Origin of the sequence: Nocardia sp. NPDC059236 (assembly GCF_042754085.1) — a bacterium.
Taxonomy (GTDB): domain Bacteria; phylum Actinomycetota; class Actinomycetes; order Mycobacteriales; family Mycobacteriaceae; genus Nocardia.
In genome coordinates this window covers 380,912-437,082 of the sequence record NZ_JBHZAF010000002.1, presented here as the reverse complement: position 1 = coordinate 437,082, position 56,171 = coordinate 380,912, and the positions used below count along the sequence as shown (strand labels likewise).

The window sequence follows — 56,171 nt, the reverse complement described above, 5'->3', positions numbered from 1 at the left end:
GCCCGCGTCCTCGGCTGAGCCGTTGCCGCCGCACCGTGCCCCGAGGCCCGCGTGCGACGATCAGGGCGTGAACGATCGGCCCCGGCTGCCCGAGACGCCTGCCGCACTGGAGATGCGGCGCGCCGTGCGGGAATGGCTGGGACGGTACGCGCCCGACGGTGTGGTCGCCGTGGCCCTCTCGGGTGGGGCGGATTCGGTCGCGCTGACGGCCGCCGCCTGTGCGGAGGCGGACGTGGTGGACGCCCTGACGGTGGACCACGGTTTGCAGGCGGGGTCGGCGGAGGTGGCCGCCGCGGCGGCCGCGCTGGCGTCGAAGCTGGGCTGCCGGTCGGCGCGGGTACTGACCGTGACGGTCGAGCGTGCCGGGACGGGCCCCGACATCGCCGATCGCGACCGCCCCGCGGGCCTCGGCGACCGCGCGGGCAAGGCCCGGTACCCGGGTGGTCCGGAAGCGGCGGCCCGGCGCGCCCGGTACGCGGCGCTGGACCAGGCGCGGCAGGGATTGCCGGTGTTGCTCGGGCACACGCTGGACGATCAGGCCGAGACGGTGCTGCTCGGGCTCGGGCGCGGGTCGGGGGCGCGGTCCATCCGCGGGATGCCGGAATTCGATGCGCCGTGGGGGCGGCCACTGCTGGGGGTGCGGCGGAGCGTGGCCCGCGAACTGTGCGCGGATCTGGGAATCACGCCCTGGGAGGACCCGCACAACAGCGCGCCGGAATTCACCCGGGTACGCCTGCGACACGAGGTGCTGCCATTGCTCGAGGACGTGCTCGGCGGTGGCGTGGCCGCCGCGCTCGCGCGCACGGCAGCGCACCTGCGGGAGGACGGGGAGGTGCTGGACGCGCTCGCCGGAGAGTTGCTGGCAGCCGCCCGGGACGGTGACGGGCTGCGAATCGAGATGCTCGCCACTGCCGCGCCCGCGGTCCGCCGCCGCGTCATTCGCGAATGGTTGCTCGAGCGTGGCGCAAAATCATTGACGGACAGCAATTTACGGGCGGTCGAGGCGCTGGTCACGCGGTGGCGGGGGCAGGGCGGGGTCGCGGTGGGCGGTTCGCCCAGTGGGACGAGGTTGGTTGCCGCGCGTGAACATGGCAGGCTCATACTCGGTTCGGAGTGAACCCGGATTCGGGTCGACATCACTGAAGGGAAACCAGCGGACGTGTACGGGGACGACATCGCGTCGGTGCTGATCAGCGAGGAACAGATCGCCGACAAGGTCGAGGAACTGGCCGAACTGGTCGCCAAGCGCTATCCCGCCGATGCCCCCGAGGGCGACCTGCTGCTGGTGGGCGTGCTCAAGGGCGCCATCTTCTTCATGACCGACCTGGCCAAGAAGCTCACCGTGCCGACGCAGATGGAGTTCATGGCCGTCTCGTCCTACGGGTCCTCCACCTCGTCCTCGGGCGTGGTGCGCATCATGAAGGACCTGGACAAGGACATCGCCGGGCGCAATGTGCTGATCGTCGAGGACATCATCGACTCCGGCCTGACGCTGTCGTGGCTGCTGCGCAACCTGTCCAGCCGCAACCCGGCCTCGCTCGAGGTGGTGACCCTGCTGCGCAAGCCCGACGCGCTGCGCACCCAGGTTGACGTGATGGCCGTGGGCTTCGACATCCCGAACGAGTTCGTGGTGGGCTACGGCCTCGACTACGCAGAGCGCTACCGTGATCTGCCGTACATCGGCACCCTGGACCCGAAGGTCTACGGCGGGGAGTAACAACTCTCGAGGATCGAAACGAAGGCCGCTACCGGTTACCGGGAGCGGCCTTCTGCGTTGATGTGACGAAACTCACTCGATGGGCTGGTTTGGGGCGTGGGCCGGGGGGAGTGGTCGTTGCTGGATGTCAGCGCCCGGGTCGAGCGGGAATCCGGCATGGGCCGGGTTTATGTGTAACTGCTGGTCAAGTGTCCGCTAGGGGGTGGGTGGGTGGGCGTCGGTGAATGGCCAGGAATTCGCGGGTCCGGTTAACAGAATGTTTCAGGGGAGTCCTATGCTGTCTGTAACAAACCTGACGGCTGTTTTCTGATCCAGTTGCAAACTTTTGGGTCAGATACGGCTGGAAAATCAAGACCGATTCTGATAGCAAGGGGCTATGGACCCGCATTTGCGCGACCTGCGGTATTTCGTCGCCGTCGCTGAGGAACTGCATTTCACCAACGCCGCTCAACGGCTGCACATCGCACAACCCACCCTGTCACGACAGATCCGTCAGCTGGAGCGCCAGCTCGACGTCGTGCTGTTCGACCGCAACCAGCGCAGCGTGGCCCTGACCGTCGCCGGCAAGGAACTCCTCGAAGGCGCGCGGAAGATTCTGGAACTGTGGGAAGTCACCAATGTCGCCCTGCAGGAGGCCGGTGAGGTGCTGCGCGTCGGCATCCAGTCCTCCATCGGCCGCGGCCTGATCACCGACCTGGAGAGCGCCAGCGGCCACCGGCTCGCCCTGCACTCCGCGTCCTGGACCGACCCGTCCAGCGGGCTGGCCGGCCGTCAGGCCGACCTCGCGCTCATGTGGCTGCCGGTGCCCGACACCAGCCGCTACCGCTGGCAGGTGCTGCGCACCGAACCGCGCTGGGTGCTGCTGCCCGAGAACCACGCCCTGGCCGGCCAGGAGCAGATCGACTTCGCCGACCTGATCGACGAGCCCTTCATCGCCATGCCCGCCGAAGCCGGTGCGGCACGGGACTTCTGGCTCGGTGCGGACGCCCGCGGCGGCCGCCAGGCCAAGATCGGCGCGGAAGCGGCCACCGCCGAGGAGCGTCTCGAGGCGGTCAGCCTCGGCCTGGGCGTGTGCCTGCTGGCCGAGAACAATGTTCCCATGTACCGCTGGCCCGGCCTCACCGCCCGCCCGGTCGCCGGCCTGGCCCCCTGCGAACTGGCGGTGGCCTGGCGCGCCGACGACGACCGCCCCACCATCCTCGAGTTCGCCGTCCGCGTCCTCGACGGCGGCTTCGCCGAGAAGGAACCGGTCGCGGCCCAGTAGGCCCCGGCCCGGACCGGTCGAAACGGGCGGCGGCAGAGGGTCGGAGGTTGCCGCGGTCCGTCCGGGAGTACGGGATCGAGACAGAAGAACAGCGCCGCGTCACCGAGTGACGCGGCGCTGTGCTGTATCCGGGCGTGCTGTGCTGTATCCGGGCGCGCTGTGCCGGGGTGTGCTCAGGGAGCGACGCGCTGCCAGGGGTGGGCGGCCTCGATCTGCGCGGCCAGCCGGAGGATGGTCGACTCGCTGCCGGGCGGGCCCGCGATCTGCGCCGCGACCGGGGTGCCGGTGCGGGGGTGCAGGCCCATGGGTAGTGACAGCGCGGGCCAGCCGACCAGGTTCCACAGTGGCGTGAACGGCGAGAACTTCGTGTTCGTAAGGACATTCGCCAGCCAGGGGCGGGAATGCCAGCGGCGGGCGCGCGGGGCAGGGGTCGCGAGGGTGGGCGTGATGACCACGTCGTAGCGCTCGAAATAGTCGAGCAGCCGGGCCTCCACACGATCGACCTGCGACGGGCGCAGCAGTCCGGACTTCAGCACCGCCCTGCCGAGGGCGACGTGCACCCGGGTGCGGCGCTGCAGGAGATCCGGATGCTGGACGGTCGCGGCCTCGCGGGCAGCATTGCCGAGCCAGCGCAGCAGCAGCGCGAAAGTCGAGCCCTGGTACGGGAGTTCGGCGACGCCGATGATGTGGCCCGCCCGGGAGGCGGCCGCGGCGGCCTTGTCGGCGGCGGCGGTCCAGGCCAGGTCGATATGGCCGAGTGGTGTCGGAGCCCCGGTGGCCAGGCCGATGCGCAGCGTCGAGGGCGTCTCCAGATCGGCCAGGTCGGGGCGGTCCGCGAGCACCGAGAGCATGAGCGCGGTATCCGCGACCGTTGTTGCGAGGACCCCGTTCTCGGTCATCCCGCCCCACGAGTCCAGCCCCACCTCGGCGGGCACCAGACCGCGGCCGGGCTTGAGGCCGACCACGCCGCAGCAGGCGGCCGGAATGCGGACCGAGCCGAGCCCGTCATTGCCGTGCGCGATCGGGACCATGCCGGAGCCGACCGCCGCGCCGGAACCGCCCGACGAGCCGCCCGCGGAGTAGCGGGTGTTCCACGGGCTGCGGGTGATGCTGCCCGGGCCGTCAGTGACACCCCAGAGCCCGAATTCGGGCACCGTGGTGAGGCCCACGACGACCGCGCCCGCGGCCCGCAGCCGGCGCACGACCGGGTGGTCGCCGGTCGCGGGGGTATCGGGACCGGCCAGCGAGCCGCCCCGGGTGACCTCGCCGGCGACGTCGATATTGTTCTTCACCGCGATCGGCACGCCGGCCAGCGGCAGCATGTCCAGATCCGGTCGTTCGGCCACCGTGCGGGCCTCGGCGCGGGCCGCTTCCTCGCGAACGAGACTGAAGGCGTTCAATTTCCGATCGCGGGCGCGAATCCGGTCCAGCGCCGCGCCGACCGCGTCCTCGGGGGAGATCGAGCCGTTCTGGACGGCCGCGGCGATGCCGGTGGCCGTGGTCAGGTCCACGGGGGGACGGTCGGATGGGGTGTCGGAATCAGCCGTGATGCGTGCCACCGCTACCTCCTCGGCGGTGCCGGCTGTGGCGATTTCAGCCGCTAGCGCCGTGCCCTCGTCGTGCATGCTGGTCTTCCCCCGTCGCCTCGTGTCGAAATCGGGTGATCCGCTCGTGAGCCGCAAGTTATCATTCCGGCTAGCAGTCGGGGATGATGGTGTGGGGTGTGGCGGTTTCTTTGTCCCAATCTCAGAATCCACGACATCCTCGGATCGACAGTGCGGATCGACGACATCCGTGCCGAGCCAGAGGGGTGCGGACATGGCTTCTGGTTCCGACCACCGTTCCGGCGGTTACTCGGCAAAAACGGAATCGAGTGCGATCGCCGCCTTCACGGCGGCGTGGGACTCCACTGCGGCCCCGCCCCGGATCGCCGACTATCTGCCCGACGCCACCACGCTGCGGCGGGGTGCGCTGATCGAGCTCATCCGGGTGGACATGCGCCACCGCTGGCTGCACCGACCCGCCGGAACCGAGGTCTCCCCGCCCAAACGGCTGCGCGACTACTGCGCCGAATTCCCCGAACTCGCGGACCGGGATCTGCCCGCCGGGCTGGTGTACGAGGAGTTCGTCATCCGCCGGCACAGCGGCGAGCGCGTGGATCCGCGCGACTGCCTGCGCGAATATCCGGATCAGGCGACCGAGCTGCGGGAACTGCTGAATGCCGACGACGACGATCAGAGCACGCGGCGGGCCGGGCTGGACGAATCCACGCGCGGTGACTTCGGGGTCGAACGCTCCGACCGGACACAGCTCGAGCGGACGCAGCTCGAGCCGACCGCCCGGACCGGGCCGACCGTGGACGGCGACACCACCCGGGTACCCGAACCGGGTGAGGTGACGCTGTACGAGGATCCCTCGCAGCTGGTCGGCGCACCGGCCGAGCCCACCCGTGCCACCGGCGGGATCACCACGCCCGAGACCGGGGAACTGCTCGATCGCATCGAAATCGGGCAGCGCATCGATGATTTCGACCTGCTGACCAGTCTTGGTTCCGGGGCGTTCGCCCGGGTCTTCCTGGCCCGGCAGCGCTCCCTGCAGCGGCTGGTGGCGGTGAAGATCTCCGCCGACCACGGCACCGAGCCGCAGACCCTGGCCCAGCTCGACCACGACTACATCGTGCGCGTCTTCGACCAGCGGCTGATGTCGGACCGGCGCACCGAATCCGGGCGCCGCCTGCGTCTGCTGTACATGCAGTTCCTGCCCGGCGGCACCCTGCTCGGCGTGCTGCGCCGGGTGCGGGCCACCTCGCCCGCGCAACGCACCGGACAGCTGCTGCTGGACGCGGTCGACGCGGCCATGGAGGAGAAGGGCGAGATCCGGCCCACCGACTCCAGCGTGCGCGCCGAGCTGGCCGGGCTGTCCTGGCCGGAAACCGTGGCGTGGCTGGGCCGCCGGCTGGCCGAGGCACTGGACTACGCGGACGGGCACGGGGTCCTGCACCGGGACGTGAAGCCCGCGAATGTACTGCTCACCGCCGAGGCGGTACCGAAGCTGGCCGACTTCAACATCAGCTTCAGCCGGAGTATCGACAGCGCCGGCCCGGTCGCGTACTTCGGCGGTTCGCTGTCCTACATGTCCCCGGAACAGCTGGACGCGTGCCATCCCGGCACCGCCATCAGCGCCGGCGACCTGGACACCCGCGCCGATATCTTCTCCCTCGGCGTGGTGCTGTGGGAGCTGCTCACGGGGGCGAAGCCCTTCGACGACACCACCGCCGGGCCCGGCGACCACGGCGACCGCACCACCCTCGATGCCATGCTGGCGCGGCGGCGCGGCGGCGTCGACACCGCCGCCCTCGACCGGGTGCCGCCCGACTGCCCCGCCGCGCTGCGCCGGGTCCTGCTCACCTGCCTGGAGCCGGCCCGCGAACAGCGCTGGAGCAGCGGCGGGGTCCTGGCCACACAGCTCGAGATGTGCCTGGACGAACGTGCCCGCGACCTGGTCGACCCGCCGCCGCACAGCTGGCGGATGCGGTTGCGGCCGTGGATGATTCCGCTGGTCACGCTGGCCATCGTGGTGCCGAACCTGCTGGCGTCGCTGTACAACATCGCGCACAACCGGGCCTTCATCATCAATCACCTGTCCGAGTCGGCCATGCACACCTTCATGCTCACCACGACCACGGTGAACCTGGTGTTCTTCCCGCTCGGGACGGCCGTCATCGCCTATCTGTGCCGGTCCCTGATCTTTGTGCCGCGCGGGGTGCGCCTGGGCCGCGAATACGACCAGGAGACGCTGCGCAGAGCCCGCGCGGACGTGTTGCTGGCCGGGGAGCGCATCTCCCTGGTGGTGTTCTCGCTGTGGGTGATCGCGGGCATCACCTTCCCGACGGTGCTGCGCATGACGGCTCCCGACCTGCCGGCCCGTGGCATGGTGCACTTCCTGGTGTCGCTGGTGGTGTGCGGGGCCATCGCCGTGGCGTATCCGTTCTTCCTGGTGGCTTTCTATCTGGTGCGGTGCATCTATCCGATGTTCCTGCGGCACGGGGACATCAGCGCCGAGGACGCGGTGTGGCTGCACCGGCTGGGCCACCGCTGCACCACCTATCTGGCGGTCGCGGCGTCGGTCCCGTTGCTGGCGGTGGCGGGCGTGACGTTCCTCCCGCCGGACGACATTCCGCAGGTGATCGTCGCGGTGCGGGTGCTCAGTGTCGGCGGGATCGCGGCCTTCGTCCTGATCTATGCCATGTTCCGGGCGCTGGAGGCCGACCTGGCGGCGCTGGAGCGGGTGGTGTCGTCGACCCCCTCGTCGCGGGCGCCCGGAAACGGGGCGGGTACCGAATCGTGAGCGAACTCGCAGCGCAAGCCCTCGCCCGCTTCGCTGCCGACTGGGAATCCACCCTGCGCGGCGACCGCGACGAACCGCCGCCCCTGGCCGGTTACCTGCCCGACGGGCACGAGGTGCGGCTCGCGGTCCTCACCGATCTGGTGCGGGTGGACATGCGGCAGCGCTGGCGGCGCGCCGGAATGGAGAAGCGGCTCGCGGAGTACCGCAGGGAATTCCCGGAGGTGGGGACCAGCCCGGACTTCGCCGACCTGGTCTGCGAGGAGTACGTGGCCCGCAGCCGCTTCCGGCCGGTGGACGTGGACAGCTTCACCTCCGAGTACCCGGAGGCGGCCACCGAGATCCGCCGCCGCTTCACCGGCGACACTCCGCCGCCCCCGCCGCCCGTGCTACCCGAGGGCATCGGAACCGGCCGCCGCCTCGACGATTTCGACCTGCTCACCGATCTCGGCGGCCGCGAACACAGCCGCATGTTCCTGGCCCGGCAGCGGTCCATGCAGCGGCTGGTCGCGGTGCGGGTGGAGGCGGGCGTGGACAGCGACACCGACACCGTCGCGCAACTCGACCACCAGCACATCGTGCGGGTCTTCGACCAGCGCCTGATCGCCGACGGCAGCACCGGAAAACCGTTGCGGCTGTTGTACATGCAGTATCTGCCCGGCGGCACCGTCGATGGCGTGCTGGCCCGGCTCCGGCAGGAATCCGCGACGGCCGGGCGCGACAGCGCCGATGGCGGACTGCTGCTGCGGGCCATCGACGCGGCAATGGAGGCCAAGGGTGAGATCCGGCCGGCCGGGTCCCGGGTGCGGGCGGAGATCGCCGGGCTGAGCTGGCCGGAAACCGTGGCGTGGGTGGGACGGCGGCTGGCGGAGGCGCTCGACTACGGGTTGCGGCAGGGGGTGCTGCATCGCGACATCCGGCCCGGCAATGTGCTCTTCACGGCGGAAGGGGTGCCCAAGCTCGCGGATTTCGCGCTGGGGCCGGTGTACTGGAGTGGGGCGTTCCTCGGGGCGGGCGCGAATGATGCCGGGGCGCTGCGGTATCGGTCGCCGGAGGCGCTGGCCGCGCAGCTGGATCCGGCTGCGCCGCTGCCGGATACCCGCGGCGACATCTACTCGCTCGGACTCGTGCTGTGGGAAATGCTCACCGGCGCACTGCCATTCGACGATGCGGATGCCGGGACCGATGCCGGGGCGGTGCGGGCGATGCTGGCCCAGCGGACGGCGGGCGTGCCCGCGGCGGCCCTGGACACCCTGCCCGCCGACACCCCGGCCGCGCTGCGGCGGGTGCTGCTGGAATGCCTGCGACCCGATCCCGCGCGGCGCTGGCAGACCGGCGGCCAGCTGGCCGGGCAGCTGAACCTGTGCCTCGACCCGCGGGCCCGGGATCTGGTGGATCCGCCGCCGCACACGCTGTGGGCCCGGTTGCGCGGCTGGCCGGTGCCGATCGCGATGCTGTGCGTGGGCCTGCCGAATGCCGTGGCCAGCTGGTACAACGTCCGGATCAACCAGAGTCTCATCGTGAACGAGCTGCCGCTGGTGGACCAGCAGCGGTTCGAGCAGGTGGCGCTGGTGAACAATCTGGTCGCCTTCCCGCTGGCGGCGCTGCTGCTGTTGTGGCTGGCGCGGCGGCCGCTGACCGTCTCCTACCGCTTGGCCCGTGGGCACCGGTACACCCCGGCCCAGCTGGCCCACGCCCGCGCCGACACGTTGCTGATGGGGGAGCGGGCGGTGTGGGTGCCCTTCGCCATGTGGCTGATCGCCGGGGTGGCGTGGCCGCTGGCCCTGTCGGGTACGGGAGCGCGGTTGCCGCACAATGCCTTCGCGCACTTCTTCACCGCGCAGGTGGTGTGTGCGACCATCGCGCTGGCCTATCCGTTCTTCCTGATCATGGTGTACGCGGTGCGGTCGCTGTATCCGCAGCTGCTGGCGCGCGGTTCGGTGGGGCCCGCCGATCGGCGGCAGCTGTCGGCGCTGGCCCGGCGCAGCAACTTCTATCTCGCCGCGGCCGCGTCGGTGCCGCTGCTGGCGGTGGCCAGCGTGACCTTCGTGTCGACCGCCGATCTGTCGCTGGTGATCGTGCCGCTGCGGCTGATCAGTGTCGGCGGCGTGCTGGCGTTCGTGCTGACCTACCGGCTCTCGCGGCTGCTGGAGGAGGACCTGCAGGCGCTGGTGCGCGCCATTCCCGAAGGCGGGCATTGATTCCCCGTAGGCTCGGAGGGGTGGCGATACGTGGCAGTGTCGAAACCTCGTTGGCGGAGTTGGCGGCTCGCGTTCGCCGCCGCGCCGACGGGCATTCCGGTCGGTTTCTGCTCGGTATCGCGGGCCCGCCCGGTGCCGGCAAATCCACCCTCGCCCGCGGCATTCGCGACGAACTGAACCTGGCTGCCGGCGCTTCGATCGCCGAAGTCGCGCCCATGGACGGATTCCACCTCACCAACGCCCAGCTGCGCGCCGCCGGATTCCTCGATCGCAAGGGCGAACCCGACACCTTCGACGCCGACGGCTATGTGGCCCGGCTGCGCACCATTCGCGAGACCGCGCCGGGCACGCCGGTGTCCTGGCCCACCTACGATCGCGAGATCCACGAACCGGTCCCCGGCGGCGTCGTGTTCGATCGCCAAGCCATCGTGGTGACCGAGGGCAACTACCTGCTGCTCGACGACCGCGCCCACCCGGCCTGGGCCGCCGTGCGCCCGCTGCTCGACGAGACCTGGTACCTGGACGTGCCGCGGCCGATCCTCGAACAACGCCTGTTGCGCCGCCACATTCGCGGCGGCCGCACCCCCGAGGCCGCGCGGACCAAGGTGGCGCACAGCGACCTCCGCAATGCCGCCCTCGTCGAATCCACCCGCACCCGTGCCGATCTGGTGCTGCGCAAGGCCGGACGCGGCTACCGCATCGACTGAGCGCGCTATCCAGTCGACCGAATATCGAAGTGCCGCATCCACTCCCGGGTGCCGGGGAAACCGCAGGAGGCCGTCGCCACCGCGGCCGCGCGCCGCAGCGCGACCGGGAAACCCGCGCCGCGCTCGTGAAAATGGCAGAACGCGCCGTGCAGAATGTCGCCCGCCCCGAGGGTGTCCACCGCCGGTGCCGCGGGAACAGGGATCTCGCCGCGTTCGCCGGGCATCGAGTATCGGATCGGGCCACCACCACCGGTGATCGCGACCAGCCGCGGTCCCGCCGCGTGCAGGTGGTCGAACACCTCACCGGCCGAATCACCCTGTACCCCAGGCGGAGTGAAGGCACTCGAGCAGATGGCGATATCGACGACCGGCAGCAGCGCGCCGTGCACCGGACGCCAGCGGCCGGCATCCAGCACCACGGGCACGCCCGCCGCCCGCGCCGCCGTCGCCAGCCGTAGCGCGGGTTCGGGATAGTGGCCGTCCACCAGCAGCACTGTGGCGCTGTCGAGCACCGCGGCCGCGGTCTCGTCGAGGGCTGGATGGATCCGGGATCCGTCCAGCGACACGATGGTCCGGGTGGCCGCCGCGGTGGCGACGATGATCGAGGACACCGGCGGCTGCTGATCGCCGTCGGGCGTGAGGTCCACGGCGGTGACCCCGTGCCGCTGCAGATCACCGCGAATCAGTTCCGCCAGTGGATGTTTGCCCAGCGCGGTCACCAGGGCCGGTGTCGCGCCGGACAGGAAGGCATAGGTCACCGCCGCATTGGCCGCCGGTCCGCCCGCGCCGAGGAACAGGTCGGCGGCCTGGGTCTTGGAGTCCTCGGCGGGATACCGGTCGACGGCATAGGCGAGATCCAGTGTCGACAATCCGGCGAAAACCGCACTCCTGCTACCCATGCCGCCGACCCTACGGTGAGCTACTCGCGCACCCGGTTCTCATAGGCCTTGCGCGCGTCGGAGTCCACATCGTCCAGGAACGCGCTCTGCGCGCCCAGCGCGCGCCCGATGGCATCGCCCACCGACTGCGGCAGCAGACCCACCACCTGCGAGATGATGCCCGCCACCGCCGTGACGCGAACCTTGGAGCGCGGCTCCACGATCAGCTTGGTGATGGCGTCGGCGATCTCCTCCGGCTCGGCCGGGCGCAGCAGCTTGGGCCCCGTAACCCCGGATCCCAGTTCGGTTCTGGTGAGCGTCGGCAGCACCGAGGAGAAGCGCAGCCCGGTGCCCCGGTACTCCTCGCGCAGGGTGTCGGTGAAGCCCAGCACCGCGTGCTTGCTGGCGTTGTAGGTGGCCAGGCCCGGAATGTGGGTCTCGCCGGCGAGCGAGGCGATATTGATGACGTGCCCGCGCCCGCGCGGCAGCATGCGCCCGATGGCCAGCTTGGAGCCGAGGATCACGCCGTACACATTGATGTCGAGAATGCGGCGGGTGATCTGATCCGGTTCGTCCACCACGCGGCCGGTGGGCATGATCCCGGCATTGTTGATGAGCACGTCGATCGGGCCGAGGCGGCGCTCGACCTCGTCGAGGAAGGCGTCGAAGGACTGGTGGTCGGTGACGTCCAGCCGGTCGTAGACGTCGAAACCCCGTGCGGCGCCGGACTCCTTGACGGTGGTCTCGTCGATATCGCCGATGGCGATCCTGGCGCCGAGGGCCTGCAGGGCGGTCGCGGTGGCCAGGCCGATGCCGCGCGCACCGCCGGTGATCACCACGACCTTGCCGGCGATCGTTCCGAAGTCGGTCATCACATCCCCCGCACGGTCTTGATGATGGCGGGCAGGTTGATCCGCCGCAGTCCGCGGGTGCCCGCGGCCCGCATGGCGCCCATGGCGATGGTCAGCTTGGCCGGCGAATACGGGAACCACAGCGGCTCTTTGGTTTGCGTGGGCAGGATCGGCTTGGTGATGGCCTGCTGACGGCAGTACTTGCGCACGCCGTTGGCCCCGCCCCAGCGCGCGCCGGTGCCGGACAGGCCCCAGCCGCCCATGGGCAGCGCGAAGCTGAACATATTGGCGAACACGTCGTTGATGTTCACCGCGCCCGCGTTCAGTTGGCGCGCAACGCGTTCGGCGCGATCCTTGTCGCCGGACCAGACCGAGGCGGACAGGCCGTAGATCGAATCATTGGCCAGGCGAATGGCTTCCGCCTCGTCGGCCACCTTCATGACCGGCAGCGTGGGCCCGAAGGTCTCCTCGGTCATGCAGGTCATGGTGTGGTCCACGTCGGCGAGCACGGTCGGTTCGAAGAGCGTGCCGACGCCGGTGCGCTTGCCGCCGGTGGTGACGCGCGCACCCGCCTCGACGGCCTCCTCGACGTGCCGCTGCACGATCTGCGCCTGGTTCTCGTTGGCGAGTGCGCCCATGTCGTACCGGGGTTGGCGGCCGTCCACGCCCTGGCGGACCTCCTTGACGGCGGCGGTCAGCTTCGCCAGGAACTCGTCGTAGACAGGCGCTTCCACGTACACGCGCTCGACCGAGATGCACACCTGCCCGGCGTTGAACAGCCCGCCGAAGGCGATGCCGTGCGCGGCGCGATCCAGGTCGGCGTCGGCCAGCACGATGGCCGGGTCCTTGCCGCCGAGTTCCAGGCTGTACGGGATCATCCGCTCGGTGCAGGCCGCGGCGATCTTGCGGCCGGTGGCGGTGGAACCGGTGAACTGGATGTAGTCGGCGTTCCCGACCACGGCCGCGCCCGTCTCGCCCGCGCCGGTGACCACCTCGAAAACCGGCGGTGCGCCGATCTCGCGCCAGCCGCGCGCCAGCTCGACCGCCGAAAGCGGTGTCACCTCAGAAGGTTTCAGGATGACCGCAGCGCCCGCGGCCAGCGCCGGGATCACATCGATGACCGGCATGGCCAGCGGGAAGTTCCACGGCGTGATCACACCGACCACCTGGTAGGGCCGGAACACGGTGGTCAGCTGCTTGACCCGGGCCAGCGGGCTGTGCGGCGAAGGGTGTTCGTCGGCAAGGAATTTCGCGGCGCGGCGGGCGTAGTAACCGGTCAGGTCGACCGAGAACGCCGGGTCGATGAGCGAGTCCACCCGGGCCTTGCCGGTCTCGGACTGCAGCACGTCGGCCAGGCGATCGGTGTTGTCCACCAGCCAGTCCTGCAGCTTCAGCAGCCACTCCTTGCGCCCGTCGGGACCCAGGGCCTCCCAGGCGGGCTGCTGCGCGCGCAGGGCGGCGACCTTGGCGGCGACCGTCTCCGCCGAATCGATCGGCACCGTGCCCGCGAGTGCGCCGGTCGCCGGATTGCGGACCTCGAGTTCGGTGGCGGGCGCCGGGGCCGCCTCCGGTTTCGGGGTGGCTCCCGGCTTCGGGGTGTTGACGGCGGTCCCGGCCGGCTTGCGGGTCCCTGTCTTGCGAGCGGTGCCCGCGGCGGGTTCGGTATTGGTCACGATGTGCCTCTCCCCACGTGCGCTACGTTGCGACGGCGAGCTGTGCCCCAGCTCACTGGACTATGATCGTGACACAATTTCGTGAGCCCATGCTTGGCCACTCGGGTCAATTGTTCCGGTCGGTTTTGTGCTCTGAGTACAATCTCGGAGGAGTGCCCGTGGCGACCCCCGCGAACCCGGCGGAGATCCGGCTCTGGATCGCCGATTTCGTCGCGGAAACCCTTCCGGCCGAAACCCTGGAACAGGTCGTCACCCGCCTCGACGACGCCATCATCGCCCGCATCCCGGAGATGCGGGACCGCGATATGCGCCGCGACCTGGCCGCCAGCAGCCGGGCCCACGCGGTCGCCGTGCTCAGCGGCCTCACCCAGGACCTGTTCGAATACCCGGTCCCGCCGGAGGCGCACGCCTTCGCCCGCACCGTCGCCCGCCGCGGCTACGACGTGCGGCTGCTGCTGCGCGTCTACCACCTCGGTCAGGAGGCGGTCATCGACTACATGACCGAGGTGCTCGAGCAGCGGCAACTGCCGCAGGACATCGAAAGATCGGTGCTGCTGAGGCTTTTCGACCGCACCACGCGCTGGGTCAGCACGTCGGTCGAGGCTCTCACCGACACCTATATGGCCGAGCGGGAACGCGGCCTGCGCGCCGCGCTCACCCAGCGCGCCGAGATCGTGCGCGCCCTGCTGGACGGCGCCGAGGTGGATATCGAAACCGCTTCGGGCCGGCTCGGATACCGGCTGTCACAGCGACATCTGGCCTTGGTGCTGTGGACGGACGAGGATGCCGCGCCGCTGCCGTCGGACGGCACCGGCGAGGCCGTCGGCCGGCTCGACCGGATCGTGGCCCGCTACGCGGGCACGCTCGGCAACGGCAGCCTGCTCACCGTGCCCTCGGGTGCGACCGCGCTGTGGGCGTGGATCGGCGTGGACGACGCGCTGCCCGAGCCCGGCGATCCGGTGTGGTCGGTGGACGCGCCCGTGCGGGTGGCGATCGGCGGGCCCGCCGCGCACGCCACCGGCTTCCGGGCGGGCCACCGCGAGGCGGTCGCCGCCCGGCAGGTCGCCGAGCGCGCCCGCCCGGGCCTGCCGCGGGCACTGCACTACTCGGAGGTCGAGGTCGCCTATCTGGCGGGATCCGACGAGACCGCCATGCGGTCGCTCATCGACAGGGAACTGGGCGCACTCGCCGCACCCGACGCGCAGTCGGCGCGACTGCGGGAAACCTTGCATGCCTACCTGCGAGCCCGCCGCAGCCCGGACGCGGCCGCGAAACTGCTCGGCGTGCACAAGAACACGGTGCGATACCGGATTCAGCGCATAGAAGAACTACTCGGTCACTCTCTCGACCAGCGTGGTACGAAACTGGAGGTCGCGCTCGACTGCGTGGCGGTCTACGGCGTGTGAGTCCGCGAGCGTCAGCTCGCTTCCTCCGCGACGGTGTCCCGGGCGGCGCGTCGCCGGGTGGGCGGCTCGCCTTCGGAGGCCCGGCGCTCCGGTAATTCCGCCAGCAATTGCGTGGTGGCCGCGGCAATGGCGGCCACCGCCTTGTCCACCGCGGCCTTGGTGGCCGTCGTCAATCCCGACACCCCACCGACTTTCCGTACGTATTCCTGTGCGGCGGCGTAGATTTCCTGCTCCGTGGCGGCCGGACTCAGCCCGCGGAGGAGGGTGATGTTCCCACTCATGCCCCCAGAGGTTAGCGCCCGATTACCCGCTGTGACAGGGCAAGATTCAGACAATTGCGTGAGTGTGCCGCGCAGCGCCCGCGAGGATGTCGCACAGTGGCCGCCGGAATTCCGAACCGAATGGTTTGCCGATTATTCGCACCCGACGCGGCCGGTGTGGCACACGCGATCGGCGAATAGCGGGCCACTCCAAGATCGATGGGGAACAATCGGGGTATGGCTGCCCGCGACGTGCCCACGCTGACGACTTTTCCGTACCCGGAGCTGGACCAGCGCGAGGACGATCACTGGTCCGGTGCGCAGGTCTCCGACGACGAACTGCGCGCCCTCGCGCTCGGCGGCTTCTACTCCTCCCGCTGGGACGCCTTCCACGACGCCCTGCTGCTCGGCCCCGAACGCGACCATCCCCTCGGCGATCGCCGCGAACTTGCCATCGACACCCTCACCGGCGCCTGGGGCATCACCGACGGCACCGAGGCCATGGCCTCGATGGAACAGCTGCTGGACGGTATGCACGGCCCGCTCTACGCGCTCGTGCATCCACTCGTCACGGCGGCCATCAACTCCCCTGAACGGGATCGCTTCGGTGAGCGCGCCGATCGGCATCGCGCGTTCCTCCGGCAGGTCGGCTCGTTCCGTGGCATGGAGAATCCGGAAGCGCTGGTCCGCGATTACGACATCTGGTCGCAGGCCATCAAACTCGGCCTCACCGACCATCTGGTGCGCCCGCTGCCCACCGACATCCAGGCCTGGGATCTGGCCCGCGTGGTCGCCGTCGCCCGCATGGCCTACACCGCGGGCTACCTCGACGCAGATGTCGCCTGGGATTACCTCATGCGCGCACTGCCCCCGGCCCAGCGGAAATACCGGAACTGGCGGCAATTCGGCGATGCCTATCTCGCCGGGTGGACCTACTGGCAGGCGTGCGAGGACCTCGCGGAACTGAAATCCGGTGGCGTGGACCGGCGGATGGAATTGCTGCGCCTGTGGATGCGCCCCACCAGCCCGTGGCGGCGTATCGCGCTGCAACCGGACGAATAAGTCGGTCGGGTTTGGGGGGCTCGACCCCCAAACCTTCTCACTCGATCCGCCCGATGCTCAATCGGGCAGGGACCGGAGAATTCCGCGTCCGTACCGCTGGAACTGCGCATCGTCGACCATGCCGAGCGAATGCCGCTCGACCAGCAATTCCCATTCGGAGTACAGCTTCGCCACGCCCGGATCCGCCGGCCCGGCGGCGCCGTCGGCCACCTCGCGCTGGATGGCGAAATTCAAAGCGCTCGTTACCCGATCGGTGTCGGCCCGGTCGGTACCGGTGAAATGCCAGGTCAGATTGCCGTCGCTGACCTCGACGCCGTACTCGGCGAGCACGGCGCCCGGTGCCTCGGCGTCGTCGGTGGTGCGCGCCCACAGCAGGGTCGCCACCGGCAGCTCGTGGGCGAAACGCTTGCCCGAGCTCAACGAGACGAAGATCATCCGGGTGGTGGTGATCGCGAGCAGTCCGGTGGCCCGGGGCGCGGGCGCCTGCGCGGTGACGAGGGCGGTCTCCAGCACGTATTCGCCGGGGGTGACATAGCGCTGCAGCGCGGCGACGGCCGCCTTGGCGTCCCGCTTGGGCGCCATCCGGCGCACCGCGCGATCCACGTCCGCGCGGGCGGGCCCGCTGCGTCCCCAGGAGGGCGCGGGCGGGGTGAGGTCGGGGGCGGCCACGTCCAGTCGCTGGGTGGCCAGGATCTGATTATTGATGCGCTCGACGATGACGGTGGCGGCGGGCACATCGTGCTCGGCGATGAGCACCGGCAGCGGGGTCCGGTCGGCGGGGACGCCGGTCAGGACGGGGGTCGGGTAGCACAAATATATTTCGATGACGACGGCGTCATCGGCGCGCCGGTTCAAACGCACCTTGAGCAGGTCGCTTACCGGCACGTCGAGCACGCGCTCGCCGTCGGTTCCAGGCCGCAGCACCGTCAAACGCCCGTTGCCATGACGCACAATCGCTGTGGGTGTCCGTAGCTCGACTATGTCCATACCCCCTGCGCTCTGTTGTGTCGTCACTCACGATGAGACGACCATGCCATGATTGTGACCACTCGGTCCGACACCAGGGGGTGATCGACCCAGTGTGTTGCCGCAGATGGTCGGGGAACCACCCGCGTTCTCCAGCCGTTTACCTGTTGAACTGCACTAGCTGCCGAACTGCGCGATGTAACGACTAGACCGTACGCGGTAACGTGGCATGTCCGCATCCGTTCGCCGGAACGGGCGTGCCACGCAAGCATCGCAGGCAAACCGGATACACCCCCCGGAAAGGACTGGCCGCCGGCCGACGCTCTATGAACCGCAAGACTGTGTTCCGCAACCTGGCCATAGTCGCGGGCTTTCTGCTCGTGATCTGGTTGGTCAGCTATTTCAGCAACGACACGCGCGGCTGGCATAGCGTCGATACCTCGGTGGCGCTTTCCCAGCTCCAGGACAAGTCGAATGTCGATTCGGTCCAGATCGACGACAAAGAACAGCAACTGCGCATCACGCTGAAGAACGGCAATGATGCCACCAAGGGCGAGACCAAGCTCATCGCCAAGTATCCGGGCGGCGGCGAGGTGTCCGCGCAGGTCTTCAAGGCCGCGCAGGATTCCGGCGCCAAGGTCAACACCGCTGTCAAGCAGGATTCCTGGCTGAGTCAGATTCTGCTGTTCATGCTGCCCATGGTGATTCTGCTGGGCCTGTTCATCTTCGTGATGGCGCGCATGCAGGGCGGCGGCCGCGGCGGCATGATGGGCTTCGGCAAGTCGAAGGCCAAGCTGCTGTCGAAGGACATGCCCAAGACCACCTTCCAGGATGTGGCGGGCGCCGACGAGGCCATCGAAGAGCTCTACGAGATCAAGGACTTCCTGCAGAACCCGGCCCGGTATCAGGCGCTGGGCGCGAAGATCCCCAAGGGCGTGCTGCTCTACGGCCCGCCCGGTACCGGTAAGACGTTGCTGGCCAAGGCCGTTGCCGGTGAGGCCGGGGTGCCGTTCTTCACCATCTCGGGTTCGGACTTCGTCGAGATGTTCGTCGGTGTCGGCGCCTCCCGCGTGCGCGACCTGTTCGATCAGGCCAAGCAGAACAGCCCCTGCATCATCTTCGTGGACGAGATCGACGCGGTCGGCCGTCAGCGTGGCGCCGGCCTGGGCGGCGGTCACGACGAGCGCGAGCAGACCCTGAACCAGCTGCTGGTGGAGATGGACGGCTTCGGTGAGCGCACCGGCGTCATCATCATGGCGGCCACCAACCGGCCCGACATCCTGGACCCGGCGCTGTTGCGCCCGGGCCGTTTCGACCGGCAGATCCCGGTCGGCAACCCGGACCTGAACGGCCGCCGCGCGATTCTGCAGGTGCACTCCAAGGGCAAGCCGATCGCGACCGACGCCGACCTGGAGGGTCTGGCCAAGCGCACCGTCGGCATGTCGGGTGCGGACCTGGCCAATGTGATCAACGAGGCCGCGCTGCTCACCGCGCGTGAACACGGCAATGTGATCACCGGTGCGGCCCTGGAGGAGTCGGTCGACCGTGTCATCGGCGGTCCCCGCCGCAAGTCGCGGGTGATCAGCGAGCACGAGAAGAAGATCACCGCCTACCACGAGGCCGGTCACACCCTGGCCGCCTGGGCGATGCCCGATATCGAGCCCGTCTACAAGGTCACCATCCTGGCCCGCGGCCGCACCGGCGGTCACGCGATGACGGTGCCCGAGGACGACAAGGGCCTGATGACCCGCTCGGAGATGATCGCCCGCCTGGTCATGGCCATGGGCGGCCGCGCGGCCGAGGAGCTGGTGTTCCACGAGCCGACCACGGGCGCCTCGTCCGATATCGACCAGGCCACCAAGATCGCGCGCGCGATGGTCACCGAGTACGGCATGAGCGCCCGCCTGGGCGCGGTCCGCTACGGCGAGGAGCAGGGCGACCCGTTCCTGGGCCGGTCCATGGGCATGGCCTCGGGCTACTCGCACGAGGTGGCTCGCGAGATCGACGAGGAGGTGCGCAACCTCATCGAGGCCGCGCACACCGAGGCGTGGGCGGTGCTCAACGAGTACCGCGACGAGCTGGACTCCCTGGCCACCGCGCTGCTGGAACGCGAGACCCTGCACCGCAAGGATCTCGAGGAAGTGCTGACGACGGTCGAAAAGCGGCCGCGCATCACGGCTTTCAACGATTTCGGTGACCGCACCCCGTCCGATCGCCCGCCGGTGAAGACCCCGCGTGAGCTGGCCGCCGAGCGCGGTGAGCCGTGGCCGGAGGAGAGCTCGCGGCCGTCGCATCCGGTGGTGCAGCCCGCCAACGGCTATCCGGAACCGGTCTACGGCTCCGCGCAGCCGCAGTACGGCGGTTATCCGGCACCCGCGCCGCAGGGCTATCCGCTGCCGCAGGCTCCGGCCTATCCGCGGCACGGTGCGCCGACGACGCACGGTTCGCGTCCGGACTACGGCGCCCCGGCCGGTTGGTCGGCGCCGGGCTGGCCGCCGCAGGAGGACGAGGCTCAGGCCCCGCAGCCGCGCGGCGCGTACGGCGGCTGGGCGCCCGCGGGCAACCAGCGCTATCAGCCGGGCGCTCAGTATCAACCGGGCTACTCGCAGCCGGAGCATCAGGCCGCGCAGCCGGCGTCCGGGAATGACGAGGACGAGAAGAACGGTTGGGACGGACCGAACGGTCGTCGCTGACCGCGGTCCCGATAGGCTAAATGGGTTCGCGGCCCGCCTCGGGCGGGGTTCGGACGCTGGGTGAACGCCCCCGTCCGGATCCGCCCGAGTGGTTCGGCGACCGCGTCCAGGCCGCGTGTGCACGTGCGGCAAGTCAATACAGGAGGTGTCGATTGTCGGCCACCAACAATCGTGTCGTGTCCGGCCTGATCGCGCTCGACACCGGTCGACCGTTCGATCAGGACCGTGCGGAGGCTGCCGTGCGGGAGCTGCTGATCGCGGTCGGCGAGAACCCGGATCGCCCCGGGCTCGCCGAAACCCCGTCCCGGGTGGCTCGGGCCTACCGGGAGATGTTCGCCGGACTGTTCACCGATCCGTCCGAGGTGCTCAACACCACCTTCGAGGAGGGGCACCAGGAGCTGGTGCTGGTTCGCGACATTCCCATGTACTCGACCTGTGAGCACCACCTGGTGGCGTTCCACGGTGTCGCGCACGTCGGCTACATTCCGGGCCCGCACGGCCGGGTGACCGGACTGTCGAAGCTGGCCCGCCTGGTCGATCTGTACGCCAAGCGCCCGCAGGTGCAGGAGCGGCTGACCAGCCAGATCGCCGATGCGGTGATGGAGAAGCTGGATCCGCGCGGTGCCATCGTGGTGATCGAGGCCGAGCATCTGTGCATGGCGATGCGCGGTATCCGCAAGCCGGGCGCCTCCACCACCACCTCGGCGGTGCGCGGCATGCTGCAGACCAACGCCTCTTCTCGCGCGGAGGCCCTGGATCTCATTCTGCGAAAGTGAGCGCACCGACCATGGCCGAGAGCGGTACACGGGGGGCCAACCTGGTTGTTCCTCGTGGGGGCCGCTCGTGCGTGGTGATGGGCGTCGTGAACGTCACCAGCGACTCGTTCTCCGACGGCGGCCGCTACCTGGATCCGGGTCTGGCGGTGGCACACGGTCTCGAGCTGTACGAGATGGGCGCGGACATCATCGATGTCGGCGGCGAGTCCACCCGGCCCGGCGCGATTCGCATCGACCCGGAAACCGAAGCGGCGCGGGTGGTTCCGGTGATCCGGCAGCTGGCCGCGGCCGGGGTGCCGACGAGCGTGGACACCATGCGGGCGAGCGTGGCCGAGGCCGCCATCGCGGCGGGCGTGTCCATGGTCAACGACGTGTCGGGCGGGCGTGCCGACCCGAACATGGTGAAAGTCGTTGCGGCGACCAGGATCCCGTGGATCCTCATGCACTGGCGGGCCGAGGCGGACTACCGTCACGCCGGTCCCGCCGAGCAGTACGACGATGTGGTGTCCAAGGTCTGGGAGGAGCTGAACGCGCAGGTCGAGTTCGCCCTCGCGGGCGGCGTCGAATTCGGGCAGCTGGTGCTGGACCCGGGCCTGGGCTTCGCCAAGAACGCCGACCACAACTGGGAGTTGCTGGGCGGCCTGTTCTATCGCATGACCGAGATGATGGACGCGGGCCTGCCGATCCTGATCGGGGCCTCCCGCAAGCGTTTCCTCGGCGGCCTGCTGGCCGATGCCGAGGGCCCGCGCCCGCCGGACGGCCGCGAGGTCGCCACGGCCACGATTTCCGCCCTGGCCGCCGAGCACGGCGCCTGGGGTGTGCGGGTGCACGATGTCCGATCGTCGCTGGACGCCATCGCGGTGGTCGACGCGACCACGAATGCGGCCCGGCGCCTGCGGGAGCGGTATGTACGGGAGCGGGAGACGGGGGAGCGGCTGTGAGCGTCGATCGCGCCGGATCGCCGGGTGACCGTATCGAATTGCCGGGTGACCGTATCGAATTGCGCGGGCTGCGCGTCTTCGGCCATCACGGTGTCTTCGACTTCGAGAAGCGCGACGGCCAGGAGTTCGTCGTGGATCTGACGCTGTGGACGGATTTCACCGCCGCCGCGAAGTCGGACGACATCGCCGACACCGTCCACTACGGCGAGCTGGCCGAGCAGGTGGTGCAGATCGTGGCCGGGGAGCCGAAGGATCTGATCGAGACGGTGGTCTCGGCCATCGCCGACGAGGTGATGGCCGATCCGCGCATCCAGGCCGTGGAAGTGGTGCTGCACAAGCCTTTTGCGCCGATTCCACATACCTTCGAAGACGTCCGTGTAGTCACGTCCCGTCGTCGCGAACCGGAGGAGTAGAGCGGTGACCCGCGTTGTCCTGTCGATCGGATCCAATCTCGGTGACCGGCTGGCGCATCTGCGCAGTGTCGTGGAGGCGCTGGGCCCGCGCGTGGTGGCGGTCTCGTCGGTGTACTCGACCCCGCCGTGGGGCGGGGTGCCGCAGCAGGACTACCTGAATGCCGTGCTGGTGGCCGAGGACGCGGCCATGGAGCCCTCGGACTGGCTACGCCTGGGTCAGGAGCTGGAGCAGGCCGCGGGCCGGATCCGGGAAGTCCGCTGGGGCGCACGCACTCTCGATGTGGACGTGGTGCAGGCCGAGTCGCGCCGCCGCGACGGCCGGGTGGTGGTGCGCAGCCTGGATCCGGTGCTGACGCTGCCGCATCCGCAGGCCCACCATCGCGCGTTCGTGCTGGTGCCGTGGCTGGAGATCGATCCCGATGCGGAGCTGGAGGCGACCGGCGCGCTGCGCACGCTGCGAGAGTGGCTGTCCGCCTTGGATTCCGCCGAGGTGAGCGGGGTGCGCCGCACCGAGCTGACGCTGGGCTGGACGCCGTGACGCCGGAGCTGCTGCGGTGAAGCCGACCCGCATTCTCGATCTGTGTGCGAATGTGCTGCTGGCGGCGATCGTGGCCTGGGTCGCCACCAATATGGCGTATTCGAGTTTCCCGCCGATCTCGGTGTTCTCGGGCGCCTCGCTGTTGCCGGTGGCGCTGCTCGAGGCGGTGCTGGCCTTCGTGATTCGGCAGCGTAAGGAGAATCACGGGATCGGTCCCGGTTCGGGGCAGCTGCATGCGATCACGGCGGCCCGGGCGGTGGCGCTGGCGAAGGCGTCGGCGCAGGTGGGGTCGCTGGTGGGCGGGATCTGGCTGGGTTTCCTGGTGTGGCTGCTCATGCAGCGCTCGGATCTGCGTGCGGCGGCTTCGGATACGCCGGGCGCGGTGGTGGGTCTGCTGGGCGGGGTGGCCCTGGTGGCCGCGGCCCTGTGGCTGGAGTATTGCTGCCGCGCTCCCATTGAACCGCCCGATGAGGCGGCTACTTCATAGCTAACGGATTGGCACTGATCATCGCCAAGGTGGGGACCGCACTCCCGAGATCAAGCTACGCTGGCGGACATGGTTTCACCCTCCCGTAGCAGTGCTTCCCGTCGCCGCCGGGAGGATGCGGGAAAGTTCTTCACCGGCTTTCTGCTTCTCCTCGGACTGGTTGCCAGCGTTTTCCTGGTCTTCAGTGACAACCTCCACCTGATCCGGGTGGGCCTGGTCGCGGCCCTCTGGGCGGCCGCCATCGGCGCGCTCGCTGCCACCCGTTATCGCAGGGAGGCGGCCGTCGACAAGGCAAAAGTGGGTGACCTCCAGAAGGTCTACCAACTGCAGCTGGAGCGCGAGGTTGCTGCCCGCCGCGAATACGAGCTCGGCGTGGAGACCCGGGTCCGCCACGAGGTGGGCGCCGACGCCGCGGAGATGGCCGCGCTGCGTGCCGAACTCACGGTCCTGCGCGAGAGCCTGCAGCGTCTGTTCGACGGCGATCTGCCCTCCGAGCGTCCGGCCCTGCGTGCGGATGCCGTTCGGGTCCAAGAACTTCCGAGCAGCGAGGCCGGTTCGGCCCCCGAGGCGGCGAACGATAACTGGCCGGACGCGGATCCCTGGGACCCGTGGTCGTCCCCCGACCAGGCCGAGGACGACGACGACCCGCGCGCCCGCATGGCCCCGAAGTTCGATCCCGCGCACCCCGAACCGCCGGCCTTCGCCACCCCCTTCGACGACCCGGTCACCGCCGAGACGTCGATCATCACCGACGCCATGCACCAGGACTACGAGGCCGAACGGGCCGCCGCCGAACCGGATTCACCCACCCCGCCCCCGAACCCGGAGGCCGCCAACGAATCCGCCGCCGCCTCCGCGGCCAACGGCAATGCCGGCACCAACGGCAGCGCGCCCACCAATGGCAATGCCGCCACCAATGGCACCGCCGCGGCCAACGGCACCGCCACCAACGGCCCCGTCCCGCGCTTGACCCCCGACCCCACCCCCTCGGCCCCGGTGGGCCGGGCCACGGCCCGCCGTCGCCGCCGCTCAGAGGACGACGCCGGCGCCGAAGGCACCCACCGCCTCTCGGTCGCCGAGATCATGGCCAATCTCAAGTCCGAGAACAGCAACTGACAGGAAGTCCACCGGGGATTCGGGGCAGCGCCCCCAAGAAGCCCGAGGGCGTTCAGGCGCGGACCCCCGAGAGTCGCGAGGGGGTGCGGGGGCGGAGCCCCTGAGAGTCGCGAGAGTTGCCTATCCCACAGTGGGTAGCTCTGGCGAATCGGCGGCGATATCCTCGCTCGAGTAACGTCCGGTACCCGCAAGGCGGGACTGGAACGACTTTCGAGAGGACAAAGTGACCTCGGACAAGGATGTCTGCGGGACCGATCCTGCGCCTGCACGCTTGACGGTGGGCATCGTCTCGGCGGGACGCGTCGGATCCGCGCTGGGTGTGGCACTGGAGCGTGCCGGTCATGTCGTGTTCGGGGTGTCCGCGATTTCGGATGCCTCGGTGCGTCGTGCCACCACGCGCCTGCCGGATTCCCGCATCCTGCCCGCCGAGGAGGTGGCCGGCCGCAGTGAGCTGCTGATTCTCGCGGTGCCCGACAGTGAATTGCCGGGTCTGGTCGCGGGTTTGGCGGCCGCGACCGCGGTGCGCGCGGGCACCATCGTGGTGCACACGTCCGGCGCGAACGGGGTCGGCGTGCTGGCGCCGCTGACCGCACTGGGCACGCTGCCGCTGGCGATTCATCCGGCCATGACGTTCACGGGACACGACGAGGATGTGGCCCGCCTGGCCAATGCCTGCTTCGGCGTGACCGCCGCCGACGACATCGGCTATGCCATCGGGCAGTCGCTGGTGATCGAGATGGGCGGCGAGCCGGTGCGGGTCGCGGAGGAGAACCGCACCCTCTATCACGCGGCTCTCGCACACGGCAGCAACCATCTGGTGACCTTGATCGTGGATGCGGTCGAGGCGTTGCGCGCCGCGCTGTCCGGTCCGGGTCTGCTGGGTCAGCAGACGGTCGACGATCAGCCGAACGGCCTGGCCGAGCGCATGCTCGCGCCGCTGGCCTCGGCCGCCCTCGACAATGCCCTGCGCCGCGGCCCCGCCGCGTTGACGGGTCCGGTGGCGCGCGGCGATGTGGCCGCGGTGGCCGCGCATCTGGAGGCTCTCGAAGCCCTGAATCCCCGGCTGGCCGCGGGCTATCGCGCCCTGTCGCTGCGTTCGGCCGAGCGCGCCAAGACCAATCCCGCCCTGATCGATCTGCTGGAGAAAGGACACTGACGCCCATGGACCCCAAGCTGATTGGCACATACAAGCGCGGCGAGCTGACCGTGCTGCACGATCCGGCCGTCATGACCAAGGTCGTGAAGGCGCTGCGGTCGGTGGGCCGCCGGATCGCGCTGGTGCCGACCATGGGCGCGCTGCACGAGGGCCATCTGGAGCTGGTGCGGCTGGCGAAGCTGACCAACACCACGGTCATCGTGTCGATCTTCGTGAACCCGCTGCAGTTCGGCGCGAACGAGGATCTCGACAAGTACCCGCGCACCCTGGACGCGGATGTGGAACTGCTGCGCGGCGAGGGCGTGGAGCTGGTGTTCGCGCCGAGCGCGAAGGACATGTACCCGTTCGGCACTCGCACCACGGTGCAGGCCGGTGCCTACGGCGAGATCCTCGAGGGCGCGACCCGCCCGGGCCACTTCTCCGGTGTGCTGACCGTCGTGTCGAAGCTCTTCAATATCTGCATGCCGCACGAGGCGTTCTTCGGCGAGAAGGACTACCAGCAGCTGGCGCTGATCCGGCAGATGGTCGTCGACCTGAACATGGACGTGAAGATCGTGCCGGCGGCGACCGTCCGCGAGGCGGACGGTCTGGCCAAGTCCTCCCGCAACCGCTACCTGAGCGCGGAGGAGCGCGAGCTGGCCACCGCCCTGTCGGCGGCGTTGCTGGCCGGCCGGCACGCGGCGGGCCGGGGTCCGGAGGCCGTGCTGGAGACCGCGCAGTCGGTGCTGGATCTCGCGCCGGACATCCAGGTCGACTATCTGGCCCTGCGGGGTGCGGACTTCTCCGAACAGTGGCCGACCGGCAATGCCCGGCTGCTGGTCGCGGCCCGGGTCGGCACCACCCGCCTGATCGACAACATGCCCGTCTCCATCGGCAAGCCGCTCGATGGCCACCCCACTGCCCCCGATCAGCCTGCCCAGGCAGCTCTCTAGGAAGGCGACGACGATGTTGCGCACCATGATGACGTCGAAGATCCACCGCGCCACGGTGACTCACGCCGACCTGCACTACGTGGGTTCGGTGACGGTGGACCAGGACCTGCTGGATGCCGCCGACCTGCTCGAGGGCGAGAAGGTCAGCATTGTCGACATCACCAACGGGGCCCGCCTCGAGACCTATGTGATCGCCGGCGAGCGCGGTTCCGGCGTGATCGGAATCAACGGCGCCGCAGCGCATCTCGTGCATCCCGGCGACCTGGTCATCCTGATCGCCTACGGCATGATGGACGAGGCCGAGCTGAAGAACTACGCCCCGAACGTGGTCTTCGTCGATGAGCGCAATCGCCCGATCGAGCTGGGCACCGATCCGGCGCACGCCCCGGAGGGGTCCGACCTGATCTCGCCGCGTTCGCTCTCGCTGGCCTGAGCGGCGGGCCATGCTGCTGACCATCGATGTCCGCAACACCAGCATCGAGCTGGGCCTGTTCTCCGGCAGCGGAGACCACGCGAAGCTGGTGCGGCACTGGCGGATGCACACCAATCCGCTGCTGACCGCGGACGAATTCGCGCTGCAGGTGCGCGGCCTGATCGGCGCGGACGCCGAACAGGTGGTGGGCGTCGCGGCGCTGTCCACGGTGCCGCCGGTGCTGCGCGAGCTGCGTGAAATGCTGTCCCGCTATTGGGCTCATGTCCCGCACGTGCTGGTGGAACCCGGTGTGCGCACGGGTATTCCGCTGCTGGTGGACAATCCCAAGGAGGTCGGTGCGGACCGCATCGTGAATTGTCTTGCGGCATATCACCGTTTCCACTCGCCGGCCATCGTGGTGGATTTCGGGACGGCCATCTGTGTGGATCTGGTGTCGGCCAAGGGGGAATTCCTCGGCGGCAGTATCGCGCCCGGGGTGGAGATTTCCACCGAGGCGCTGATCGCCCGCAGTGCGCTGCGCCGTGCGGAGCTGACTCGCCCGCGGTCGGTGGTGGGCAAGAACAGCATGGAGTGCCTGCAGTCGGGCGCCATTTTCGGTTTCGCGGGCCTGGTGGACGGCCTGATCGATCGCATTCGCGATATCGACGCCTTCTCCGGCGACGATGTGGCGGTGGTGGCGACGGGCGCGACCGCGCCGCTGATCGTGCCGGAGTCGGAGACCATCGAGCATCACGAGCCGCATCTGACACTGGACGGCCTGCGCCTGGTCTACGAGCGCAATCAGCAGCGCCGGACCCGGCCCGAGCCCAGCGCCGCCCGGCCCTGAACAGACCGGCTGGAATAAAAGTGACGCAGTCGTCGCCGGGAGCCCTGGTGATTCCCGGCGAACCGCTGTTAGACTCGCCGACGTGTATTTCCGTGTGAGCACCCAGGAGTGTTGTCGAGGCTGATTCGCCTCGACGGTCGTCGAGGCTTCGTATAGCCCCCGACCACAAACACACTTCTTGGAGTTTCGCTCATGCGTTCCTCTGTTTTTTCCCTCCCTGTCGATACCCGCGCCGCCGCCTCGCCGCTCCTGCCCGAGGTCACCGAGCGGGCCACCGCCTCCGCCCTGCCGACCCGGCTGCGTCCGGCCGACCTGCTGCGCCTGACCGATGAGGGCGCCCAGGACGTGCTGGAGGGCCGCTACGACCACCTGCTGCCCGACGGCGGCCTGTGGCCCACCGAAAACCGCTGGGCCACAAGGCTTGTCGCCGATGACGAGGTGGACATCTGGCTGATCAGCTGGGTCGAGGGCAAATACACCGAACTACACGACCACGCCGGCTCGCTGGGAGCGCTGACCGTGCTCTCCGGCGCGCTGTCGGAATATCGCTGGAACGGCCGGGACCTGCGCCGCCGCACCCTCACCGCGGGTGATCAGGCCTCTTTCCCGCTCGGCTGGGTGCACGACGTGGTGCGTGCCCCCGAGGCGGAGGCCGGCATCACCGGCCCGCTGAATCCGACTCTGAGCGTGCACGCCTATTCCCCGCCGCTGACGGCCATGTCCTATTACGAGGTCACCGGCCACGGCACCCTGCGGCGCACCCGTTCCGTCCTCACCGACCAGCCCGAAGGCGAACTCGAATGACCCACATGACGATCGACGGCATGCTCGCCCAGGCCCGCGGGCAGCTGAGTCGCCTGCTTCCGATCGAAATCCCGCAGGCCATCGCCCGCGGCGCGATTCTGGTGGATATTCGCCCGCAGGCGCAGCGGATGCGCGAGGGCACCCTGCCGGGCGCGCTGGTGATCGAGCGAAATGTCCTGGAATGGCGTTTGGATCCGTCGAGTTCCGCGCGTCTGGCCATGGCCGAGCACCACGACATGGAATGGATCATCGTCTGCTCGGAGGGATACACCTCGAGCCTGGCCGCCGCCTCCCTGCAACAGCTGGGCCTGCGCCGCGCCACCGATCTCGAGGGCGGATATCAGGCCTTGAAAGCGGCGGGCCTGCTGACCGTCGCGGCCACTGCCCCGCACTTCGAACGCGAGGTCGCGACCCTCGCCTGGCTGTAGCCGAAGCGGCAGGGAGGCGGTGGAAAAAAGAAATTCCGCCGCAGGATAGTCTTGAGACCCGTGAGCACCTCCACTCCTTCTTCTCCCTCGAGCAACCCCGTTCCTGCTGGGCAAAAGCGTGCCGCGGCGGCCCCCGTGGAGCATGACGTTCCCGAGCAGATGCGGATTCGCCGCGAGAAGCGCGAGCGGTTGCTCGGGGAGGGCCGTGAGGCCTATCCGGTGGTGGTGAACCGCACCCACACCCTCGGTGAAATTCGCGAGGCGTACCCGGATCTGGCGGCCGATACCCAGACCGGTCAGACGGTCGGGATTGCGGGGCGCGTCATTTTCGTCCGAAATACCGGCAAACTGTGTTTCGCCACCCTGCAGGAGGGCGACGGCACCAAGCTGCAGGCGATGATCAGCCTCAATGGCGTCGGCGCGGAGTCGCTGGCGGCCTGGAAGTCCGATGTCGACCTGGGTGACTTCGTGTACGTGCACGGCGAGGTGATCGCCTCGCGCACGGGCGAATTGAGTGTGATGGCCGATACGTGGGAGATGGCGGCGAAGTCGCTGCGCCCGCTGCCGGTGGCCCACAAGGAGATGGGCGAGGAGTCGCGCGTCCGCCAGCGCTATGTCGACCTGATCCTGCGCCCGGAGGCCCGCGAGATGGCCCGCACCCGCGTCGCGGCCGTGCGCGCGCTGCGAAATGCGTTGGAGCGCAGAGGTTTCCTCGAGGTCGAGACCCCGATGCTGCAGACCATTCACGGTGGCGCCGCGGCCCGTCCGTTCGCCACGCACTCGAACGCGCTCGATATGGAGCTGTTCCTGCGCATCGCTCCGGAGCTGTTCCTGAAGCGTTGCGTGGTCGGCGGCATCGAGAAGGTCTTCGAGATCAACCGGAACTTCCGCAACGAGGGCGCGGACTCGACCCATTCGCCCGAGTTCGCAATGCTGGAAACCTACGAGGCGTACGGCACCTACGACGATTCCGCCACGATGATGCGGGAATTGATCCAGGAAGTCGCGCAGGAGGTCTACGGCACGCAGGTCGTGACGCTCGCCGACGGCACCGAATACGATCTGTCCGGCGAGTGGGCGACGGTGGAGATGTACCCGTCGCTGTCGGAGTCGATCGGTACCGAGGTCACCCCGGAAACGTCGGTCGAGGAATTGCTGGCACTCGCGGACCGGGTCGGGCTGGAAATTCCGGAGGGCAAGGGCTACGGGCACGGCAAACTGGTCGAGGAACTGTGGGAGCACGTCTACGGTGACAAGCTGTACGCGCCGACTTTCGTACGGGACTTCCCGGTCGAGACATCGCCGCTGACGCGCCAGCATCGGAGCAAGCCCGGGGTTACCGAGAAGTGGGACCTGTACGTGCGCGGCTTCGAACTGGCCACCGGCTATTCCGAACTCGTGGATCCGGTGATCCAGCGGGACCGTTTCATGGATCAGGCGCGTTTGGCCGCGGCCGGTGACGAGGAGGCCATGCGCCTGGACGAGGACTTCCTCACCGCGATGGAGCACGGTATGCCTCCCACAACCGGAACGGGTATGGGTATCGATCGTTTGCTGATGGCCCTGACTGGCCTGGGAATCCGGGAAACGATACTCTTTCCAATTGTGCGTCCGGCAGCCCGATAGTTCTCCGGATTGCATTTCCGGGGCCTGTTCTGGGACTATCGGAATTAGCGGTATTCTGGCGTCGGGTAATCGGCCTGACTATGCGGGTCGCACGATTTCGAGAGGACGTTCATCTCATGGCAAAGAAGGTCACCGTTAGCTTGATCGACGATGTCGACGGTGAGTCCATCGCGGACGAGACCATCGAGTTCGCAATCGATGGCGTCTCGTACGAGATCGACTTGTCGACGGAGAATGCGGCCAAGCTGCGGGAGGGTCTGGACAGTTGGGTTTCGGCCGCTCGGCGTGTGAGTGGCCGGCGTCGTACCAAGGTGGCCGGTGCTCCGGCCGCGGGCCCGAAGAACCGGGTGTCGATCGATCGCGAACAAAGCGCGGCCATTCGCGAATGGGCGCGCCGGAATGGTCACAAGGTGTCCGCTCGTGGTCGTATCTCCGCTGACATCACCGAGGCTTACAACAAGGCCGCTGCTAAGAACTAGTTGTCCGACTAGTCGCCGATTCGACTGCCGTCCGGGTGTTTCGTGCGTGCCCGGGCGGCAGTGGTTTTCTTCATACGCTTTGCGTATAACCGGAGGATCGACTGCGATCTTGCTAGTGCCGGGGAGGCCAGGCACCATTGAAACGTGCGGACGATGTCACTGGCTGGAAGTAGAGAAGAGGTATCGGCGCAGTGACCGCTTTCCACGGTTCCTTCCTCCGGGTCAAGGATCAAGAGGGACGTCAGCATGAGCTGATGCTGTCCCCGGACCAGCCGCGAATCACCATCGGGCGATCGCCTCAGGCCGACCTGTCCCTGTTCTGGGATGTCGAGGTGTCGCGGCTGCACGCGACCGCCGAGTACCTCGGCGCACACTGGACCATCGTCGACGACGGCCTTTCCCGCAACGGCACTTTCGTCAACGGGGATCGCCTGGTCGGCCGCCATCGCCTGCAGCCGGGGGACGTCATCCGGATGGGCACCTCGCGGGTCACCTTCCACGACTTCAGCGGCGCCGCAGGCGATGTCACGCAGACCTCCACCGGCGGGCTGCCGACGCTGCGCTCGCTCACCGAAACCCAGCGGTCGGTATTGATCGCGCTCTGCCGGCCGCTGCGGAGCAATGACGGGTTCGCCTCACCCGCCTCCAACCAGCAGATCGCGGCGGAACTCTTCCTCAGCGTCGACGCCATCAAGACCCACCTCCGCGCGCTGTTCGCGAAGTTCGGTGTCGAGGACCTCCCGCAGAACCAGAAGCGGGTCCGCCTCGCCAACCTGGCCATGCAGTCCGGCGTCATCTCCGAACGCGACCTCTGATTCGCCGATCCTGGTACTGCCCGTGCCTGTTGGACCCCTGCGCATGCGTGCGAGCTTCTGAGCCATGGGTTTCCGTGCCCGTCGGCGATTGACTGGATGTAGTCGATCACCCGGGAGGAACACGGGTGGCAGATCCAGTCAGGAGAGAACCATGTTCGCATTTCGCACCGCCGCGCTGGTGGCGGCGACGCTGACCACCGGACTGATCGCCGGGGTGTTCTACGCCTACGCGACCTCGGTGATGACGGCCCTGGGCCAGTCCGACGACCGCACCTTCATCGATGTCATGCAGAAGATCAACGTGGTCATCATCAATCCGTGGTTCATGCTCGGATTCATGGGCACGGTCGGCTTCACCGTGCTGGCCGCGGCCCTGCACCTGGGCAAGGACAACCGCACCACGCTGATCTGGATCGGGGTCGCGCTGGCCCTCAATGTGATCGCCTTCTGCGTCACCTCGGGCCTGAACGTGCCGCTCAACAATCAGCTGGCCAATGCCGGTGACGTCGGGCAGATCCCGGATCTGGCGGCGGTGCGCTCGCAGTTCGAAAGCTCGTGGGTGGCTTGGAATATCGTCCGCGCGGTGCTCCACACGCTCGCGTTCCTGGTGCTGACGGGCGCGCTGTTCGTGGCCGGCGTGCAGCATGCCAAGGCGAGCGCGGCCGCCGTGGTCACCACCGTCGCGCCCACCGCGCAGCCGGGCTTCCCGCCGGCGCCGGGCGTGTACTCGGCTCCGGCCGCGTGGTCCGTTCCGGCGCAGCAGGCTTTCCCGGCCCAGCCCGGATTCGCCTCCGGTCAGCAGTAGTTCGGTCCGATTCCGGCGGTGGCCGGGACCCCGGATGCGGCCTCGCAAGCCGCCTGCGGGGCCCGGCCGCCGCCGTTTTCTGCACTGAAACAGGTTTCAGAACTTACCCGCCAGTAATCCATCCCTCGTGCTTGTTTCCTGATTAGGTATGCGGAACGCGTTCTAAATTGGGAGGGAACATGAGAAGGATGCCCATGCGAGGAACGCCGGGATCGCTGCTGATCATGGCGGTTCTGGCGGTCCTGTGGATCGGTGCGAGCGGTACCGCCCGAGCGGAATACCCGGTCACTTTCAACTTCTTCGCGGGCATCCCCAATGAGCTCACCAATCCCGGTGGCTCGCTGCCCGGCGCCAATGACTGGTCCTGCAAACCCAGTGCGGCGCACCCGGATCCGGTGGTGCTCGTCCACGGCACCGCGGGCGGTGCACAGACCAACTGGGGCGCCTACGCGCCGCTGCTCGCCAACCAGGGTTACTGCGTCTACGCGCTGACCTACGGAGCCCTCGACGTGCCCTGGCCGCTGTCCGCGCTGGGCGGCATGAAGCCGATCCCCGAGAGCGCCGCGCAGCTGGGCGCCTTTGTGAGCCGCGTGCTGTCCGCGACCGGTGCGGCGCAGGTCGACTTCGTCGCCCACTCACAGGGCAACACGGTCGGCGAGTACTACATCAAGCGGCTCGGCGGCTCCGGCAAGGTCAACCGCTTCGTGGCCATCGCGCCCCCGTGGCTGGGTATCTTCGGCGACCAGATGAACGTCGTGCGCGCCTTCGGGCGGCAGCTCGGCGCGAGTGCCGACCAGGTGGACAATCTGGCCGCCATGGGCGTCGTGTGCCAGGCGTGCCCGGAGATGCTCGGCAACTCCTCGTTCATCAATGCCCTGAACGCCGACGGCGTCTACGACCCCTCGGTCACCTACACCAACCTGGCCTCCAACTTCGACGAGGCGGTATGGCCCGCCATCGCGCTGGTCCCGGCCCCGAACGTCACCAATGATCTGATGCAGGACGGTTGCCCTGTCGACTTCTCCGATCACATGGCCATCGCCGGCAGTCACCGCGCGGCCATGATGGCCCTGAACGCGCTCGATCCGGAGCATGCCCAGCCGGTGCCGTGCGAGTTCGTCCCGCCCGTCACCGGGGACTGAGGAACCCCGAACGCGACTGTTCGCTGTGGGCGTAGCCGATTCGGAAACGGTCCGCGCAACTGCCCCGTTATGACTGAATGAGTCGTACTGTCGCCGGTTCGCAATAGGGTGGACGGACGACGTGCGTGACCCCCGGCAACTAGAGTGGAGTCGGGGGATGCAACCCCAGGGCTTCATGGCAGGCTGGCGACCAGAAGGGCAGCACAGGGTCTGAAGCGCCGGATGCCAGTGATGGCGGAGCAGGAGAGTGAGGGAGCGATGTTCGAGAGGTTCACCGACCGCGCGCGGCGGGTCGTTGTCCTGGCCCAAGAAGAGGCCCGGATGCTCAACCACAACTACATCGGCACCGAGCACATCCTGCTGGGCCTGATCCACGAGGGCGAGGGCGTCGCGGCGAAGTCGCTGGAGTCCCTTGGCATCTCGCTGGAGGGTGTGCGTTCGCAGGTCGAGGAGATCATCGGCCAGGGCCAGCAGGCCCCGTCCGGCCACATTCCCTTCACCCCGCGTGCCAAGAAGGTGCTGGAGCTGTCACTGCGCGAGGCGCTGCAGCTCGGGCACAACTACATCGGCACCGAGCACATTCTGCTCGGCCTGATCCGCGAGGGTGAGGGCGTCGCGGCGCAGGTGCTGGTCAAGCTGGGCGCGGACCTGAACCGGGTGCGCCAGCAGGTCATCCAGCTGCTGTCGGGTTACCAGGGCAAGGAGCCGGTCGAGGGTTCCGGTTCGCGCGGCGAGCAGGGCACTCCGTCCACCTCGCTGGTGCTGGACCAGTTCGGCCGCAACCTGACCCAGGCCGCCCTCGAGGGCAAGCTCGACCCGGTCATCGGCCGCTCGAAGGAAATCGAGCGCGTGATGCAGGTGCTGAGCCGCCGTACCAAGAACAACCCGGTCCTGATCGGTGAGCCCGGCGTCGGTAAAACCGCCGTCGTGGAGGGTCTCGCCCAGGCCATCGTCAACGGCGAGGTGCCGGAGACGCTCAAGGACAAGCAGCTGTACACCCTCGACCTGGGTTCCCTGGTCGCGGGCAGCCGCTACCGCGGTGATTTCGAGGAGCGCCTGAAGAAGGTGCTCAAGGAGATCAACACCCGCGGCGACATCATCCTGTTCATCGACGAGCTGCACACCCTGGTGGGTGCGGGCGCGGCCGAGGGCGCGATCGACGCGGCCTCGATCCTGAAGCCCAAGCTGGCTCGCGGTGAGCTGCAGACCATCGGCGCCACCACCCTCGACGAGTACCGCAAGTACATCGAGAAGGACGCCGCCCTGGAGCGCCGGTTCCAGCCGGTCCAGGTGGGCGAGCCGACGGTCGAGCACACCATCAACATCCTGAAGGGTCTGCGCGACCGCTACGAGGCGCACCACCGGGTTTCCATCACCGATGGCGCTCTCGTCGCCGCCGCTACCCTCGCGGATCGCTACATCAACGACCGCTTCCTGCCGGACAAGGCGATCGACCTCATCGACGAGGCCGGTGCGCGCATGCGCATCCGCCGGATGACCGCGCCGCCGGACCTGCGCGAGTTCGACGACAAGATCGCCGAGGCGCGCCGGGAGAAGGAGTCCGCGATCGACGCGCAGGACTTCGAGAAGGCCGCGCGTCTGCGCGATAAGGAGAAGCAGCTCGTCGCCAAGCGGGCCGAGCGCGAAAAGCAGTGGCGCTCCGGCGATCTGGACGTCGTGGCCGAGGTCGACGACGAGCAGATCGCGGAGGTGCTGGCCAACTGGACCGGTATCCCGGTGTTCAAGCTCACCGAGGAGGAGACCACCCGTCTGCTCCGCATGGAGGACGAGCTGCACAAGCGGATCATCGGCCAGGAGGACGCGGTCAAGGCCGTGTCCAAGGCCATCCGCCGCACCCGTGCCGGTCTGAAGGACCCGAAGCGTCCGTCGGGCTCGTTCATCTTCGCCGGTCCGTCCGGTGTCGGTAAGACCGAGCTGTCGAAGGCGCTGGCGAACTTCCTGTTCGGCGACGACGACGCGCTCATCCAGATCGACATGGGCGAGTTCCACGACCGCTTCACCGCCTCGCGCCTGTTCGGTGCCCCTCCGGGCTACGTGGGCTACGAGGAGGGCGGCCAGCTCACCGAGAAGGTGCGCCGCAAGCCGTTCTCGGTGGTGCTGTTCGACGAGATCGAGAAGGCGCACCAGGAGATCTACAACACCCTGTTGCAGGTCCTCGAGGATGGCCGGCTCACCGACGGTCAGGGTCGTACGGTCGACTTCAAGAACACCGTGCTGATCTTCACCTCGAACCTCGGCACCTCCGACATCTCGAAGGCGGTCGGCCTCGGCTTCGCCCAGAGCAATGCCGAGGGCTCGAACTACGAGCGGATGAAGCTCAAGGTCAACGACGAGCTGAAGAAGCATTTCCGCCCGGAGTTCCTGAACCGCATCGACGACGTGATCGTGTTCCACCAGCTGACCCAGGACCAGATCATCGAGATGGTCGACCTGATGATCGGCCGCGTCGCCAATCAGCTGCGGAACAAGGACATGGAGATCGAGCTGTCTCCGCAGGCCAAGAGCCTGCTGGCCAAGCGCGGTTTCGACCCGGTCCTGGGCGCCCGTCCGCTGCGTCGCACCATTCAGCGCGAGATCGAGGACCAGCTGTCGGAGAAGATCCTCTTCGGCGAACTGGGCGCCGGTCAGGTCGTGGTGGTGGACGTCGAGGGCTGGGACGGCGAAGGCCAGGGCGAGAACGCCAAGTTCACGTTCACGGCGAAGGCCAAGCTGACCAAGAAGTCGGACTCCGGCGTCGAGGACAAGCCGGTCGCCGCCCTCGCGGGTGAGGCTCCGGCCTCCGCCTCGGGCGAGTAAAGGCTCGGCCTCGGGTCGAATAGGCCTCAGCGACAACGAAAGCCCCGTTCTCCTTCGGGAGGGCGGGGCTTTTTTGCCCGGGCGAGAAATTCGGTGGCGGCGCGATCCTGGTATCGCCCATGCTCGGATAGCTGTCCGGAGGGACCGGGCGCGGAAAGGGCGGCAGCATGCTCTCCGAGACACAGATCGAGGACTTCATCACCGAGGGATTCGTGAAGGTCGAGGGAGCCTTCTCCGCCGAGACGGCCGCCGCGGGCCGCGAGATCCTCTGGCGCGCAACCGGTTGCGACCCGGAGGAGCCGTCGACCTGGACCCGGCCGGTCATCCGGCTGTGGGACCACGCCCAGGAGCCCTTCGCGCGGGCGGTCACCGCGCCGCCGCTGCTCGCCGCCTTCGATCAACTGGTCGGTCCCGGCCGCTGGTTCCCCCGGAAAACCCTGGGCAGCTGGCCGATTCGATTCCCCAGCCCGGAGCCCCCGGGCGACGACGGCTGGCACGTCGACGTGAGCTTTCCCGGCGATGCCGCCCCCGACGACTACCTGAGCTGGCGCGTGAACATCCACTCCGAGGGCCGCGCCCTGCTGATGCTGTTCCTGTTCTCCGATGTCGGCGTCGATGACGCCCCGACGCGTATCCGGGTCGGCTCGCACCTGCGGCTGGCGCCGGTGCTGGAGCCGCTCGGCGAGGCGGGTACCACCATGTTCGACCTCCACGAGTTCTACACCGCCACGGCCGATCTCCCCGAGGCCGTCGCGACCGGCCGGGCCGGCGATGTCTACCTCTGCCATCCCTTCCTGGTACACGCTGCCCAGCCCAATCGCGTCGGCCGCCCGAAGTTCATGGCCCAGCCGCCGTTGCTGCTGCGCGAGCCGTGCGTGCTGGACCGCCCGGACGGCGCGTATTCGCCGGTGGAGCAGGCTATCCGGAGGGGTTTGGAGCTGGGCGCAGCACGGTGACTACGCACCGAGACGTACGCCGGATGTGTTCTCCGGACGGATGATTCGCGCTTCCGCGGGGCGGAGGGTGAGAGCCATGGAACTCGGATTGCATCTGACGAACTTCGCGATGGACACCCCTTCGGAACTGATCGGATCGCGGCTGGCGGAGGTGGTCCGCACGGCAGAGGACAGTGGTTTCTCGGTTATCGCGGTGGGTGACCATCTCTGGCAGAGCCCGTGGCTGGGCCGTGTGGAACAGAATGTGCTGGAGGCGTATTCGACGCTGTCGTTCGTCGCGGCGCACACGTCGCGGGTGGAGCTGACCGCACTGGTGTCCGGGGTGCACTATCGGCATCCGGCCATGCTCGGGAAGCTGGTCACCACCCTGGATGTGCTGTCCGGCGGCCGGGCCTGGCTGGGGATCGGTGCGGGCACCTCCACGGGTGATGTGGAGGGCTACGGCCTGCCGTTCCCGCCGCTGCGCGACCGCTACGAGATGCTGGACGAGGCGCTGCGGATCTGCCTGGCCATGTGGACCGATGAGCGGGGCGCTTCGGAATCCGTACTCGGCAAGCACTTTCAGGTGGAGCGTCCGCTGAACGCGCCGCAGGCCGTGCGGAATTCGCCGCAGGGCGCGTATCGGCCGCATCCGCCGATACTCATCGGCGGGGACGGAGAGCGCCGCACGCTGCCGCTGGTGGCGCGCTACGCGGATGTGGCGAGCCTCCGCCCCGGCCCGGACCTGCCCGCCAAGATCGCGCTGCTGGACCGGATGTGCGTGGAGATCGGCCGCGATCCGCGCGAGATCCGCAAGAGCTGTGCCTTCGCCTTCGATCCCGGCCCGGGCGGAGGGGGCGTCGGTCAGGTGCTGGGGCAGCTGAAGTGGCTGGCGGACATGGGGATCGACCTCGTCATCGGCCGGGTGGCGGGCGTCGACGACCTCACGGCGCTGGAAGTGCTCGGCCGCGAGGTGATTCCGGCGGCCGCCGAGTTCGGCGCTACTGCCAGCCCGGCCTGACCAGACCGGATTCGTAGGCCATGACGACGAGCTGGGTGCGGTCACGCGCACCCAGCTTCACCAGGATCCGGCTGACGTGGGTGCGGGCGGTGGCGGGGCTCATGTAGAGCCGGTCGGCGATCTCGGCATTGGTGAGGCCCTCGGCGACCAGGGTCATGACCTCGCGTTCGCGGTCGGTGAGTTCCGAGAATTCGGCCGCGGGTGCGGGTTTGGCGTGCGCGGCGAATTCGGCGACCAGGCGCCGGGTGACGCTGGGGGAGAGCAGCGCGTCACCGCCCGCGACCACGCGCACGGCCTTGACCAGGTCGGCGGGTTCGGTGTGCTTGACGAGGAAGCCGGTGGCGCCGGAACGCATGGCCTCGAAGACGTATTCGTCGAGTTCGAAGGTGGTCAGGACGACGACCTTCACCGCGGCGAGGACCGGATCGGCGGCGATGGCGCGGGTGGCGGCGAGGCCGTCCAGCACCGGCATGCGGATGTCCATCAGTACGACATCGGGCACGAGTTCGCGGGCCAGGTCGAGGGCCTGGGCGCCATTGTCGGCCTCGCCCACCACCTCGACGTCCTGCTGCGCGCCGAGCAGCGCCACGAAGCCCGCTCGCACCAGCGCCTGATCATCGGCGATCACCACCCGGATGGGCATGACGCGTCCTCCAATTCCGTGCTCACGCAATCGGTTCGTTCCGCACGAGGTGGGTGGGCAGCCGGGCCTTCACCCGAAATCCGCCGTCGGCCTTCGGTTCTGCGGACAGTTGCCCGCCCAGGGCGTGGGCGCGTTCGGTCATGCCGGTGATGCCGTGGCCGCCGGTCGGCGACTGCGGCGCGGGCTGGCGGGTGGGCCGGGTGTTGTCGATGGTGAGCTGCAGCCGCTCGGCGGCGTAGTGCACGGTGACGAGCACGCTCGCGCCGGGCGCGTGCCGCACCACATTGGTGAGCGACTCCTGCACGATCCGGGCGGCGGCCACGTCGACCACGGCCGGCAGCCGGCGCGGCCCACCGGTCACCATGGTGTGCACCTCCAGCCCGGCGGCGCGGGCCGGTCCGGTGAGCTTGTCGAGGTCGGTGATGCCGATGGTGGGTGCGGTCGGCGCGGTCACGGTGGCGGTGCCGCCGCGAATGGAGCGCAGCAGTGCGTTCACCTCACCGAGCGCGTCCTTGCTGGCGGATTTGATGGCGGCCAGCGCGGTGGCGGCCTGTTCGGGCTTGCGGTCGAGCAGTTCCAGCGCGACCGAGGACTGCACATTGATCAGGGACAGGCTGTGCGCGAGTACGTCGTGCAGTTCGCGCGCGATGGCCAGGCGCTCCTCGGTGACCCGCTGTTCCCGCTCGGCCGATTCCAGTGCGCGCTGGGCCTGTTCGCGTTCGCGCTCGGCGTGTTCCTCGCGGCGGGCTGCCTCGCCGCGCTGCCGCCGGGCGATGACGGCGGCGCGTCGCTGCCGGATGCCCTCGCCCGCCGCGGCGAGCACGAAAAGCCAGGCGAGCAAACCGAATTCCTGCCAGGTGCCGGTGTGGTACCCGCGCCAGCCGGGCACCGGCCACACCATGAGCAGGTAGCCCGCGGCCACGAACGGATAGGTGTACCAACGGGATCCGAGGACGGCGGCGGTCAGGAAGGCGACGATGAGCGACACGAAGATCGGCCCGTAGCCGTAACCGAGCAGTAGGTACGCGACCGCCGCGGCCAGCGTCGCGTAGAACACTTCCAGCGGGCGGCGCCGGCGTAGTACCAGCAGCGCCGGACCGGCGATGAGCAGCACATATCCGTACACATCGAGCTGGCGCACCACCGTCTGGTGATGATTGGCCAAGGTCCCGAAGCCGAGTTGTATCGCCCCCACCGCCAGCGCCGGGAGCACGTCGCGCCGCCCGAGCCTTCCCCCGCGTGTGTCCATAGCTGCACCGTAGCGCCGTCTGCGGGCAGTGGCACTGTGTCGCGGCCAAATACGTCCAGATACGTACGCCGGATCGCGCGTTGCGACGGATTTTTTCCCGTGCGTGGCGGCGGATCGTTGAGCCCATGAACGAAGCGATCGTCGTCACCGATCGGCTGACCAAGCGCTACGGCTCCCACACCGCCGTGGACGCCGTGAGCATGAGCGTCCGCCGCGGTGAAATCTACGGTTTCCTGGGTCCCAATGGCGCGGGCAAGACCACCACACTGCGCATGCTGGTCGGTCTCATCCGTCCGTCGTCCGGCAGCGCGACCGTGCTCGGGCGGCAGCCCGGCGACCCGGAAACCTTGCGCCGCACCGGCGTTCTCATCGAGGGCCCCGGCTTCTACCCCTACCTGTCGGGCCGGGACAACCTGCGCGTCCTGGCCCGTTACCGGGGTGTCGGCGACGACGCGGTCGCCGACGCCCTGGACCGGGTGGCCCTCAGCGCCCGCGGCAAGGACCGGTTCCGCACCTATTCGCTCGGCATGAAGCAGCGCCTCGGTGTCGCGGCCGCCCTGCTCGGCCGCCCCGATCTGCTGATTCTCGACGAACCCACCAATGGCCTGGATCCGGCGGGCATGGCCGAGATGCGGGAGCTCATCACCGGACTCGCCGCCGACGGGCACACCGTGGTGCTGTCCAGCCACCTGCTCAGCGAGGTGCAGGAGATCTGTGACCGCGTCGGCGTCATCTCCGCCGGGCGACTGCTGGTCGAGTCGACGGTGCGCGAATTGCGTGGCACGGCCTCGCTTCTGGTGCGCGCGGAGCCACTGGAGGTGGCCTTCCCGGCGGTGCGCGCGGTGGTGGGGGAGCGGTCGGCGCTGGTGACCGCCAACGGTATTCGTGTCGACGCCGGGGCCGCGAACGCCCCCGTGGTGGCGCGCGCGGTCATCGAGGCGGGCGCGGAGCTGCTCGAGCTGCGCACCGACGAAAAGTCCTTGGAAGAAGTCTTTTTCGAGATGACGGAGACGGCGAAATGACCGACCTACTGGCCAGCACCCGGGCCGAATTGCTGCGACTGCGCAAGTGGCCCGCCTTCTGGATCGTGCTCGGCACCTGGATCCTGTTGAATCTCACCTTCGCCTACCTGTTCAACTACCTCGCCTACACCACCGGCAGCACCACCCGCATGTCCAACGGCCTGCCGCGTGAGCTGCTCCTGCAGCAGATGCTGCCCGCGGCCGTGCCGGAGGTGTTCACGCAGGGCATGGCCATGTTCGGCGGGGCGCTCATGCTGGTGCTGGGCGCGCTCGCGGTGGGCAGCGGCTACGGCTGGGGCAGCTGGAAAACCGCACTCACACAGGGGCCTTCGCGGGTGCATGTGATCGGCGCGGTGGTGCTGAGCCTGGCGGTGACGGTGGTCGCGCTGGTGCTGGCCGCCTTCGTGATCGACACCGGCGTGGCCGCGCTCATCGCCGGCACCCAGGGTCAGTCCCTGGCGCTGCCGTCAGTGGGCCGGATGCTGCTCGGAATCGGCTCCGGCGCCGCCATTCTGGGCATGTGGACGCTGGCGGGCGCGCTGATCGGGGCGGTCGCCCGGGGTCCCGCGCTGGCGGTGGGACTGGGCCTGGTGTGGGTGCTGGTGGTGGAGAATCTGCTGCGCGGCGTCGCGGCGATCTTCGCGCCCATCCGGGCCGTCACCGACCACCTGCCCGGCACGGCCGCCGGCTCTCTGGCGGGTTCCCTGCGCACCGTGGGCGGCCCGGCCACCCCGGGTGTCCTGGATGTCCTGGGCCGCGGCGAGTCCCTGCTGGTGCTGGCCGCGTATGTCGTCGTCTTCGCGGCCGGAACGATCTGGCTGATTCGACGCCGTGACATGGTGTGAGGCAGGCGAATACCGCGCGATGCGGCCGTTCACCCGCCCGGTGAGCGGTCGTGTCGTCGTGTCAGCCCGCCGGATCCAGCACGCCGTGTGCGAGTTTCGCCAGGCCCGCGGCGATCTGCCCGGACCCGAGCCCGCGTTCGCGCTGATGCCGGTACACCTCGGCGGCGAGCGGTGCGAGCAGCGGGTCAACGAGCGAATCGGGTTCGGCCACACCGGCTTCGGTCAGCAGGGCGCGCACGTGCACTGCCCAGAACTGATAGGCCCCGGTACGGAAACGCGCACCGCCGGTCTCCGCACCGAGGACCAGATGGGCGTGCGTATCGAGCAATTCGACCATCGCGGCGTAGAACGCGGCCAGTCGTTCGACGGGCGGCGCGCCCGGCCCGAGCGGTGGCTCGCCGCGCAGCAGCTGCTCCTGGAGTGCCCGCTCGTGCTCGTCGAGCAGCGCGACGGCGATGGATCCCACGTCCGGATAGCGCCGGTACAGCGTCCCCCGCCCGACCCCGGCCGCCTTGGCGATGTCGTCCATGGTGACGGTGCGCGGGTCGCGCCCGGCGAACAGTTCCGCGGCTGCGGTCAGCACCTTGGCCCGATTGCGGGCGGCGTCGGCGCGCTCGGCGGGCGCGGACCGATCGTCGAGTAGTGGCAGGCCGGGGGTGTTCATGCAGCTCACTGTAGCCCTCGGGGAATAAGTGGACAATTCGTCCGGTTGTGGCCTACCGTCGGAGAAGTAAACGGACACAACGTCCATTTGATCGGAGTCTCGACCATGACCGCCCTGCTGCACCTCGACGCCAGCGCCCGCCGCACCTCGGTCAGCCGCCGGCTGAGCGCCGCCTTCGCGACTGCTTGGCGTGCCGAACACCCCGGCGCCGCCTACGTCCACCGCGACCTGGCCGCCGAGCCGATCCCGTTCATCGGCGAGGGCTGGACCGAACTGTGCGACCGGGTGCTGGCCCACGGTCGCACCGATCTCGACCACCTGGCCGAACTGGTGGATTCCCCTGCGCAGCAGCGGGCCTGGGAGATCGTCGAGCCACTGCTGGCAGAGATCCGCGCCGCCGATGTCGTGCTGATCGGCACGCCGATGTACAACTACTCGATTCCGGCGAGCCTCAAGGCGTGGCTGGATCAGATCACCTTCCCGCGAATGTCGCTGGCCCCCACCCGATTCGTGGTCGTCACCGCGCGTGGCGGCGCGTACTCGCCGGGCGCGCCGAAGGCGATCTACGACTATCAGGAGCGCTACCTCCGCGACTTCTTCACAGGCCATTTCGGCGTCGACGACACGGTTTTCGTCCATGCCGAACTGGTGAACTCGCGCCAGGATCCGGCGCTGGCCCACCTGCGCGACGAGCACGACGCCTCCTGTGCCGCCGCGCTCGCCACCGCTCGCACCCTGGGGAAGGAGTACTGAAATGAACTGGCTCGTCCTGGGTTTGGCCGGCGTGGTGGAGATCGCGTGGTCGCAGTCCATCAAGCCGACCCAGAATTTCACCAAGCCGCTGCCCACCCTGCTGTGCTTCGTGCTCGCGGCGGTCGCGGTGTACCTGCTGTCCTATGCCATGCAGTCGCTGCCGGTGGGCACCGCATACGCCATCTTCACCGGCATCGGCGCGGTGGGCGCGATCGGGCTGGGCATCGTGGTGCAGCAGGACCCGGTGAGCGCGGGCCGGGTGCTGGCGCTGTCCATGATCATCGGCGGCATCGTGCTGGCTCGGGTCACCAATCCCGGGTGAGCGCGGGCCGGGGCGGTATCGTCGCGCCCCATGGACGTTGCGCCCCTGCGGCCACCCGACCTCGCCGCGCGACCGTTCTTCCTGGTCGCGGAACGTATCATGGCGGCCTCGCCCGCCGAGCTCTACCACCAGTGCACCCAGCAGTTCGGACTCTGGTTCGCCGACCCGGGTTCGATCCTCATGCGCCCGGTGGTGAACCAGCCGTTCTTCTTCACCGCGGGTGGCGGCCACCCGCACTACGGCAGATTCCTGCGGCTGGAACCCGACCACCTGGTCGAGCTGACCTGGGTCACCGGCGGCACCGAGGGCACGGAAACCGTCCTCACCCTGGAACTTTCGGCGCACGGCGCGGGCACCGCCCTACTCCTCACCCACGCCGGCTTCCCGAACGACATGACGCGGGACCGGCACGAGAAGTCGTGGCCGCGGGTGCTCGAGCACTGGGACCACCGCACGGCCGCGGCCGTCTGAGGGATGAACACCGAATGATCATGAGCCCGCCACGCTTTCGAGCGGAGTAGGTTCGACCCGTACCGATTTCCCGGGGGTTCGGGGGCGTAGCCTCCGAGAGCCTCGAGATGTTGAGTTCCCCCTCTCACGAAAGGACAGTGATGCCTACACGTAGCGCGCGTACCGCCTGGTCCGGCGGCCTGCAGGACGGTTCCGGTCAGGTCGAGCTGGTCAGCTCGGGCGTCGGCAAGTACGACGTCTCGTTCCCGAAGCGCACCGCCGACGCGGCCGACGGCACCACCAGCCCCGAAGAGCTCATCGCGGCCGCGCACTCCTCCTGCTACGCCATGGCGCTGTCGGCTCAGATCGGCAATGCCGGCGGCACCGTGCAGAGCCTGGATATCACCGCCGACGTGACCCTGGGCCCGGACCCGGCCGGCGGCTTCCGCATCTCCAAGATCAAGCTGACCGTGGCCGGCAAGGCGTCGGGCATCGACGAGGCCGGCTTCCTGGCCGCCGCCGAGGACGCCAAGGCGGGCTGCCCGGTGTCCAAGGCGCTGGCCGGCGTCGACACCATCGAGCTGGATGCCACCTTCGAGGCGTAACTCGCGAGTTCCCGGCTGACGCTGTCGTCGGCCGGGAACCACTGCGGGCCGGGGTTGTGGACGATGGCGTTGATCAGGCGTTCTTGCCCGGCACGTCCAGGACGACCTCGAACTCCAGCAGCGACGCGCCGGTGGAGACCGGCTTGCGTGCCTCGCCCGCGTGCGCCTCGCGCGCCGGGCCGTCCCGCCACGCCGCGAAGGACTCCTCCGAATCCCACTGCGTGACAACGAAATACCGGTTGTCGCCGGAGACCGGGCGGAGCAGCTGGAAACCCAGGAACCCCGGCGAGTTCTCCACCGCGTGCGCACGGTGCGCGAAGCGCTTCTCCAGTTCGGGGCCCGCGCCCTCGGGAACCTCGATTGCGTTGATCTTGACGACTGCCATGGGTGCGAATGTACTCCGCGCCCGCGACGTATCGTTCGAGGCAATAACCAAATCGGAACACATGGTCGAGGCGATGTTGTACGACGAAGGCGGCGCGGGTGCGCCGATCCTGCTGCTGCACGGATTGATGGGCAGCGCCCGGACCTGGCGGGCCCAGCTGCCCTGGCTGCGCGAATTCGGGCATGTGTACACGTTCGATGCCGCCGGGCATGGACGTCCGGCGCCCGCCGAGCTCACCACCGAGGCGTTCGTGGCCGATCTGGCCGCGGCGACCTCGGACATCGCCGAACCCATGGTGGTGATCGGGCATTCGATGGGTGGACTGCACGGGTGGATGTTCGCCGCGGCGCACCCGGAGCGGGTACGGGCACTGGTGGTCGAGGACATGGCGCCGGACTTCCAGGGACGCACCGCGGAGAGCTGGGCGGCCGTGATTTCGGCTTGGCCGCAACCGTTTCCGGACGAGCGGGCCGTGCTGGAATTCTTCGGCCCGGTCGCGGGCCGCTACTTCCTCGACTCGTTCCGGCGGGGCCCCGACGGCTACCGCCTGCACGGTGAGGTGCCGACCTTCCGGGACATCTCCGAGGAATGGGGCACGCGCGATTTCTGGGCGCAGTGGAAATCCGTCACCGCCCCGGCCCTGCTGATCGAGGGCGAGCACACCATCACCCCGCCGGGGCAGATGCGCGAGATGGCCGAGCTCCACCCGGATGCCCGCCACGTCGTCATTCCCGACGCCGGTCACCTCGTTCACGACGATCAACCCGCTGCCTACCGGGCCGAAGTCGAGGATTTCCTGCGCCGCGTCCTCGTTTGATGGCGGGTGCCTTCAGTCGGGTGGGGTGGTCGTCGTATGCTCGGCTCGACCGCGACTCCTGACGGATGGTGACAAACGATGATCGACTTCTCGATTCCCGCCGACCTTGCTGCCGAACGCGATCGGGTTCGCCGGTTCGTCATCGACAAGATCGTGCCCTTCGAGCGTGATCCGCGCCTGACCGCGCACGGCCCCAACGACGAGCTGCGGCAGGAACTGGTCGAGCTGGCCCGCGCCGAGAAGCTGCTCACCATCCAGGCCCCGGTCGAGCTGGGCGGGCGCGGCCTGACCCACATCGAGCAGGCCGTGCTGTACGAGGCGGCCGGCTGGTCCACCCTCGGGCCCGTCGCCATGAACTGCGCCGCGCCCGACGAGGGCAATATGTTCCTGCTCTCCAAGATCGCGAATCCGGAACAGACGCAACGCTTCCTGCAGCCGGTGATCGACGGCCACCAGCGCAGCGTCTTCGCCATGACCGAGCCGGGCGGCGCCGGCTCCGACCCCAACCAGCTCGCCACCGAGGCCACCTTCGACGGCGAGAACTTCACCATCAACGGCCGCAAGTGGCTGATCACCGGCGCCGACGGCGCCAAGACCTGGATCATCATGGCGCGCTTGGCCGCCAACCCGCACCTGCCCGAGGGCCCCACCCTGTTCCTCTGCGAGGGCGACGCGCCCGGGATCGTGATCGAACGCGTCATGAACACCATGGACCGCAACTATGTCGGCGGCCATGCGGTGGTGCGCTTCGACAACCTGGTGCTGCCCAGGGAATCCGTGCTCGGCGAGACCGGCCAGGCGCTGCGCTACGCCCAGTTGCGGCTGGCCCCGGCCCGCCTCACCCACTGCATGCGCTGGCTGGGCGCGGCCGAGCGGGCGCAGGCCATCGCGGTCGACTACGCCAAGACCCGGACCGCTTTCGGCAAGCCCATCGGCGAGCATCAGGGCGTGTCGTTCATGTTGGCGGACAACGAGATTGCGCTGCACCAGTGCCGGCTGACCATCTGGCACGCGTGCTGGCTGATGGATCAGGGCCACAAGGCCCGCCACGAATCCTCCATCGCCAAGTCCTACGTCTCCGAGGAGCTGTTCAAGGTCACCGACCGCTGCGTCCAGGTACTCGGCGGCATCGGTATCTCCGACGAGACCGTGGTCGAGATGATCTTCCGCGACATGCGCGCCTTCCGGCTCTACGACGGCCCGACCGAGGTGCACAAGTACGCCATCGGGCGGCAGATCCTGCGCGGATGAAAGCCCGGTCTGCCCAGTCGGACCGGCCTTCATTGGCGAAACCCAAAAGGTTCGCGGCGCGTCTCGATTCTGGACTGAGCGGAGCGGGGGAGGGAAGCGGAGGAGCGGAGGGAGGGAAGAATCGAGACCTCCAGCGCCGCGAACCCGCCCGGAGCGAAGCGGAGGGCAAGTTGAACACAGAGGGCATAATCTTCCAGCATGAGTTCGGAATTGCACGTGGACGTCTCCGGCGGCGTCGCCGTGCTCACGCTCAATCGGCCTGCCCAGCAGAACGCACTGACCCCGGCCATGGCGTCGGAACTCGGTGCGTCGCTGCGCCGCTGTGACGAAGACGACGCCATCGGCGCGGTCGTCATCACCGGGACCCCGCCCGCGTTCTGCGCGGGCGCGGACCTGTCGCTGAAGGTCGGCGAGGTCAACGGCCTGATCGATCCGCCGCCGTTCCGGATCCGGAAACCGGTCATCGCGGCGGTGAACGGTCACGCGGTGGGCATCGGCCTGGAGATCGCGCTGCAGTGCGACCTGCGCTATGTCGCCCGCGACGCCGTGTACGCGCTCAACCAGGTTCGCCGCGGCGCGCTCGCCGACGGGTTCGCGCACTGGACCCTGCCCCGCCTGATCGGCAGCGCCCGCGCCGCCGACCTGCTGCTGACCGGCCGCACCTTCGACGGCGACGAGGCATACTCGCTGGGCATCGCCAATTCCTGCCTGCACGCCGCCGAGGTGCTGCCCACCGCCCTCGAGGTGGCCCACGACATCGCCCATGGTTCGGCCCCGCTCCCGGTGGCCCTGTCCAAGCGTCTGCTGTGGGAGGCCCCCACCATGGCCCCGGAAACCGTGGGCCGCTTGGAAACCGAGCTCAACGACTACGTCGCCAAGAGCACCGACGGCGGGGAGGGCGTCGCGGCCCTCAAGGACCGCCGCCCGCCCAAGTGGACCGGCAGCGTCAGTGGCGAATGGCCCGCCTGGGATGCCGTGACGGGTGGCGAGCGCCGGCCCGGTCTGGACTGACCGGGCCTGATCGGGCCGTTCGGCTAGGCGCGCCCGCTGATGACCATCAGCAGGAAGATGCAGGCGAAGACCACCATCAGACAGGTCCCGAGAACGCCGAGGACATAGCCCACCAGGACCTGCACCCGGCCACCGAAGCGGCCCCCGCCCTCCTCGATCTCGTTCAGCGCGCGCCGTCCGAGCGCCCAGGCGACGGGACCCAGCGCGCCGCAACAGAACACGCTGAGCGCACCCAGCAGCAGGACGGCCGTCGCATGCTCGTGCTCGACGGGGGATCCGAGGGGCGGCTGATCGAAGACCACCGCCCGAGTTTACGGGCGAAAGGCCCGCCGCGGCAGGCTGACGCGCGGTGTTCGCTTGCGCCACTTGGTTATCGAGGCTAAAGAGCCCCGATGTGTGGTGGTCGAGTGACCGAATCAGGCTCGGCGCTGCCGCGCCACCTCGGCCAGCACCACGCCCGCCGCCACCGAGGCGTTGAGCGACTCGACCGGGCCCGCCATCGGAATGCTCAGGATCGAATCGCAGGTCTCGCGTACCAGGCGCGACAAGCCCTTGCCCTCCGAGCCGACCACGATGACCGTCGGTGCGCTGCCGTCGAATTCGTCGAGGGTGGTGTCGCCGCCCGCGTCGAGGCCGACGATCTGGTAGCCCTTGTTCGCCCAATCCTTCAGCGTGCGAGTCAGATTCGTGGCCCGCGCGACCGGAAGCCGCGCTGCCGCACCCGCACTGGTGCGCCACGCCACCGCGGTGACACTGGCGCTGCGCCGCTGCGGGATCACCACACCCTGCCCGCCGAAGGCCGCCACCGAGCGGATGACCGCACCCAGATTGCGCGGATCGGAGATATTGTCCAGCGCCACCAGCAGCGCCGGCTCGCCCGAGTTGTGCACCCGGTCGACCAGATCGTCCGGGTGGGCGTACCGGTACGGCGGCACCTGCAGCGCCATGCCCTGATGCATGCCGTTGTGGCTCATCTTGTCCAGGTCGGTGCGCGGCACCTCCAGGATCGAGATACCGATCTCCGCGGCCGTCTTCACCGCCTCGCTGAGCCGGTCGTCGTTCTCGGCGCCATTGGCGATATAGAGCGCGGTGGCGGGCACACCCGCGCGCAGGCACTCCACCACCGGGTTACGGCCGAGCACCAGCTCCGGACCCTCGTTGTCCTTGCGGCCCGCGATGGGCCGGGCCGCATTGCGCGACCGGGTGGTGGCGGCCGACGCCTGCGCCTTGGCCTTCACCTTGGCGCGCTTCGCGGCCGGGTGGTACGTGCGGTCCTCGGCCTTGGGCGTCGCGCCCTTGCCCTCGAGCCCGCGGCGGCGCTGCCCGCCGGAACCGACGGTCTGCCCCTTCTTGCTGCCGGACTTGCGCGTCGCCCCGCGTCGCTGGGAATTGCCTGCCATCACTTCGCCTTCCGTATTTCGCGGGTATCCCGCCTCGGCCCGGCCGCGGGACGAACCCGCTCACGGTCGATCATGCGGGAAACCTGCCTCCGGTCGGCGCAGCGAACGGCTGCGCCCCTGTCTGAACTTTCGCGCTGCCCCAGAGCAGCGCCTCCGGCCGGCCACGAGCCGCGCGGCATTGCCGGAGGGACGCTACGAATTGTGCCCCACGCTGGGTCGCCACCCCGAATTCGGTGCGCTCCGCCACACCGCGCGAGCTGGCCCACGCGGTATCCGGGCGACCTGACGCGGTATTCGAGCTATACCGGTTCCGCCGATGCGGAACCGCTCACTTCTTCTCCTTGGCCAGGGACCACTCCGCGCCCTGCGGCGTGTCGGTGACCTCGACGCCCGCGGCCGAGAGCCGGTCGCGGACCGCGTCGGCGGTGGCCCAGTCCTTGTCGGCGCGCGCCTGCTGCCGCCGCTGCAGTTCCGCGCCGATCAGCACATCGAGCGCGGCGATGGCGGCGGAATTGTCGGCGGGCGCGGCCCAGTGCTCGTCGAGCGGATCCACACCGAGAATGCCGAGCATGGCCCGGACCTGCCCGGCCAGCATCCGCGCGCCCGAGAGGTCACCCGCGTCGAGCGCCTTGTTGCCCTCGGTCACCACGCCGTGAATCGCGGCCAGCGCCTGCGGAACTCCGAGGTCGTCGTTCAGCGCGTCCCCGAAGGCCGGGGTCCAGGTGCCGACCGGAACCTCGCCCGTGCGCTCGGCCACTCGGAGCACGAAGGCCTCCAGCCGCTGGTATCCGGCGGCCGCCTCGGTCAGCGCCTGATCGGAATACTCGATCATGGACCGGTAGCTCACGCTGCCCAGGTAGTAGCGCAGCTCGACCGCGCGCACCCCGACCCGTTCCAGCACATTCGGAATGGACAGCACATTGCCGAGCGACTTGGACATCTTCTCGCCGCCCATGGTCACCCAGCCGTTGTGCAGCCAGTAGCGGGCGAATCCGTCCCCGGCCGCGCGCGACTGCGCGATTTCGTTCTCGTGGTGCGGGAAAACCAGATCCATTCCGCCGCAATGAATATCGAATTCCGGTCCGAGATAGAACTCGGCCATGGCGGAGCATTCCAGATGCCAGCCCGGGCGACCCGGACCCCACGGCGACGGCCAGCTGGGCTCGCCCGGCTTGGCGGCCTTCCACAGCGTGAAGTCGCGCGGATCCTTCTTGCCCTGGCCCGCGCTCTCGCCCTGGTGCACGTCATCGAGCTTGTGCCCGGACAACTTTCCGTAGTCCGGGAAGCTCAGTACGTCGAAATAGACATTGCCCTCGGAGGCGTAGGCGTGGCCGCGTTCGATGAGCCGCTCCATCATCCCTGCCATCTGGGTGATGTGCCCGGTGGCGCGCGGCTCGCCGGACGGCGGCAGCACGCCGAGCGTCTCGTAGGCGCGGTCGAAGGCGCGCTCGTGGGTCGCGGCCCACTCCCACCACGGGCGGCCGTGCTCGGCGGCCTTGTTCAGAATCTTGTCGTCGATATCGGTGACATTGCGAATGAAGGCGACGTCGAAATCATTGGCGGCCAGCCACCGTCGGAGCACATCGAAGGCGACGCCGCTGCGCACGTGCCCGATGTGGGGTTCCCCCTGAACGGTCGCGCCGCACAGGTACACCGAGGCTTTGCCAGGGACCAGCGGCGTGAATTCACGCAGGGTCCGCGTCTCGGTGTCGAAAAGGCGCAGAGTCACGACAGAGCATCCTAGCTGTTGGGAAATGGGCGGATGACGGGTGCGTCAGGCGCGACAACACAGCAGCGCGGTGGCGACCGCCGCCACGCCCTCGCCGCGGCCGGTGAGGCCCAATCCGTCGGTCGTGGTGCCGGACACCGAGACCGGCGCACCCAGAATCTCGCCCAGCACCTGCTGCGCCTCGGCCCGTCGCGGGCCGATTTTCGGGCGATTCCCAATTACCTGTACAGCCGCATTGACAATTGTGAATCCGGCCTCGTCGAGCAGACGGCGGACTTCTTTCAGCATGGCCGCGCCGGACACGCCCGCCCATTCGGGGCGTCCCGTGCCGAAAACCGCGCCCACATCGCCCAGTCCGGCGGCCGACAGCAGCGCGTCGCACAGCGCGTGCGCCGCGACATCACCGTCGGAATGTCCCGCGCAGCCGTTGTCGCCCTCGAACAGCAGGCCCGCCATCCAGCAGGGCCGGCCGGATTCGACGGGGTGCACATCGCTGCCGATGCCGGTGCGCAACGCCATGGGATCCATCACGGGGCGATCACCGCTTCGCGTGTCGTGTCCAGCCCACCTGCGGTGTCGGCCGTATCACGGCGCGCGGCAAGGGTATTGGCGAGAACCAGGTCCAACGGCGTAGTGATCTTGAAAGCCAGGGCGTCACCGAGCACCGTGTGAACGGTCGCACCGAGCATTTCCACCAACCCCGCGTCATCTGTCGCCTGTGTACCCACAGCGTAGGCGGCGCGCAGCAGCGCGGCATCGAAGCCCTGCGGAGTCTGGATGGCGCGCAGCCCGGATCGATCCGGGGTACCCGTCACGGCACCGGCCGCGTCCACGGACTTGATGGTGTCGGTCACCGGCAGCGCGGGCACCACGGCCCGCGCGCCCGCGCGCAGCGCCTCCACCACGCGGGTGATGAGCGCCGGGGGAGTCAGGGCCCGGGCGGCGTCGTGCACCAGCGCCAGGGTGGCGTCGGGCGCGGCCGCGAGACCGGCCCGCACCGAATCGGTGCGCTCGGCCCCGCCCGCCACGACGTGCACGGGCACGGCGGAAGCGGGCAGCAGGGCGCGGGTCTCGGCGACGAGTTCGGCGGGCACCATAACCACAACGTCGTCGACAGATCCGGAATCGATCAGCCCCTGGACCGCCCGAGTGAGCATGGGACTGCCGCCGACGTGGACGAACGCCTTCGGCTTGTTCTCACCGAGACGCACGCCCATGCCGGCGGCAGGAACCAGAGCGACGACACGACTGCCGTCGCCGGGTGTAGTTTTCACGGTCAGGAGGCCGCTGCGAGAACCTCGTCGAGCAGGGTCTCGGCCTTGACGTCGTCGGTACCTTCCGCGAGCGCGAGCTCACCGACGAGAATCTGCCGGGCCTTGGCCAGCATCCGCTTCTCACCAGCGGACAGGCCGCGGTCCTGCTCACGACGCCACAGGTCGCGGACGACCTCGGCCACCTTGTTCACATCGCCGGAGGCGAGCTTCTCGAGGTTGGCCTTGTAGCGGCGGGACCAGTTGGTCGGCTCCTCGGTGTGCGGAGCTCGCAGTACCTGGAAGACCTTGTCGAGGCCCTCCTGGCCGACGACGTCGCGGACGCCGACATACTCTGCGTTCTCTGCGGGAACCCGAACGGTCAGGTCGCCCTGTGCGACCTTCAGGACCAGATACTCCTTTTGTACACCCTTGATGGTGCGGGTTTCGATAGCTTCGATCAGCGCCGCTCCGTGGTGGGGGTAAACGACGGTGTCTCCGACCTTAAAAATCATGTGTCCCGTGCCCCTTTCGATGTTCACAGTTTAACATGCGACTCGGTAACGGCGTGATCAACGGCGCAGGTCAGGGCCACAACGGAGCGGCGGCGGGGGTTGACAGAACGCGAATCGTGTGCATCCCGTTGTGGCATAAGGGGATAGCGCATCGCATCGTTCGCGTGCATATGCGAGTGCGTACTTCGCATACGCGACCGAGCGCCCTCTCATAAACATCAATGCATCACTCCAGAAGTCGTATCCGAATCGTTGTCAGGGCCCCTGACACATCCCGCTCGGTCGTTCTGCGAGATGCCGCGCCCGCGCCGGGCCGCCGCGGCGGGCGCACGCCACGCGCACGCGACACCGCCCGCGTGTAGAGCGGGGGGAGGGACGCATTACTCTCTTTGACTACTACTCTCCATAGTGGAGTTAGCCCGGTCGACATGGAGGACCCCGTGACTGCCCTGAAAGCCACCACTGCGTCGAAGTCGCGGCGGCGTGCCGTGACAGTTGCTGCACTCGCTGCGGGTGCGGTGCTCGCGCTGTCGGGTTGCGGCGCCGGTCAGGTCTCGCAGACCGCCACCCAGGTCGCCGCCGTCAACGGCAACACTGCCAATGTCGGCTCCATCGCGCTGCGCGACGTGCGCTTCCTGCTCCCGCAGACCGAGGAGTACAACAACGCCAAGGGCGGCAAGGCCGTGCTGGCCTTCAGCGCCGTCAACCTCAGCGACAGCAAGACCGACGAACTGGTCAGCATCAGCACCGACCTGGGCCAGGTCAAGATCGCCGACAAGATCGAGATCAAGCCGTCCAGCACCGTCGTCGCCGACAAGCCGACCGCCAAGGACGCGGCCGCTGCGGCCGCCGTGCGCGAGCAGAACGCCGGCGAGCCCGCCTCCGACAAGGCCACCGACCCGAACGCCAAGCCCGTCCTGATCGAGGTCACCGGCCTCACCAAGGACGTCACCCCGGGCCTGACCTACCCGCTGACCTTCGTCTTCAAGGAGGGCGGCACCGTCGTCGTCAACACTCCCGTCGACGCCGGCGCGAACAACCCGCGCCAGGAGCCCGCGAAGAAGGGCGGCGAGCACTGAGCTCCCGCTAGAGCACCTGACAGCGCCCGCCCCGACAAATCGGGGCGGGCGCTGTTGTGTTCGATCAGCCGCGAACCCGCCCGGAGCGAAGCGGAGGGCAAATAAGGCACAGTGTCGGGGGCGCTGGCTAGGCTGCCCGGCGTGGCCAAGGTGAAATCGCTGTACCGGTGCGCGGACTGCTCGCACGAGGTCGCCAAATGGGTTGGGCGCTGCCCGGATTGCAACGCGTGGGGGACCATCGAGGAGATGGCGGCGTCCGCGTCGGCGGTCGCGGTGGGGCGGCGGGCGATGCTGCCGAGCACGGCGGCCGCGCCGATCTCGAGCATCGACTCCAACAAGACCCAGGCCCGGTCGACGGGGGTGTCCGAGCTGGATCGGGTGCTGGGCGGCGGGATCATTCCCGGGTCGGTGGTGTTGCTGTCGGGCGAGCCCGGGGTGGGCAAGTCGACGCTGTTGCTCGAGGTGGCGCACCGGTGGGCGCGGGCGCGTGACGAGATCGCGCTGTACGTGACCGCGGAGGAGTCGGCGGGGCAGGTGCGGCTGCGGGCGGACCGCACGGGCGCGGTGCACGACAAGGTGTACCTGGCCGCGGAATCGGATCTGGCGACCATTCTCGGGCACGTGGAGCAGGTGAAACCCTCACTGCTGGTGGTGGACTCGGTGCAGACCATGCTGGCCGCGGACGCGGACGGCGTGATCGGCGGTGTCACCCAGGTGCGGTCGGTGACGGCGGCGCTCACCTCGCTGGCCAAGGCGAGCGGGATCGCGGTGCTGCTGGTCGGGCACGTCACCAAGGACGGCGCGGTGGCCGGTCCGCGCACGCTCGAGCACCTGGTCGACGTGGTGCTCCAGTTCGAGGGCGACAAGCACTCCGCCCTGCGCATGGTGCGCGGTATCAAGAACCGCTTCGGCAGCACCGACGAGGTCGGCTGCTTCGAGATGCGGGAGGCCGGAATCCATTGCGTGGACGACCCTTCGGGGCTGTTCCTGCACCATCGGGGCGACGCGGTGCCCGGGACCGCGGTGACGGTCGCCATGGACGGCAAGCGGCCCATGCTGGGCGAGGTGCAGGGGCTGACGGTGGACACCCAGGCGCCCGCGCCGCGGCGCGCGGTGAGCGGGCTGGACTACAACCGCGTTTCCATGGTCCTGGCTGTCCTGCAGAGCCGCGGGGGCGTCTTCGTGGGCAAGCAGGACGTCTACGCGGCCACCGTGGGCGGTATGCGGCTCACAGAGCCCGCCGCGGATCTGGCTGTCGCGCTTGCCATTGCGAGCGCCAGCCAGGATCTGGCGCTGCCCAGCGGCCTGGTGGTGCTGGGCGAGGTGGGGCTGGCGGGCGAGGTGCGCCAGGTGACCGGGCTGACCCGCCGGCTGGCGGAGGCGGAGCGGCTGGGCTTCACCGAGGCCCTGGTGCCGCCGGGCGCGGATCGCACCGGCCGCAGCATGACCGTGCGCGAGGTCGCCGATATTCGTGCCGCCCTTGCCGTTACCGGGTTGCGCCGGCGGCGCGGTGCGCAGGCCCCGGCGGAAATGGCGGAATGACAGCCGAAATCGAATGAGGTCGCGGAATCGAATTCGATCCGGACCGGAATTCGGTTCGCAATTACCGGAATTCTCGCAAAACGGCGGAGGCCGGCGAGCAAAGACACGGTAAACCTCCAACACAGCA

General features: G+C 68.9%; 57 protein-coding genes (1 of these 57 cut by a window edge). 41 read left to right on the top strand and 16 right to left on the bottom strand.

Going from position 1 to position 56,171, the window contains the following annotated elements:
• From ACFXIV_RS07135 to ACFXIV_RS07120, 4 genes are all read left to right on the top strand, one after another.
• Positions 1–18 carry the 3' portion of a zinc-dependent metalloprotease gene (locus ACFXIV_RS07135; RefSeq protein WP_379393515.1) on the top strand. 1,056 nt of this gene lie to the left of the window's left edge, so 18 of the gene's 1,074 nt are visible here — the last part of the coding sequence; its start codon lies beyond the left edge, outside the window; the stop codon is at positions 16–18.
• A gap of 94 nt (positions 19–112) precedes the next feature.
• Positions 113–1,117 carry an ATP-binding protein gene (locus ACFXIV_RS07130; RefSeq protein ID WP_379393640.1) on the top strand — a complete coding sequence of 335 codons (1,005 nt, stop codon included), beginning with the start codon at positions 113–115 and terminating at the stop codon, positions 1,115–1,117.
• Between the two features lie 42 nt (positions 1,118–1,159).
• Positions 1,160–1,717: a hypoxanthine phosphoribosyltransferase gene (gene hpt, locus ACFXIV_RS07125; RefSeq protein WP_354831477.1), complete on the top strand. Its 558-nt coding sequence runs from the start codon at positions 1,160–1,162 to the stop codon at positions 1,715–1,717.
• Between the two features lie 376 nt (positions 1,718–2,093).
• Positions 2,094–2,981, top strand: a complete 888-nt coding sequence (locus ACFXIV_RS07120) for a LysR family transcriptional regulator (RefSeq protein WP_379393517.1) — start codon at positions 2,094–2,096, stop codon at positions 2,979–2,981.
• Between the two features lie 173 nt (positions 2,982–3,154).
• On the opposite strand, the gene ACFXIV_RS07115 is transcribed toward ACFXIV_RS07120, so the two are convergent.
• A complete protein-coding gene (locus tag ACFXIV_RS07115) occupies positions 3,155–4,540 on the bottom strand; it encodes an amidase (protein ID WP_379393518.1) in 1,386 nt (461 codons plus the stop codon).
• Positions 4,541–4,799: 259 nt separating this feature from the next.
• Here ACFXIV_RS07115 and ACFXIV_RS07110 point away from each other — a divergent pair, with 259 nt between their 5' ends.
• Genes ACFXIV_RS07110 through ACFXIV_RS07100 form a run of 3 tightly spaced genes read left to right on the top strand, consistent with a single transcriptional unit; the run spans position 4,800 to position 10,233 of the window.
• Positions 4,800–7,328: a serine/threonine-protein kinase gene (locus ACFXIV_RS07110; RefSeq protein ID WP_379393520.1), complete on the top strand. Its 2,529-nt coding sequence runs from the start codon at positions 4,800–4,802 to the stop codon at positions 7,326–7,328.
• The gene (locus ACFXIV_RS07105) at positions 7,325–9,526 is read left to right on the top strand and encodes a protein kinase (protein WP_379393522.1); all 2,202 of its coding nucleotides are present in this window, start codon (positions 7,325–7,327) and stop codon (positions 9,524–9,526) included. The genes ACFXIV_RS07110 and ACFXIV_RS07105 overlap by 4 nt, the downstream gene beginning before the upstream one ends.
• Before the next feature lie 20 nt (positions 9,527–9,546).
• Entirely contained in the window at positions 9,547–10,233 is a 687-nt protein-coding gene (locus tag ACFXIV_RS07100; protein WP_379393524.1) for a nucleoside/nucleotide kinase family protein, read from the top strand.
• A 5-nt stretch (positions 10,234–10,238) separates the two neighbouring features.
• Here the strand turns inward: ACFXIV_RS07100 and ACFXIV_RS07095 are convergent, their stop codons facing one another.
• From ACFXIV_RS07095 to ACFXIV_RS07085, 3 genes are read right to left on the bottom strand one after another with little or no spacing between them, the layout of a single operon-like run.
• Positions 10,239–11,132 (bottom strand): PfkB family carbohydrate kinase, encoded by an 894-nt coding sequence (locus ACFXIV_RS07095; RefSeq protein ID WP_379393526.1) that lies wholly within the window; start codon positions 11,130–11,132, stop codon positions 10,239–10,241.
• 20 nt (positions 11,133–11,152) lie between these two features.
• The gene (locus tag ACFXIV_RS07090; protein WP_379393528.1) at positions 11,153–11,983 is read right to left on the bottom strand and encodes an SDR family oxidoreductase; all 831 of its coding nucleotides are present in this window, start codon (positions 11,981–11,983) and stop codon (positions 11,153–11,155) included.
• Positions 11,983–13,635 (bottom strand): aldehyde dehydrogenase family protein, encoded by a 1,653-nt coding sequence (locus tag ACFXIV_RS07085; RefSeq protein ID WP_379393530.1) that lies wholly within the window; start codon positions 13,633–13,635, stop codon positions 11,983–11,985. The genes ACFXIV_RS07090 and ACFXIV_RS07085 overlap by 1 nt, the downstream gene beginning before the upstream one ends.
• 158 nt (positions 13,636–13,793) lie before the next feature.
• On the opposite strand from ACFXIV_RS07085, the gene ACFXIV_RS07080 reads away from it, so the two are divergent.
• Complete coding sequence (locus tag ACFXIV_RS07080) at positions 13,794–15,041, top strand: PucR family transcriptional regulator (RefSeq protein ID WP_379393531.1); 1,248 nt, start codon at positions 13,794–13,796, stop codon at positions 15,039–15,041.
• Between the two features lie 11 nt (positions 15,042–15,052).
• On the opposite strand, the gene ACFXIV_RS07075 is transcribed toward ACFXIV_RS07080, so the two are convergent.
• Positions 15,053–15,322, bottom strand: a complete 270-nt coding sequence (locus ACFXIV_RS07075; RefSeq protein WP_356998658.1) for a DUF2277 family protein — start codon at positions 15,320–15,322, stop codon at positions 15,053–15,055.
• Positions 15,323–15,538: 216 nt separating this feature from the next.
• Between ACFXIV_RS07075 and ACFXIV_RS07070 the strand changes: the two genes are divergently transcribed.
• The gene (locus tag ACFXIV_RS07070; RefSeq protein ID WP_379393533.1) at positions 15,539–16,363 is read left to right on the top strand and encodes a DUF1266 domain-containing protein; all 825 of its coding nucleotides are present in this window, start codon (positions 15,539–15,541) and stop codon (positions 16,361–16,363) included.
• Between the two features lie 57 nt (positions 16,364–16,420).
• Here ACFXIV_RS07070 and ACFXIV_RS07065 read toward each other — a convergent pair whose 3' ends face one another.
• A complete protein-coding gene (locus tag ACFXIV_RS07065; RefSeq protein WP_379393535.1) occupies positions 16,421–17,287 on the bottom strand; it encodes a hypothetical protein in 867 nt (288 codons plus the stop codon).
• Positions 17,288–17,655: 368 nt separating this feature from the next.
• Here ACFXIV_RS07065 and ftsH point away from each other — a divergent pair, with 368 nt between their 5' ends.
• The 21 genes from ftsH (at position 17,656) to ACFXIV_RS06960 (ending at position 38,512) form a co-directional block, all read left to right on the top strand.
• Positions 17,656–20,022, top strand: a complete 2,367-nt coding sequence (gene ftsH, locus ACFXIV_RS07060; protein WP_379393537.1) for an ATP-dependent zinc metalloprotease FtsH — start codon at positions 17,656–17,658, stop codon at positions 20,020–20,022.
• Between the two features lie 176 nt (positions 20,023–20,198).
• Positions 20,199–20,798 (top strand): GTP cyclohydrolase I FolE, encoded by a 600-nt coding sequence (folE, locus tag ACFXIV_RS07055; RefSeq protein ID WP_364606530.1) that lies wholly within the window; start codon positions 20,199–20,201, stop codon positions 20,796–20,798.
• Between the two features lie 11 nt (positions 20,799–20,809).
• A complete protein-coding gene (folP, locus tag ACFXIV_RS07050) occupies positions 20,810–21,739 on the top strand; it encodes a dihydropteroate synthase (RefSeq protein ID WP_379393642.1) in 930 nt (309 codons plus the stop codon).
• Positions 21,736–22,152, top strand: coding sequence for a dihydroneopterin aldolase (folB, locus tag ACFXIV_RS07045; protein ID WP_379393539.1), 417 nt, complete (start codon positions 21,736–21,738; stop codon positions 22,150–22,152). Before folP ends, folB begins: the two co-directional genes overlap by 4 nt.
• A 4-nt stretch (positions 22,153–22,156) precedes the next feature.
• Positions 22,157–22,690 carry a 2-amino-4-hydroxy-6-hydroxymethyldihydropteridine diphosphokinase gene (gene folK, locus ACFXIV_RS07040; protein WP_379393541.1) on the top strand — a complete coding sequence of 178 codons (534 nt, stop codon included), beginning with the start codon at positions 22,157–22,159 and terminating at the stop codon, positions 22,688–22,690.
• Positions 22,691–22,706: 16 nt separating this feature from the next.
• On the top strand, positions 22,707–23,177 hold the full coding sequence (locus tag ACFXIV_RS07035; protein WP_354831436.1) for a DUF3180 domain-containing protein: 471 nt from the start codon (positions 22,707–22,709) through the stop codon (positions 23,175–23,177).
• A gap of 69 nt (positions 23,178–23,246) precedes the next feature.
• Entirely contained in the window at positions 23,247–24,293 is a 1,047-nt protein-coding gene (locus ACFXIV_RS07030; protein WP_379393543.1) for a DUF6779 domain-containing protein, read from the top strand.
• A 223-nt stretch (positions 24,294–24,516) separates the two neighbouring features.
• On the top strand, positions 24,517–25,449 hold the full coding sequence (locus tag ACFXIV_RS07025) for a Rossmann-like and DUF2520 domain-containing protein (protein WP_379393545.1): 933 nt from the start codon (positions 24,517–24,519) through the stop codon (positions 25,447–25,449).
• Between the two features lie 5 nt (positions 25,450–25,454).
• Complete coding sequence (gene panC / locus ACFXIV_RS07020; protein WP_379393547.1) at positions 25,455–26,381, top strand: pantoate--beta-alanine ligase; 927 nt, start codon at positions 25,455–25,457, stop codon at positions 26,379–26,381.
• Positions 26,382–26,394: 13 nt separating this feature from the next.
• Positions 26,395–26,814, top strand: a complete 420-nt coding sequence (panD, locus tag ACFXIV_RS07015; protein ID WP_379393549.1) for an aspartate 1-decarboxylase — start codon at positions 26,395–26,397, stop codon at positions 26,812–26,814.
• A 10-nt stretch (positions 26,815–26,824) separates the two neighbouring features.
• Positions 26,825–27,640 (top strand): type III pantothenate kinase, encoded by an 816-nt coding sequence (locus tag ACFXIV_RS07010; RefSeq protein WP_379383292.1) that lies wholly within the window; start codon positions 26,825–26,827, stop codon positions 27,638–27,640.
• Between the two features lie 192 nt (positions 27,641–27,832).
• Positions 27,833–28,444 (top strand): cysteine dioxygenase family protein, encoded by a 612-nt coding sequence (locus tag ACFXIV_RS07005; RefSeq protein ID WP_364606507.1) that lies wholly within the window; start codon positions 27,833–27,835, stop codon positions 28,442–28,444.
• 5 nt (positions 28,445–28,449) lie between these two features.
• Positions 28,450–28,872 (top strand): rhodanese-like domain-containing protein, encoded by a 423-nt coding sequence (locus tag ACFXIV_RS07000; protein ID WP_379393644.1) that lies wholly within the window; start codon positions 28,450–28,452, stop codon positions 28,870–28,872.
• A gap of 159 nt (positions 28,873–29,031) precedes the next feature.
• Entirely contained in the window at positions 29,032–30,498 is a 1,467-nt protein-coding gene (gene lysS / locus ACFXIV_RS06995; protein WP_379393645.1) for a lysine--tRNA ligase, read from the top strand.
• Between the two features lie 116 nt (positions 30,499–30,614).
• On the top strand, positions 30,615–30,977 hold the full coding sequence (locus tag ACFXIV_RS06990) for an Lsr2 family protein (protein ID WP_354831422.1): 363 nt from the start codon (positions 30,615–30,617) through the stop codon (positions 30,975–30,977).
• A gap of 191 nt (positions 30,978–31,168) precedes the next feature.
• A complete protein-coding gene (locus tag ACFXIV_RS06985; RefSeq protein WP_040854285.1) occupies positions 31,169–31,792 on the top strand; it encodes an FHA domain-containing protein in 624 nt (207 codons plus the stop codon).
• A gap of 151 nt (positions 31,793–31,943) precedes the next feature.
• Positions 31,944–32,597: a DUF1772 domain-containing protein gene (locus ACFXIV_RS06980; protein WP_379393551.1), complete on the top strand. Its 654-nt coding sequence runs from the start codon at positions 31,944–31,946 to the stop codon at positions 32,595–32,597.
• A gap of 194 nt (positions 32,598–32,791) precedes the next feature.
• Positions 32,792–33,739 (top strand): esterase/lipase family protein, encoded by a 948-nt coding sequence (locus ACFXIV_RS06975; protein WP_379393553.1) that lies wholly within the window; start codon positions 32,792–32,794, stop codon positions 33,737–33,739.
• Between the two features lie 258 nt (positions 33,740–33,997).
• Complete coding sequence (locus ACFXIV_RS06970) at positions 33,998–36,556, top strand: ATP-dependent Clp protease ATP-binding subunit (protein ID WP_379393555.1); 2,559 nt, start codon at positions 33,998–34,000, stop codon at positions 36,554–36,556.
• Between the two features lie 167 nt (positions 36,557–36,723).
• Positions 36,724–37,512: a phytanoyl-CoA dioxygenase family protein gene (locus tag ACFXIV_RS06965; RefSeq protein WP_379393557.1), complete on the top strand. Its 789-nt coding sequence runs from the start codon at positions 36,724–36,726 to the stop codon at positions 37,510–37,512.
• A 76-nt stretch (positions 37,513–37,588) separates the two neighbouring features.
• Positions 37,589–38,512 (top strand): LLM class flavin-dependent oxidoreductase, encoded by a 924-nt coding sequence (locus ACFXIV_RS06960; protein ID WP_379393559.1) that lies wholly within the window; start codon positions 37,589–37,591, stop codon positions 38,510–38,512.
• Here the strand turns inward: ACFXIV_RS06960 and ACFXIV_RS06955 are convergent.
• Positions 38,493–39,155, bottom strand: coding sequence for a response regulator transcription factor (locus ACFXIV_RS06955; RefSeq protein ID WP_379393561.1), 663 nt, complete (start codon positions 39,153–39,155; stop codon positions 38,493–38,495). The two genes, ACFXIV_RS06960 and ACFXIV_RS06955, sit on opposite strands and share 20 nt — an antisense overlap.
• A 22-nt stretch (positions 39,156–39,177) precedes the next feature.
• On the bottom strand, positions 39,178–40,404 hold the full coding sequence (locus ACFXIV_RS06950; RefSeq protein WP_379393563.1) for a sensor histidine kinase: 1,227 nt from the start codon (positions 40,402–40,404) through the stop codon (positions 39,178–39,180).
• Positions 40,405–40,529: 125 nt separating this feature from the next.
• On the opposite strand from ACFXIV_RS06950, the gene ACFXIV_RS06945 reads away from it, so the two are divergent.
• Complete coding sequence (locus ACFXIV_RS06945; protein WP_379393565.1) at positions 40,530–41,426, top strand: ABC transporter ATP-binding protein; 897 nt, start codon at positions 40,530–40,532, stop codon at positions 41,424–41,426.
• A complete protein-coding gene (locus tag ACFXIV_RS06940; protein WP_379393567.1) occupies positions 41,423–42,271 on the top strand; it encodes an ABC transporter permease in 849 nt (282 codons plus the stop codon). The genes ACFXIV_RS06945 and ACFXIV_RS06940 overlap by 4 nt, the downstream gene beginning before the upstream one ends.
• A gap of 61 nt (positions 42,272–42,332) precedes the next feature.
• Here the strand turns inward: ACFXIV_RS06940 and ACFXIV_RS06935 are convergent, their stop codons facing one another.
• On the bottom strand, positions 42,333–42,935 hold the full coding sequence (locus ACFXIV_RS06935; protein WP_379393569.1) for a TetR/AcrR family transcriptional regulator: 603 nt from the start codon (positions 42,933–42,935) through the stop codon (positions 42,333–42,335).
• A 105-nt stretch (positions 42,936–43,040) separates the two neighbouring features.
• On the opposite strand from ACFXIV_RS06935, the gene ACFXIV_RS06930 reads away from it, so the two are divergent.
• From ACFXIV_RS06930 to ACFXIV_RS06915, 4 genes are all read left to right on the top strand, one after another.
• Positions 43,041–43,688, top strand: coding sequence for an FMN-dependent NADH-azoreductase (locus ACFXIV_RS06930; RefSeq protein WP_379393571.1), 648 nt, complete (start codon positions 43,041–43,043; stop codon positions 43,686–43,688).
• Between the two features lies 1 nt (position 43,689).
• On the top strand, positions 43,690–44,010 hold the full coding sequence (locus ACFXIV_RS06925) for a DMT family transporter (protein ID WP_379393573.1): 321 nt from the start codon (positions 43,690–43,692) through the stop codon (positions 44,008–44,010).
• A gap of 30 nt (positions 44,011–44,040) precedes the next feature.
• Complete coding sequence (locus ACFXIV_RS06920) at positions 44,041–44,481, top strand: SRPBCC domain-containing protein (RefSeq protein WP_379393575.1); 441 nt, start codon at positions 44,041–44,043, stop codon at positions 44,479–44,481.
• Between the two features lie 140 nt (positions 44,482–44,621).
• Complete coding sequence (locus tag ACFXIV_RS06915) at positions 44,622–45,065, top strand: OsmC family peroxiredoxin (protein ID WP_379393577.1); 444 nt, start codon at positions 44,622–44,624, stop codon at positions 45,063–45,065.
• Between the two features lie 73 nt (positions 45,066–45,138).
• Here the strand turns inward: ACFXIV_RS06915 and mhuD are convergent, their stop codons facing one another.
• Positions 45,139–45,450 carry a mycobilin-forming heme oxygenase MhuD gene (gene mhuD / locus ACFXIV_RS06910; protein ID WP_364606466.1) on the bottom strand — a complete coding sequence of 104 codons (312 nt, stop codon included), beginning with the start codon at positions 45,448–45,450 and terminating at the stop codon, positions 45,139–45,141.
• A gap of 73 nt (positions 45,451–45,523) precedes the next feature.
• On the opposite strand from mhuD, the gene ACFXIV_RS06905 reads away from it, so the two are divergent.
• The 3 genes from ACFXIV_RS06905 to ACFXIV_RS06895 all read left to right on the top strand — a co-directional run bounded on the left by ACFXIV_RS06905 (position 45,524) and on the right by ACFXIV_RS06895 (position 48,529).
• A complete protein-coding gene (locus ACFXIV_RS06905) occupies positions 45,524–46,267 on the top strand; it encodes an alpha/beta fold hydrolase (RefSeq protein WP_379393579.1) in 744 nt (247 codons plus the stop codon).
• Positions 46,268–46,345: 78 nt separating this feature from the next.
• Positions 46,346–47,518 carry an acyl-CoA dehydrogenase family protein gene (locus ACFXIV_RS06900; protein WP_379393581.1) on the top strand — a complete coding sequence of 391 codons (1,173 nt, stop codon included), beginning with the start codon at positions 46,346–46,348 and terminating at the stop codon, positions 47,516–47,518.
• A gap of 198 nt (positions 47,519–47,716) precedes the next feature.
• Positions 47,717–48,529, top strand: a complete 813-nt coding sequence (locus tag ACFXIV_RS06895; RefSeq protein WP_379393583.1) for an enoyl-CoA hydratase/isomerase family protein — start codon at positions 47,717–47,719, stop codon at positions 48,527–48,529.
• A gap of 23 nt (positions 48,530–48,552) precedes the next feature.
• On the opposite strand, the gene ACFXIV_RS06890 is transcribed toward ACFXIV_RS06895, so the two are convergent.
• From ACFXIV_RS06890 to carD, 6 genes are all read right to left on the bottom strand, one after another.
• Positions 48,553–48,831 carry a DUF4190 domain-containing protein gene (locus ACFXIV_RS06890; RefSeq protein ID WP_379393585.1) on the bottom strand — a complete coding sequence of 93 codons (279 nt, stop codon included), beginning with the start codon at positions 48,829–48,831 and terminating at the stop codon, positions 48,553–48,555.
• Between the two features lie 114 nt (positions 48,832–48,945).
• Positions 48,946–49,929 carry a 23S rRNA (guanosine(2251)-2'-O)-methyltransferase RlmB gene (rlmB, locus tag ACFXIV_RS06885; RefSeq protein WP_379393587.1) on the bottom strand — a complete coding sequence of 328 codons (984 nt, stop codon included), beginning with the start codon at positions 49,927–49,929 and terminating at the stop codon, positions 48,946–48,948.
• Positions 49,930–50,257: 328 nt separating this feature from the next.
• Complete coding sequence (cysS, locus tag ACFXIV_RS06880) at positions 50,258–51,658, bottom strand: cysteine--tRNA ligase (protein ID WP_379383251.1); 1,401 nt, start codon at positions 51,656–51,658, stop codon at positions 50,258–50,260.
• A 45-nt stretch (positions 51,659–51,703) separates the two neighbouring features.
• Positions 51,704–52,171 carry a 2-C-methyl-D-erythritol 2,4-cyclodiphosphate synthase gene (ispF, locus tag ACFXIV_RS06875; protein WP_379393647.1) on the bottom strand — a complete coding sequence of 156 codons (468 nt, stop codon included), beginning with the start codon at positions 52,169–52,171 and terminating at the stop codon, positions 51,704–51,706.
• Between the two features lie 14 nt (positions 52,172–52,185).
• On the bottom strand, positions 52,186–52,932 hold the full coding sequence (gene ispD / locus ACFXIV_RS06870; RefSeq protein ID WP_379393589.1) for a 2-C-methyl-D-erythritol 4-phosphate cytidylyltransferase: 747 nt from the start codon (positions 52,930–52,932) through the stop codon (positions 52,186–52,188).
• 2 nt (positions 52,933–52,934) lie between these two features.
• Positions 52,935–53,423 (bottom strand): RNA polymerase-binding transcription factor CarD, encoded by a 489-nt coding sequence (gene carD / locus ACFXIV_RS06865; protein ID WP_025346809.1) that lies wholly within the window; start codon positions 53,421–53,423, stop codon positions 52,935–52,937.
• Positions 53,424–53,863: 440 nt separating this feature from the next.
• On the opposite strand from carD, the gene ACFXIV_RS06860 reads away from it, so the two are divergent.
• A complete protein-coding gene (locus tag ACFXIV_RS06860; RefSeq protein ID WP_379393591.1) occupies positions 53,864–54,502 on the top strand; it encodes a hypothetical protein in 639 nt (212 codons plus the stop codon).
• A gap of 141 nt (positions 54,503–54,643) precedes the next feature.
• Positions 54,644–56,044 carry a DNA repair protein RadA gene (gene radA / locus ACFXIV_RS06855; protein ID WP_379383245.1) on the top strand — a complete coding sequence of 467 codons (1,401 nt, stop codon included), beginning with the start codon at positions 54,644–54,646 and terminating at the stop codon, positions 56,042–56,044.
• Positions 56,045–56,171 lie beyond the last annotated feature (127 nt).

Bases quoted from the DNA above. Each gene is read 5' to 3' on its own strand.
- folP (WP_379393642.1), top strand. From the start codon at position 20,810: ATGGCCGAGAGCGGTACACGGGGGGCCAACCTGGTTGTTCCTCGTGGG.
- ACFXIV_RS06950 (WP_379393563.1), bottom strand. From the start codon at position 40,404: ATGGACACACGCGGGGGAAGGCTCGGGCGGCGCGACGTGCTCCCGGCG.
- ACFXIV_RS06925 (WP_379393573.1), top strand. From the start codon at position 43,690: ATGAACTGGCTCGTCCTGGGTTTGGCCGGCGTGGTGGAGATCGCGTGG.
- ACFXIV_RS06945 (WP_379393565.1), top strand. From the start codon at position 40,530: ATGAACGAAGCGATCGTCGTCACCGATCGGCTGACCAAGCGCTACGGC.
- panD (WP_379393549.1), top strand. From the start codon at position 26,395: ATGTTGCGCACCATGATGACGTCGAAGATCCACCGCGCCACGGTGACT.
- ACFXIV_RS06990 (WP_354831422.1), top strand. From the start codon at position 30,615: ATGGCAAAGAAGGTCACCGTTAGCTTGATCGACGATGTCGACGGTGAG.
- ACFXIV_RS06920 (WP_379393575.1), top strand. From the start codon at position 44,041: ATGGACGTTGCGCCCCTGCGGCCACCCGACCTCGCCGCGCGACCGTTC.
- ACFXIV_RS06900 (WP_379393581.1), top strand. From the start codon at position 46,346: ATGATCGACTTCTCGATTCCCGCCGACCTTGCTGCCGAACGCGATCGG.
- ACFXIV_RS07005 (WP_364606507.1), top strand. From the start codon at position 27,833: ATGCGTTCCTCTGTTTTTTCCCTCCCTGTCGATACCCGCGCCGCCGCC.
- ACFXIV_RS07110 (WP_379393520.1), top strand. From the start codon at position 4,800: ATGGCTTCTGGTTCCGACCACCGTTCCGGCGGTTACTCGGCAAAAACG.
- carD (WP_025346809.1), bottom strand. From the start codon at position 53,423: ATGATTTTTAAGGTCGGAGACACCGTCGTTTACCCCCACCACGGAGCG.
- ACFXIV_RS06980 (WP_379393551.1), top strand. From the start codon at position 31,944: ATGTTCGCATTTCGCACCGCCGCGCTGGTGGCGGCGACGCTGACCACC.
- lysS (WP_379393645.1), top strand. From the start codon at position 29,032: ATGCGGATTCGCCGCGAGAAGCGCGAGCGGTTGCTCGGGGAGGGCCGT.
- ACFXIV_RS07000 (WP_379393644.1), top strand. From the start codon at position 28,450: ATGACGATCGACGGCATGCTCGCCCAGGCCCGCGGGCAGCTGAGTCGC.
- ACFXIV_RS07120 (WP_379393517.1), top strand. From the start codon at position 2,094: ATGGACCCGCATTTGCGCGACCTGCGGTATTTCGTCGCCGTCGCTGAG.
- ACFXIV_RS06955 (WP_379393561.1), bottom strand. From the start codon at position 39,155: ATGCCCATCCGGGTGGTGATCGCCGATGATCAGGCGCTGGTGCGAGCG.
- ACFXIV_RS06905 (WP_379393579.1), top strand. From the start codon at position 45,524: ATGTTGTACGACGAAGGCGGCGCGGGTGCGCCGATCCTGCTGCTGCAC.
- ftsH (WP_379393537.1), top strand. From the start codon at position 17,656: ATGAACCGCAAGACTGTGTTCCGCAACCTGGCCATAGTCGCGGGCTTT.
- ACFXIV_RS06895 (WP_379393583.1), top strand. From the start codon at position 47,717: ATGAGTTCGGAATTGCACGTGGACGTCTCCGGCGGCGTCGCCGTGCTC.
- mhuD (WP_364606466.1), bottom strand. From the start codon at position 45,450: ATGGCAGTCGTCAAGATCAACGCAATCGAGGTTCCCGAGGGCGCGGGC.
- ACFXIV_RS06975 (WP_379393553.1), top strand. From the start codon at position 32,792: ATGCGAGGAACGCCGGGATCGCTGCTGATCATGGCGGTTCTGGCGGTC.
- ACFXIV_RS06935 (WP_379393569.1), bottom strand. From the start codon at position 42,935: ATGAACACCCCCGGCCTGCCACTACTCGACGATCGGTCCGCGCCCGCC.
- ACFXIV_RS06965 (WP_379393557.1), top strand. From the start codon at position 36,724: ATGCTCTCCGAGACACAGATCGAGGACTTCATCACCGAGGGATTCGTG.
- ACFXIV_RS07070 (WP_379393533.1), top strand. From the start codon at position 15,539: ATGGCTGCCCGCGACGTGCCCACGCTGACGACTTTTCCGTACCCGGAG.
- ACFXIV_RS07130 (WP_379393640.1), top strand. From the start codon at position 113: ATGCGGCGCGCCGTGCGGGAATGGCTGGGACGGTACGCGCCCGACGGT.
- ACFXIV_RS06940 (WP_379393567.1), top strand. From the start codon at position 41,423: ATGACCGACCTACTGGCCAGCACCCGGGCCGAATTGCTGCGACTGCGC.
- ACFXIV_RS06915 (WP_379393577.1), top strand. From the start codon at position 44,622: ATGCCTACACGTAGCGCGCGTACCGCCTGGTCCGGCGGCCTGCAGGAC.
- ACFXIV_RS07010 (WP_379383292.1), top strand. From the start codon at position 26,825: ATGCTGCTGACCATCGATGTCCGCAACACCAGCATCGAGCTGGGCCTG.
- ACFXIV_RS07095 (WP_379393526.1), bottom strand. From the start codon at position 11,132: ATGGGTAGCAGGAGTGCGGTTTTCGCCGGATTGTCGACACTGGATCTC.
- ACFXIV_RS06960 (WP_379393559.1), top strand. From the start codon at position 37,589: ATGGAACTCGGATTGCATCTGACGAACTTCGCGATGGACACCCCTTCG.
- ACFXIV_RS07090 (WP_379393528.1), bottom strand. From the start codon at position 11,983: ATGACCGACTTCGGAACGATCGCCGGCAAGGTCGTGGTGATCACCGGC.
- ACFXIV_RS06970 (WP_379393555.1), top strand. From the start codon at position 33,998: ATGTTCGAGAGGTTCACCGACCGCGCGCGGCGGGTCGTTGTCCTGGCC.
- ACFXIV_RS07075 (WP_356998658.1), bottom strand. From the start codon at position 15,322: ATGAGTGGGAACATCACCCTCCTCCGCGGGCTGAGTCCGGCCGCCACG.
- panC (WP_379393547.1), top strand. From the start codon at position 25,455: ATGGACCCCAAGCTGATTGGCACATACAAGCGCGGCGAGCTGACCGTG.
- ACFXIV_RS07030 (WP_379393543.1), top strand. From the start codon at position 23,247: ATGGTTTCACCCTCCCGTAGCAGTGCTTCCCGTCGCCGCCGGGAGGAT.
- rlmB (WP_379393587.1), bottom strand. From the start codon at position 49,929: ATGGCAGGCAATTCCCAGCGACGCGGGGCGACGCGCAAGTCCGGCAGC.
- ACFXIV_RS06930 (WP_379393571.1), top strand. From the start codon at position 43,041: ATGACCGCCCTGCTGCACCTCGACGCCAGCGCCCGCCGCACCTCGGTC.